Genomic DNA, 42,600 nt, shown 5'->3' on the forward strand with positions numbered 1-42,600 from the left:
TCTCTTTCCACGGCATCAACACCTCCCGCCAAAAAGCGAAAAGTGTTACCCATGTCTCCGGTACGAAACGTCACCTATCTCTCGGGTCGGGCACCGAAATCAAAACTGTGAGTGCGCCCCAGTCGAGCAGGCGATATAATTTTGTCGGAAGACACTTCGTCACGGGGGGTGCATAATGAAATATGCTGTTGTCGCAATTCTTTTTCTCGCTGCCGGCTGCAGTACGACGACGGAAGACCAGCCTATCCCAGGCAGCCTGACCTATGGCAAGGTTATCCACTCGCCTTATAAGCCCGGCACAGTGGTCAAGCACACTTTCCTCGGTGAATTTGGCTATCGGCAGTTCGAACGCTATGTTGTTCAGCCTGATGGCACGCTCAAGCTTGCCTCGCGTATTGAAAGCGAAGATTTCCTCTGGAACTGAAGAAGTGCGTTGGTTCGCCTGATGTTGACCTGCGTCAAAGCGCGGGATTACGATCACTGGTGAATCCCTTCCTATTTGAATTCAGTCAGCAGAACGGATCTCCCATGTACAATCGCATATTGCTGCCCACCGACGGTTCGGAACTTGCCGGTCGGGGTATCGATCATGGTCTTGCACTTGCCAGGGCGCTTAGCCTTCCCGTGACCGTTGTCAGCGTCATCGTGCCGCTGACTGGTTTTGCGCTGCAAGGGATCGTGCAGGCTGAGGCGATGGACAGCTATAATGAGGGCCGCCGAAAAGAGATCGAGGATCTGGAGAAGATCATCGGGGAAAAAGCGAAGAGCGCCGGTGTCGTCGCCGACTTCGTCAGCAAGGTGCATCTTTCGCCGGCGGTCGCCATTCTGGAAACGGCAGCAGAGCGGGGCTGTGGCCTGATCGTTATTTCCTCGCACGGTCGCCGCGGGATCTCGCGGCTCATGCTCGGCAGCCAAACGTCCGAGGTCCTTTCCGAGGCGGGTATCCCGGTCCTGGTCGTAAAATAAAAGCTCAGTTTTCCGTCAGTGCCGAGAGGGGCGCCGTGCATTCGGCGACATGATCTGCCTTCTTGGTGGACACCGCTCCGCTTTTCTCGCGGCTGTCGTCGGCTTCGTCACAGCTGACATCCTCCGGCGTGATGTAAAAGGCCAGCATTTCCTCCAGACGGGAGGCAGTGAGGCTCGTGGCGAAACCCTTCATGGCTTTCCTCGGGGGTGTTTCCGGTTGCGAATTCATAGCCTACCCTCAGGCCGGTCCGGAACAAGGGCCGCGAGGTTGTCACCAACTTTCGAAGATCGGTGAGCATTTCCGTTTACCCCGAAGCGAAGAAACGCTCCATCTCTTTGTTTTAATGCAATTCCGGACGCAAAACCGCTGTGCGCTTTTGCTGGAATTGCTTTAATCGCTGATAAGTTCGAGGCAGAACTCGATAAAGGCGGTGACCTTGGCCGGTACGTGATGCCGAGAGGGATGGATTGCAAAAAGCGGGAAGGTTTCGCCCGGCCAGTCTGGATAGAGCTCAACAAGACGTCCTTCGGTAAGCAGGTCCTTGACGCTTAGGGCAAGAACCTGGGCGATGCCGGCGCCGGCAAGGCAGGCATCGAGCATGGTGCCGGGGTCGCTCATCAGAAGCGGACCACGGGCGTCGAGCCGGACGATCTTCTTGCCTCTGTGCAGTTCCCAATCGAAGGTCCGGCCCGTCAGCGGATCGCGGAATTGGATGCAGGAGTGGTCGGCTATCTCGGCAGGCGTCTTTGGCGTGCCGTGCTCAGCGAGATAGGCTGGTGTTGCGACTGTGAGAACACGGGTTTCCATTAGCTTGCGGGCGATGCGCGAGGAGCTCGGCTGCTGGCCGAAGCGGATAGCGATATCGATACCACCGGCGACGAGATCGCTCATCAGGTCGCGGGTTATCAATTCGAGTTCCAGCGCCGGATAGCGGGTCATGAACTGCTTCAGATGCGGTGCCAGCACCATGCGGGAAAAGATCGGGTCGACATCGACACGCAGGCGGCCGCGCACGGTCAGTGACGCGCCTGATGCGAGCGTGGCGGCTTCCTCGATGCCATCGAGATGTGGAGCGACCTGTTCGTAGAAACGGGCGCCTTCGTCCGTCAGTCGTACCGAGCGGGTGGTGCGGTCGAGCAGGCGCACGCCGATACGGGCCTCCAGCCTGGATATGGCGCGACTGACGCCGGAGGCTGAAAGACCCAGCACATCGGCCGCTTGGACGAAGCTGCCGCTTTCGACCACTGCGGCAAGCGTGCTGACACCCGAAAGGAGGCGGCCGTCGAATGTCATGATTCACTCCTGATTTGATGTCATGGATGATGTTGAGAACTGCAGCCTAGTCAAGAAAACACCCCTTATCGCTGCCAGCATTGGCCCAGAAAGCCTGCTCAATGGAACCTCTTGCCGCCGATCTGGTTTCTCCGTTACAGATTGGAGGATCAAGCGATGACCCAATATGGTGACGACAAGAACCGGATTGTGGATGAGAATACAGGCATGCCGCTCGGGCAGGCATCCTATGAAGAGGAAAAAACGCTTGCCGATGAGCGGCGCAGCGTTTCGCTCTGGGGTGTGCTGGCAGCCGGCATCCTGGTCATTCTGATCGCTGCGGCAAGCTTTGCCATCTGGCCGGGTACGACCAACGAACCGGCTTCGACCGCGTCCACGACCCAAGACCCGATCAACGCGCAGCCCTCGGGCCAGGGCACATTCGACAATAATCCGGCAACAGGCTCCATCAAGCCGCCGGAAGCCACCGACCGCGATCCGACCCCTGACGGTAGCGGTGGTGGTCCGACGGGCGTGACCACGCCGAGCGGCACGCAGAACGGCACGCAGAACGGACGGTAATATTGTGATCCTGCATCACGGCTGGGCAAGGGCTGCGCGGTATCCGTGCAGCCCTTTCACGTAGTTACCTGCTCTCAGGCCGCGGGCCATTTCCAGTTACGCACGTCGGGCATGTCCTCACCATATTCGCGGACATAGGCATGATGCTCGACGAGTTTAGCTCTCAGGCTTTCCAGCACTTCAGGCACTTTCTCCTTCAGGCCCGGAACGCGCTCGATCCCCTCGATAGCGAGGTGGAAGCGGTCGAGCTCGTTGAGCACGGTCATGTCGAAGGGCGTGGTGGTCGTGCCTTCCTCAATGAAGCCGCGCACATGGATGTTGCGATGATTGGTGCGCTTATAGGTCAGCCGGTGAATGAGATAGGGATAGCCGTGATAGGCGAAAATGACCGGCTTGTCCGTGGTGAAGATCGCATCGAAATTCTCATCCGTCAGGCCGTGCGGATGCTGATCCTTCGATTGCAAGGCGAGCAGGTCGACCACGTTTACCGCGCGGATCTTCAGTTCAGGAATATGCTGGTGCAGCAGGTCGACGGCCGCGAGCGTTTCCATGGTCGGTACGTCGCCGGCGCAGGCCATGACGAGATCAGGCGCCACCGTATCTTCCTCATGGCTTGCCCAATCCCAGACGCCGATACCAGCCTCACAATGTTTCGCCGCCTCGTCCATCGTCAGCCATTGCGGTTCCGGTTGCTTGCCGGCGACAATGACGTTGATACGGTCATAAGTCCCAAGGCAATGATCGCCTACACAAAGCAAAGTGTTGGCGTCCGGCGGCAGGTAAATGCGGACGATATCGGCCTTCTTGTTGGCGACGAGATCGACGAAGCCGGGGTCTTGATGCGAGAAGCCGTTATGATCCTGCCGCCAGACATGCGAGGTCAAGAGGTAGTTGAGGGAGGAGATCGGCTTCCTCCACTCCAGTTCGCGGGTGACCTTCAGCCACTTGGCATGCTGGTTGAACATGGAATCGATAATGTGGATGAAGGCCTCGTAGCAGGAAAACAGGCCATGCCGGCCCGTCAGCAGGTAGCCTTCCAGCCATCCCTGGCAAAGATGTTCGCTCAGAACCTCCATGACGCGGCCGTCACGCGACAGACCGACATCATAGGACTCGATTTTTTCCATCCAGACGCGATCGGTGACTTCGAAGACGCTGCCGAGACGGTTCGATTCCGTTTCGTCCGGGCCGAAAATGCGGAAATTCGCATTGGCCTCGTTGAGCTTCAGCGTATCGCGCAGATAGCGACCAAGGATTTCGGTGGATTGCACGATTTCAGCGCCGCGCTTTTCCACCTTTACCTCATAGGAGCGGATATCGGGTGCGATCAATTCCTTGCGCAGAATACCGCCGTTGGCGTGCGGATTGGCGCCCATGCGCCGATCGCCCGAGGGGGCCAGCGCCCGCAGTTCCGGCTTCAACCGGCCGGCGGCGTCGAAGAGGTCTTCGGGATCGTAGCTGCGCATCCAGTCTTCGAGGATTTTCCGGTGCCCGTCGTTATCCCGGCAATTGGAGACCGGCACTTGATGGGCGCGCCAGAAACCCTCGACCTTCTTTCCGTCCACCTCTTTGGGTCCGGTCCAGCCCTTGGGGCTGCGTAACACAATCATCGGCCAGCGCGGGCAGGCTTGTGGCGCTTTGCCGCTGCGGGCCTCTTTCTGAATGGCGCGGATACGGTCGAAGACTTTCTCGAAGGTCGCCGCCATCTGCTGATGCATCTTTGCCGGCTCGTGACCCTCGACGAAGAAGGGTTCATAGCCATAACCTTCGAACAAATGCGTCAGATCCTCGTCGGTTGCCCGGCCGAGGATGGTTGGGTTGGCGATCTTGTAGCCGTTCAGATGCAGGATCGGCAGAACGGCGCCGTCGCGGGCCGGGTTCAGAAACTTGTTGGAATGCCAGCTTGCCGCAAGCGGGCCGGTTTCGGCCTCGCCGTCGCCGATGACGCAGGCGACAATCAGATCGGGATTGTCAAAAGCTGCGCCGTAGGCATGGACCAGCGCATAGCCGAGTTCGCCGCCCTCGTGGATGGAGCCCGGCGTCTCCGGCGCTGCATGGCTCGGGATGCCGCCAGGGAAGGAGAACTGGCGGAAGAGCTTATGCATGCCGTCTTCGGTCTCGGCGATATGGGGATAGATTTCGCTGTAAATGCCTTCGAGATAGGTATTGGCGACCATGCCCGGGCCGCCGTGACCGGGGCCGCACATATAGATGATGTCGAGATCACGGGCGCGGATGATGCGGTTCAGGTGCGCATAGATGAAGTTGAGACCGGGCGTGGTGCCCCAGTGGCCGAGCAGGCGGGGCTTGATATGTTCTGATTTCAGCGGCTGGCGGAGCAGAGGATTGGACAGGAGATAGATCTGTCCGACCGAGAGATAGTTGGCGGCACGCCAGTAGCGATCGATGAGCGTAAGTTCGGCGTCGGAAAGAACTGCTTGAGTCGAGACATGCTTTTCCATGGATTTCTCCCGTTTAAACTTGTTCAACGTCAATTCTAGCTGATGGCACCAGCATGCCTTTGATCTGGATCAGCCGGAGCGAAGAATAGAGAGCGCTTCCTGCGCGATGACGTGCTCCTCGTCGGTAGCGATGACATGTGCCGTTATCCGACTTGCGGATGTCGTGATTGTGAAGCCGTTAGCGGCATTCGCTTTTTCGTCCACCGCAAGACCGAGCCAACTCAAGCGCTGGAGGACGGAAGCGCGGATTTGCGGCTGGTGTTCACCGATACCGGCCGTAAAGACGATGGCATCGAGCCCGCCGAGCGTCATCGACATGCGGCCGATCTCGCCTGCAATGCGCAGGGTGAAGAGATCGAGAGCTTCGCGGGCTTCCCGGCGGCTATCCTCGAGAAGATGACGGGTATCGGCATTGATGCCGGAAACACCGAGCAAGCCGGAGCGATGGTAGAGCATGTCCTCAACCTGATCGGCGGATTTTTTCCTTCGCTGCAGAAGATAAAGGATCGCACCGGGATCGAGCCAGCCGGGCCGGGTTGCCATGGGGATGCCGTCGAGCGTGGAAAACCCCATGCTGCAATCTCGGCTGACGCCTTTTTCCAGGGCGCAAAGGCTCGCGCCGCTGCCGAGGTGAGCGGCGACGATTTTCGGCTTGCTCGACAGTTTGCGGCTCACTTCGCCGGCAATGAATTTGTATGAAAGGCCGTGAAAGCCATACCGCTTGATACCCTCGTCATGAAGCGCACGTGGGATAGCGAAGCGGCGGACGAGATCGGCCTGTGTTGCGTGGAAAGCGGTATCGAAGGAGGCGGTCTGGGAAAGATGCGGCTTCAAGTGCCGCAATGCGCGGATGAAGCGGAGTGCCTGCGGCTGATGAAGGGGTGCCAGCGGCGTCAGCGCGTCGATTTCATCGATTGCGGTGTCATCAAGCGCGGTCACTTCGGTGAAACGGTCGCCGCCATGAACGACCCGGTGGCCGGCAGCGCGGACGGCGCCGATATCGAAATGCTCCGAAAGCAATTCGCACACTTCGTCGACAACGGGGCGCAGATCGTCGGCAAACTCGGCCTCCAGCGGCGTATCTGATATCTGCGGACCTTCCGTGATGCTGAAGGTGAGGGGTTCGGCGCGGAAATCGATCACGCCTTTGCCGATGCGGCGCACGTTTGCATCTTCGATTGCGAAAATGCCGATCTTCACCGTCGACGAGCCGGCATTGAAGGTCAGGAGAAGGTCAGTCGACGGCATTTGCTTGATACTCCCGGGAAGCGTGGCGATAAACGAACTTAGCGCCATGGCGCCACGTGGGAAGGCTCTTCTCTCCCAGCGGGCAATTTTCGGTTGTTGATTCGGTCTCCGAAGATGCCGGCTCGGGATGACGCGTGGACGGTTGCGTCATGAGAGTTTCACGCTGCGGATTTATTAACAAATGGCAAATTTGCAATTGGAACAAGGAACTATTCCATGGCCGACATTGCCCCAAGCCATAGTGACGTTTCCCATCCGCTGCACCATTCGAATTCCGTAGGCAAGTGGTTCCTGCCGGTGTTCGGTCTCATTTTGGTCTGCGGTCTCGGATATGTCGCCTATGCCCTGTCCCGTGACCTGACTGCCGCAGTTGCCGTTCCCTGGGTACTTCTCGGTCTCGCGCTGCTGATCGCGCTCGGCTTCGAGTTCGTCAACGGTTTCCACGATACGGCCAATGCCGTGGCGACCGTTATCTACACGCGCTCGATGCCGGCGGAATTTGCCGTCATCTGGTCGGGCTTCTTCAACTTCCTCGGCGTTCTGACATCCACGGGCGCCGTGGCCTTTGGCATCCTGGCGCTGCTGCCAGTCGAGCTGATCCTGCAGGTCGGTTCCGGTTCGGGCCTTGCCATGGTCTTTGCGCTGCTGATCGCAGCGATCATTTGGAACCTCGGCACGTGGTATCTCGGCCTGCCGTCATCGAGCTCGCACACCCTGGTCGGCTCGATCATTGGTGTCGGTCTCGCCAACCAATTCCTGGCGCCGGCAGGTTCCGCCACCAGCGGCGTGGACTGGTCGCAGGCAACCAATATTGGCCTGTCGCTCTTGATTTCACCAATCATCGGTTTCGGCCTTTCGGCTATCCTGCTCATCGTTATGAAGTTCCTGGTGCGCAAACGCGAACTCTATCAAGAGCCGAAGGGCAATCGGCCGCCGCCGCTGTGGATCCGCGCCATCCTGATCTTCACCTGCACGGGCGTGAGCTTCGCCCACGGTTCGAATGACGGCCAGAAGGGCATGGGTCTCATCATGCTCATCCTCATCGGTCTGGTGCCGACCGCCTTCGCGCTGAATCGTACGCCTGACGTCAACTATCTCGAAGCCTACAAATCGGCGTCCGCGCAGGTGGAAGCGGCTCTTGGCAAATATGTGAAGCCGGGCGTAACCGTTACCGACTACAAGGCCGAAGTCGGCAATGCCGTCAAGAACAAGGTATGGACGGACGCGACCACGCCGGCGCTGCAGCAGTATATCCACCAGACGAGCGCCGAAGTCGCTGCTTTCCCGACCCTGGAAGCCGTTCCCACCAATCTCGTCGGCAACGTCCGCAATGACATCTACCTGATCGGCGAGGCGCTCAAGCTCATCGACAAGAAGAAGCTGCTGCCGATGGACGCCAGTGATCTCAAGGCCGTCACCGGGTATCATGCGGCAGTGGACAACGCGACAAAATTCATTCCGTTGTGGGTGAAGGTCGCCGTCGCGCTGGCACTCGGCCTCGGAACGATGGTCGGCTGGAAGCGTATCGTTGTGACGGTTGGTGAGAAGATCGGCAAAACCCATCTGACCTACGGCCAGGGTGCCGCCGCGGAAGTCGTCGCCATGGCGACGATTGCCTCGGCCGACCATCTCGGCCTGCCGGTTTCGACCACACACGTGCTGTCATCAGGTGTGGCTGGCACGATGGCTGCCAACGGCTCGGGCCTGCAATGGTCCACCGTGCGCAACATGCTCATGGCCTGGGTTCTGACGCTTCCGGCCTCGATCGCAATCGCCTTCTTGCTGTTCGTGGTCCTTCGCCAGATCTTTTAAGGTTGGTCAGGCCGTAAAGGCGAGACTGCTAATCTGATTTTCGATAAAGATGCCCGCCTCTGCGGCGGGCATCGCTTTGCCGAAGAGATAGCCCTGGCCGATGTCGCAGCCAAGCGGCAGTAGATAGGCGAGTTGGGCGTGCTCCTCGACGCCTTCAGCCGTCGTCTTGATGTTGAGGCTTCTTCCGAGAGCAAGCATGGCGCGGACGATCTTTTCCTGCTTCTCGTCCTCCCGGCAGGTGGCGATGAAACTCTTGTCGATCTTGATTTTGTCGAACCGGTAACGGGCGAGCTGAGCAAGGCTCGAATAGCCCGTACCGAAATCATCAAGGGCGATCTGTACGCCCGCTTTATGCAATTCATCGAGAATATAGGCTGCGATCGCGGGATCTTGGATCAGCGCGTTTTCGGTAATTTCAACTTCCAGCCGCCCGGCGGGCAGGCCGCTTGCCGCGAGCACTTTGAAGATGCGCGAGGGAAGGAGTTTATCCTCCATCTGCACAGGTGAGACGTTGAAGGAAAGCCTTACATCATCTGGCCAGGCGAGGGCATCGCTGCAGGCCTGGGTGAGGAGGTTTTCGAACAGTTCGGTTATCATGCCGGTTTCTTCGGCAATGCCGATGAAGACCGGAGGCGGAATCCTTATACCGTCTTCGTCAGTCCATCGGGCCAGCGCCTCGAAGCCGCAGAGCCTACCACTCCTGAGATCGATCAGCGGCTGATAGTAGGTCTTGATCGCCTTGTTCTGAATGGCGCCGCGCAGCTTGCTCTCCAGTGATGCGCGTTCCGTCACTTTGTCCTGCATGGACGGTTGGAAGATCAGGTGATGGTTGGGACCGCGTGATTTCGCCTCGTACATGGCAAGGTCGGCGCGGTGAGCTGCGTCCTCGAGGGGCTCTGCGCCTTCGTTCCAGCGGTCGTAACCCACGCTGGCGCCGACTTCGACGGCAAAGCCATCGATCAGGATGGGCCGGGTGACTGCCTGGATAAGCACTTTGGCGAACCATTCCTCCCGCGCCTCGGTCATGCCGAGCGCGATGACGATGAATTCATCCCCGCCGAAACGATAAACGCAATCGGCATTACCCAGTGCGCAGATGCGCTTGGCTACTTCCACCAACAGAACGTCGCCACCCTTGTGGCCGATAAGGTCGTTGACTTTCTTGAATCCGTCGAGATCGACGGAGAAGATCGTAACGTTGCTCTTGGCCCCTTCGGGGACATCGCCGTCCTGACGGGCGGGCTTGGGCAGGATCTTGCGTTCGAAGGCGTAGCGGTTTGGAAGCTTGGTCAGATGATCGTGAGTAGCGGTCCAGTCGGCGCGCGCCTGGGCGGCACCACGAAGTTGCGTCTCTTTGCGAAGGTCGCCAATGCGCAACGCGGAATAGATGAAACTCATCCCGCCGGCGATGCCGAGGGCAAGCACGAACTCGTCGGCGCCGTAGTTCTCCAAGCCACTCATGAAGGAAACGAGCCAGCTATCGACATCCAGCAGGGCGCCTGAAATCCACAACGTTGCTCCGAGCGCCATGACAGACAGGCATTGCTTTCCCGCCCTGCTCCTGAAGAATTCCGCCATGAGCTTCTCCATCTCCATCCCGGGCGGAAGTATCATGAAAGTCTGAAATGTTTATTGAAACCTGAAGGCGAATTGTTGGCGATCGTACCATGCATTCGGTAGCACTTTCATCGGAAACGGACAGACCGTGCGTGCTGCGCTGCCTCTTAACGTGATATAAGAAAAGCCGAATTTTTGCACGCAATTTGAAACCTTTGGCCGCCTGTTGCTTTTAAGCTTTCGCAACGGATGCAGCGAGATGTCTCTCTTCTATTTCAAGACCGTAGACAATGACGGCATGGTTCCGGATGACCTGCCGTTCGAATTTCCCGATCTTTTCGCCGCCGTGGAAGAGGCAAAGCACGTCCTGGCCGAAATGGCGCTCGACGGTTTGCCGCAATGGCCGGGCGGATCGCTGGGCATAGAAGTGCAGAACGGTGATCGCGCTCCCATCGTGCGGCTGCGGCTGGAGCTGAAAGTAGACTACGTCCGCCCGCCCTGAGCGGAACCAATGTCACGTCCAAACCGTTTTTCAGAACTATTCAAGAGAGAGGACAATCTCATGCACGTTGTCGGCACCCAGGTCATCCCCGCCTATGGCAACAAAGGTGGTTTCACGGTCGAGTTCGTGGGCGACGGCGGCGAAGTCGTCTCCGTGCAGATCAAGAGCGATCGCGGTCAGCAATTGAACCGGCTAAATGCGGTGGAAAAGGCGAGGGAAGTGATGAGCTGCCTCGCTACTGCGCCAATCCGCGAGGGCGATAACGGGCAACCAGTTGCGGTAGAGAATGCTCGTTCGCGGGGTGATGAGGAGGCGATGGAAGAGCAACTGGACGAAGGACTGGAAGGCACTTTTCCCGCCAGCGATCCGGTCTCGATCACCAACACCACAATCTCCAAGAGCAGCAAACACTGATCCGTCCTTCTTATGGCTGCCATGCCCGATAGCGTTCCGTCGTCATTCCGATGATGCGTCGCATGCGCAGTTCGGCAGCCGATCTGTTTTCGAGGCCGCAGATGCCGAAACTGACCGGCGTGTCCGCTCGGCCTGTTTTTCGTTGTCATTCAGATTAAAATCGGCGAAGAGAAAGGCGAGCGGCCGTAGCGCGCCCGCCTTTGACTCTGATAGTTCAGGCGACGTTGATCAGCAGTGGTAGGCTGATCATGATGCCGACGAGAACGGCGACAACAGTTGCGACACGCACGGCGCGAATACGCCGCGTGCGCTCTCCACTCCAGTCATAGGTCATTTTTCGTCTCCGCAGGGAAGGACGTAGAGCTCGGGGGTACCGGGTTCGATGTGTATGGCTGCGTTTGCTTGTGTAAGGCTGGACTAATTTAGGGGGGAGTATTTCAGAAACGCAGCGACCAGCGGCGGTTGTCATGCGTCATACGCACCATTCCGAGCGGCTGAACATCTATTGTCCAGAAGGAGGCAGCCGGTGCTTTCAGGACATCCAGGATGGCGGCGCGGATGACGGCTGCGTGGGTAACTGCGACGACATGGCCGCCGAGCGGCATTTCCTCATTCATCCAGCCGGCGACGCGTTTGCAAAGCTGTTGCAGGCTCTCACCCTCATGCGGGGCAGCTTCGGGATCGGATATCCAGAGAGCAAAATTATCCGGCTCTTCGGAACGAAGGCTCATAAGCGGCTTGCCGCTCCAGCGACCATAGTCGCAGTCCCTGAGCGCGGGGGCAAGGACCGCGTCGAAGCCCAGCATTTCGGCGGTCTGCCGGGTGCGCAGCGCCGGGCTTACGAAAACCCTGTCCGCCTGTCCCGGTGACGGCAGCGTGGCTTTGCTCATCGCTTGTTCCTCCAGCGGTTCATCCATGGGAAAGGAAGCCGTGCGATTTGCCGCCGTGGCGCCGTTATTTATCCATGTGAGGCAAGTGGTCACGTTATTCGCGCCCTCCGGAGATAGGGCGGGATGACCGCCACGCGTATGAAGTTTCGTTGACAGTATCTTTGACGTGCAGATATAACCGTGACGTTGCGGGTTTGGAAGCCGGTGAAAGTCCGGCGCGGTCGCGCCACTGTGACCAGCGTGTCGAAGTTCTTCGCGTTGGAAGTCAGACCCTACTGCACACGAGATCTTCGACTGAACGCGTCATTCCAGGAGGAATACATGTCTGACACCACTTTTGCGCCGGTCATGTCGCCCGCCCCCATTCCTGTAAGCCAGATTCTGCCATGGGCGATCTTCGGCGGCCTGCTAATGCTGATTGCCATCTATTTCGTCGGCACCGAAGAAGGCGCGATGGCGCTCTTCAACGGCATGTATGTGCACGAATTCGTGCATGACGCCCGCCACCTCCTCGGCTTTCCCTGCCACTAAGCGTCGCGATCTTCGAGATCCGCTTGATACGTTTTAGTTGTAGTTTTTGCATGTCATCATCGCAAAACCGCTGAACGCTTTTGTGCGACATGCTTTAGGGGAGTGTCTCACGTGGTTGGAAATCTTCTGCTTCGCGGCATGATCGCGGGCGTGATTGCAGGTATCCTGGTTTTCGCCTTTGCGCGCTTCTTCGGCGAACCGCTCGTCGATGCTGCCATCGCCTTCGAAGAGGCGACGGCGCAGGCTGCCGGCGAGGTTGCCGAGCCTGAAATCGTCAGCCGCGTCACCCAGGCGGGGCCCGGGCTCTTGATCGGCGTCATGGCCTATAGCGTTGCCATTGGCGGGCTGTTTGCGCTTGTCTTCGCCTTCGTGCATGGCCGCTTCAGCAGCCTTTCGGCACGCGGCACCTCGGCCGTTATCGCAGTCGCCGCTTTCGTCGCCATCGTCATCGTTCCGGCTATCAAATATCCGGCCAATCCGCCGGCTGTCGGCAATTCGGATACGATCGGGGTGCGCACCGAGCTGTTCTTCCTGATGATTGTCGTTTCGATTGCTTCGCTGATCGCGGCCGTTGCAATTGCCCGCAGCCTGACAGCGCGCTACGGCTTATGGAATGCGGCGATCCTTGCGGGTGTTCTCTTCGTCGTCTTCATCGGTCTGGTGGAATATCTGCTGCCTCCGATCAACGAAGTGCCGGAGAATTTCTCAGCTACGGTGCTATGGCGCTTCCGCACGACCACGCTCGGCATGCATATGATCCTCTGGCTGGTGCTCGGTCTGGCTTTCGGCGCGCTGGCGGAGAAGCGCCTCGGGGCGAAGAGTGTATTGCGCCCGGCCCATCGATAAGGAGCGGCAGAGGGGCTTGACGCGCCCTCTTTCCTCGCAAAGCCCGTCGGCTGTTCGGCTGCTGCGTCGGGACGTTGGACGTATTGTGAAAAACGGATTCAATCTCCTTTGTTTCGGCCTTGCCCTGCTGATCGCGGATAACGCATCCGCGCATGGAGGCGGCAGGGACGAGGGCAGCCGCGCTGGCCTACCGGTGCCCGAACTATCTCACGGGGAAATGGCTGTGATTGCCGACTATCGCGGCCGTATCATGGATCTCGCCGCAAGCGCGGTCGATACGAACGAGCCTTTCCGGCGTGTCCTGAACTATGCCGAGATACAGTATTCCTACTGCCTCTGGGGTCGGATGCCTGGCAGCGTGACGGATCAGGAAAGTCCGTTCAACGAATGCGCCCATGCCTATCTCGCCGCGACCAAGGCGGTGCTGCTTGCCATGCGCGACATGCCACAGGAGGCGGTAGCCGCCGGTGAAATCGCATCGGCTGTCGATGTCGATATGGTCCGGCGCGGGCTCTCGCTGGTGACCTGCCGCTTCAGTGGGGAGGGCTTCGACACGGCCGATGTCGTGCGCCCGCGCTGGAGCGAAATACCCCTGCATCCGGCGAGCATGGCCTCGCTCACCGGATTTGCGGCGATCCTCGCTGCAGGGTTCTTTGTCCTCAGGCGGCTTCTTCGGGTTCAGTCTTCGGAATAGCGCTGTTCGCGCCACGGATCACCATACATATGGTAGCCGTTCTTTTCCCAGAAGCCTGCCTTGTCGGCCGGCAGCAGATCGATGCGGCGCAGCCATTTAGCGCTTTTCCAGAAATAAAGATGTGGCACGACCAGACGCATCGGGCCACCGTGATCGCGAGTGAGAGGCTGGCCCTCCCATGCGGTGGCCAGAATGGCGTCTTCAGCGGCGAAATCGGAAAGCGGCAGGTTGGTCGTGTAGCCGTCATAGCTCGTCAGCATGACGTAGCCGGCTTCCGCCTTCGGCATTGCGAGATCAAGCAGATCGCGGGTCGAAACACCCTTCCACTTGTTGTCGTAGCGCGACCACGTCGTCACACAATGGATATCGGTAACCATTGTGCTCTGTTCCAGCGCCTGGAAGGCGGCCCAACTGAGGTCGAGCGGCGTCTCGACCAGGCCGCGAACTTCCAGCCGCCAGCTATCGATGGAAATGATCGGTTGCTGGCCGAGGTCGAGCACCGGCCAGTTCTTGACCAGATGCTGGCCCGGCGGCAGGCGCTCGGTTTCCGGGCGGCTGATATGGCCGGTCAGGAACTTTCCTTCCGCGGCCCAACGGCGTTTGGATGTTGTGAGCTTGCTGTCTTTGGGGATCTGGCCGTCGCTCATAGCAGTCTCCTTGCCGTGCAACAATCAGACATCCGCGCCTGGCAAGTGTCAAGTTTCGGCGCCTCTTGGAAATCTGCACCGTGCTGACTACACTTGGTCCGTCGGGCTATGCCTTCACGGGGGGCGGAGGCGGAAAGGGAGGAGCGAGACTCTGTCTTCGCGCTATCGTGTCATTGCGGCGTTTTGCGCTGCACCTTTATTGGTTTTCGCTTTCTTCTATTATGGGAGCGCGGTCGCCACGCGCGCTTATATGGGCGAGGCTTCGGCGCAGGCGGGTACGGCGCTGCGGCTTGCCGTCTCGGCGCTGAACGGTCATCTCAGCCGCTACGAGGCGTTGCCGGCGCTGATCGCCGATCACGACGATATCAAGGAGCTGGTGAGTCGGCCGGATGATCGCTCACTGCGCGACAATGCCAATCTCTACCTCAAGGAAATCAACGGGCTGCTGAAATCGTCCGATATTTATGTCGTGCGTCCGGATGGCGAAACGATCGCCGCCAGCAATTATGACGGCCCCGGGAGTTTCGTCGGTGAAAACTTCAGCTACCGTCCGTATTTTCAGGAGGCGATCGGCGGGCATCAGGCACGCTTCTATGCGCTCGGCACGACTTCGCTCAAGCGTGGCTACTATTTCTCATCGCCAATCCGGGTAGATGGGAAAATCCGCGGCGTCATCGTCTTCAAGGTCGATATCGACGTAATCGAATCCTCGTGGGGCGGCGGCGAATACCGTATCTTCGTCTCCGATCCTGAAGGCATCATCTTCATGTCCGACAGTCCGGACTGGCTTTACGGCGCGATCCTGCCGCTGAGTTCGGATCGCGTGGCGCGCACCGAAGCGTCACGGCGTTATGCGAGTGCCAAGCTCGTCGAACTGCCGGTCATCCGCCATCGTTTCGAGGATCATGACCTGATGACGCTCGCCAGCGATCGCGGGCAAAGTGAATATCTCGTGCTTTCGCACTATATGCCGGCCGAAGACTGGACCGTGAACGTGCTGATGGACACCAGCTCCATCCGAGCGCAGGCTCGTACCGCGCTGGTCGTCGTCTTCCTCATTCTCTGCATTGCCGCGCTGACTCTTGCTATTCTTCGGCAGCGGCGCATGCGGCTTGCCGAGCGCCTGCAGCTGCAGGCCGAGGCGCGGAACGAGCTGGAGCGGCGGGTTGATGAGCGCACGGCCGATCTTGCCCGCGTCAACAGCCGCATCGAGGAAGAGATCGCCGAGCGACGCCTGACCGAGCAGCAGCTGCGCCAGACACAGGCCGATCTCATCCAGGCGGGCAAGCTTGCCGGTCTCGGTCAGATGTCGGCAGCGCTCTCGCATGAGTTCAATCAGCCGCTTGCCGCCGCCAAGACCTATACGGACAGCGCCTGTGTCCTGCTCGAACGCGGCCGCACGGCCGAAGCGCAAGATAATATCCAGCGCATCGGCGGGCTGATCGACCGGATGGCCTCCATCAGCCGGCACCTGCGCAATTTTGCGCGCAAGCCGAATGAGAAGCTCGGCCCGGTGCCGCTCGACGAGGCGATCCGCGACACGTTGGAGATCATCGCCTGGCGGTTGAAGGCGGCGGATGCCGATCTGCGACTGCATCTTGGCGCACGGCCGCCGGTGGTCAAAGCAGGTTCGGTGCGCCTTCAGCAGGTGCTGGTCAATGTGATTTCCAATGCGGCTGACGTAGTCGAGGGGCTGGAGGACAAGCGTATCGAAGTCTCGGCTTCCGAAGAGGCGGGCAGGGTGATCCTGACCGTGCGTGATCATGGGCCCGGTGTGCCGACGGCAATTGCCGAGCGCATCTTTGATCCCTTTTTCACCACCAAGGGCGTCGGCAAGGGTCTCGGTCTCGGCCTTTCGATCTCCTATAACATCATCAAGGATTTCGGCGGCAGCTTGACCGTTTCCAACCATCCGGGAGGCGGGGCCGTGTTCTGCATCGAGCTTTCCGCAGCAGCTGGCATGATGCCGGAGGCGGCGGAATGAACGAACAAAAGATATTGCTCGTCGACGACGAAGAGGAACTGCGTCGCTCGACTGCACAGGCGCTGGAACTTTCGGGCTTCAGCGTCGAAACCTTCTCCAATGCCGATCATGTGCTGGAGCTGATCGGCTACAGTTTTCCTGGTGTCGTCGTTACCGATATCCGCATGCCCGGTATGGATGGTATGACGCTGATGCAGAAAATCCGCGAACTCGATACTGAAGTGCCTGTCATTCTCGTCACCGGCCATGGCGATGTGCAGCTTGCCGTCAAGGCGATGCGTGAGGGCGCCTATGATTTCATCGAGAAACCATTCACGCCGCAGATGCTCGCCGGTGTCATCCGCCGCGCCATGGAGCGGCGCAGCCTTGTGCTGGAAAATCGGCTGCTGAAGGCTGTTGCCGGCAAGCGCGACGACCTCGAGGCGCGGCTGCCGGGGCGCACGCAGATCATGGTCGATCTGCGCTACCGCATCCGCGCGATCGGAGCGAGCGATGCCGACACGCTTGTTGTTGGCGATACTGGTGCAGGCAAGGAAGTGGTGGCCCGCGCGCTGCACGATATCAGCTCGCGGGCAAGCCGGCCGTTTGTCGCCATCAATTGTGCAGCTCTCCCGGCGAACCTGATCGAGAGTGAGCTTTTCGGGCACGAGGCCGGCGCTTTTCCGGGCGCGGTGCGGCCGCGTTACGGCAAGTTCGAACATGGGAGAGGCGGCACCATCCTGCTCGATGAGATCGGCTCCATGCCGTTCGATCTGCAGGCGAAGTTCCTGCGGGTACTGCAGGAGAGAACGATTTCCCGCCTTGGATCGAATGAGACCGTTCCGCTTGACGTACGGTTCATCGCCACGAGCAAGGTCGATCTGGAAGCGGAAGTCGCTGGTGGCCGATTTCGCGCCGACCTCCTCTACCGGCTGAATGTCGCAACCCTTCATGTGCCGTCGCTCTCACAGCGCCGTGCCGATGTTCCGCTGCTCTTCATGCAGCTCGTCAGGGAGGCGGCTGCGCGTTACGGCAAAGACGAGATGGCCGTGCCGCCGGATGTGATTTCCGACATCGCGCAGCGCGACTGGCCGGGCAACGTCCGCGAGTTGCGCAATGCAGCCGACCGCTTCGTGCTCGGTCTCGATGGGGGCGCCCGGCTGGCCGAGGCTGCCGGGCTCGCGGAACGCGTGGCCGAATTCGAGCGCGGCGTGATTGCGAGCGCGCTTGTTGCCCATGGCGGCAGCCTGAAACCGGTCTATGAGTCGCTCGGAATTTCGCGCAAGACGCTTTATGAAAAGATGCAGAAATATGGTCTCGACAAGAAGCTGCTGGCCAGCGAGATGCGTCGCGAATTCTGATCCAATCCCGAATCTCTTGATGTGATCGAACCGATCGGTGAGGCCAAGCTGACGCTGACGCACGATGCCGGTCGAGGACTCCAAATTCATCAGACTGTCTCTGGCGGCTGGCCGCAAATTCTCTCCCGCTCCAAATCGCTTGGAAACAGGCGGGGTCGTTCTGCCGCCCAAGCGGTGGATGACCTAGCGATGGGTGGATTTCCACCCATCGCTTTAACCATTTGTTTCCAAGTCGACCCATGCTGCGTCGCACCGTCGCAAAATCGTCATTCTTCCCTCACACCGCGATTGCGGCTGCAGGTCCCTGGCCTGCAAATGGATCATCCGAGCCGGTGCGGGAGGATGCGCCGGCGGAAGACCATTTTTCATCAGGGAGGAAAAGATGAAAATCCTGAAGGCCATGCTCGGCGTGACAGCCGCCGCTGCTGTTTCGCTTCTCGCCCATGCCGCTTCGGCACAGAACTATCCTGACCGCACCATCACCATGGTCGTGCCTTTCGCCGCTGGTGGCCCGACCGATACCGTCGCGCGCCTCGTCGCGGAATCCATGTCGAAGGATCTCGGCCAGCAGATCGTCGTCGAAAACGTCGGCGGTGCCGGTGGCACGCTCGGCGCCGCAAGGGTTGCCGCCGCCGATCCGGATGGCTACACCATCCTGCTGCACCATATCGGCATGGCGACCAGCGCCACGCTTTATCGCAAGCTTGCCTACGACCCGCTGAACGCCTTCGAATATGTCGGTCTCGTCACCGATGTTCCGATGACGATCGTTGCACGCAAGGATTTCGAACCCGCCGATCTGAAGAGCCTGATCGACTATGTGAAGGCAAACAAGGATAAGGTCACTGTCGCCAATGCCGGTATCGGTGCCGCATCCCACCTTTGCGGCATGATGTTCATGAGCGCCATCCAGACGCCGTTGACGACCGTTCCCTACAAGGGAACCGGTCCGGCCATGACCGACCTTCTTGGTGGCCAGGTCGATATCATGTGTGACCAGACGACCAATACGACGAAGCAGATCAAGGGCGGTACGATCAAGGCCTATGCCGTGACTTCGCCAGCCCGCCTTGATGTACTCAAGGACATTCCGACGGCGGTAGAAGCCGGCCTGCCGGGCTTCGAAGTCGGTATCTGGCACGGCATTTATACGCCGAAGGGAACGCCGGCCGAAATAAACGAGCGCCTGTCGAAGTCGCTTCAGGTCGCACTGAAGGATCCGAATGTTGGCGCCCGCTTTGCCGAACTCGGCACCGCTCCCTCGTCGGACGCTGATGCGACCCCGACGGCCCTGAAGGCGAAGCTCGAGAGCGAAATCGGCCGCTGGAAGCCCGTCATCGAAGCAGCCGGCGAATACGCGGACTGAGCCTGACTGCCACCTCGCCACCCTCCTTCCAAATCGGAAGGAGGGTGTTTGCGCAGCCTCATACTCGTCGCGCCGCTCAATCTCCAACCCAGGAGACATCATGAAATCTCTCAGTTTCGACACCACCAATGTCATCTGCGGCGCCTTACTTGCCGCGACCGGCGCCTTCTTTGCCTATCAGTCGTTCAATCTCGATATCGGTACGGCGCTGCGTATGGGACCTGGCTACTTCCCCCTCGTTTTGTCGGGCATCCTCATGCTGCTCGGCCTCATCATTCTCGTGCAGGCGGTGCGGATTCAGGGCGAGCCGATCGAGCCTTTCGCCTGGCGCGGCATGCTCTTCATTCTCCCGGCGCCGGTCTTTTTCGGACTAACGGTCCGCGGGCTCGGTTTTGCTCCAGCAATCTTCCTGACGGCCTTTATCGCTTGTTTTGCATCCAGTCGCATGAATGTGCTGTTCGCGCTGGTTCTCTCGCTGCTGTTGGCGGTCTTTTCGGTTGCTGTCTTCAGCTACGCGCTCGGGCTGCCGTTCGAACGTTTCGGCCCCTGGGTCCGGTTCTAGGAGGCGGACATGGAACTCTTCAGCAATCTCGCACTTGGATTTTATACGGCGGCAAGCCCGGAAAACCTGCTCTTCTGCCTTATCGGCGTGCTGCTCGGCACGCTGATCGGCGTATTGCCGGGTATCGGTGCCACGGCAACGATCGCCATGCTGCTGCCGATTACTTTCCAGCTTGAGCCGGTTTCCTCGCTCATCATGCTCGCCGGCATCTATTACGGCGCTCAGTATGGCGGCTCGACGACGGCAATCCTCATCAACATGCCGGGTGAATCGTCCTCGGCCGTGACTGCCATTGACGGCTATCAGATGGCGCGCAAGGGCAGGGCAGGCGCGGCGCTCGCGATTGCCGCACTCGGCTCCTTTTTCGCAGGCACGGTCTCGACCTTCCTGGTGGCGATCTTTGCGCCGCCGCTGACGGCGATTGCACTGCAATTCGGTTCTGCCGAATATTTCTCGCTGATGATCGTCGGCCTTGTGTCCTCGATCGCCCTAGCCCATGGCTCGGTCGTCAAGGCGCTAGCCATGGTGGCGCTTGGGCTGCTGCTCGGTCTTGTGGGCACGGACATTTATACCGGCACGCCGCGCTTCACGCTCGGCATCCGCGAATATGCCGACGGGCTGAATTTCGTGGCACTTGCCGTCGGGGTCTTCGGTATTGCGGAAATCCTGCGCAATCTGGAAGGCGAGAAGACTCGCACCGTGTTGATGGCGAAGGTCTCGGGGCTCCTGCCGTCGAAGCAAGAGTTCAAGGAGATGATCGCACCGGTTATTCGTGGGACGGTCATTGGCTCGGCGCTCGGCATCCTGCCGGGGGGTGGCGCTATCCTTGCTTCCTTCGCTTCCTATACGATGGAAAAGCGCGTGTCGAAGAAGCCGGGAGAGTTCGGCCATGGGGCGGTTGCCGGCGTTGCCGGGCCGGAGTCGGCCAACAATGCAGGGGCGCAGACCTCGTTCATTCCGCTGCTGACGCTTGGAATCCCGGCAAACCCTGTCATGGCGCTGATGGTCGGCGCGATGATCATCCAAGGCATCGTGCCGGGTCCCAATGTGGCGACGGAGCAGCCGGCGCTCTTTTGGGGCATCATCGCTTCCATGTGGATCGGCAATCTGATGCTCGTCATCCTTAACCTGCCGCTGATCGGGCTGTGGGTGAAGCTGCTGACGGTGCCATACTACGTGCTCTTTCCCGTGATCATGGCCTTCTGCTCAATCGGAGTCTATAGCGTCAATTCCAACGTCTACGACCTCTACGCCGTCGCCTTCTTCGGCCTCATCGGATACCTGCTGGCGAAACTTCGCTGCGAGCCGGCGCCGCTGCTGCTCGGCTTCGTGCTCGGGCCTTTGCTGGAGGAGAACCTGCGGCGCGCCATGATCCTGTCGCGCGGCGATGCCACGACCTTCATCACGCGGCCGATCAGCGCTACGCTGCTCGCGACCGCCGTGGCGATGCTGATCATCGTCTTCCTGCCGAGCGTCAAGCGCAAGCGCGAAGAGGTCTTCGTCGAGGAGGCATGAGGGCTTGCGCTCTCAACGTGTTTGTTGAAGAAAAGACGATCTGATGCGGGCGTCGTCGGGCGCCCGTTTCGCTTTACAGGATATCCAGGCTATGAGCATCCCCGCCCGGATCAGCAACGATCTGCCCTTCCTTACATCTCTTCGCCGCGACCTGCATGCCCATCCAGAACTTGGTTTCGAGGAGGAGCGTACCAGCAACATCGTCGTAAGGCTCCTGGAGGAGGCAGGTATCAAGGTGCATCGCGGGCTTGGCTGTACCGGTGTCGTCGGTACGCTGCAAATCGGCAATGGCACACGCTCGATCGGGCTGAGGGCGGATATGGATGCGCTCGCCATGCCGGAAACGGCGGAGCGTCCTTACAAATCGACGGCACCCGGCAAGATGCATGCCTGCGGCCATGACGGGCATACGACGATGTTGCTCGGCGCGGCACGCTATCTGGCTGAAACGCGCGGTTTTTCCGGCACTGTGCATTTCATCTTCCAGCCGGCCGAAGAAGGCCGTGGCGGTGCGAAGCGCATGGTGGAGGAAGGGTTATTCAAACAGTTTCCTTGCGATGCCGTCTATGGGTTGCACAATATGCCAGGGCTTGCCGTGGATGAGATTGCGGTCGTCGAGGGGCCGCAGCTTGCTTCCTCAGATAGCTGGCGGATCACTTTCCGGGGCGTTGGTACGCATGGTGCAAAGCCGCATCTCGGCCGCGATCCCATTACAGCTGCAGGCACTTTCCTTTCGTCCCTGCAGACGATCGTGGGGCGCGTCGTCGACCCCCTTCAATCAGCGGTCGTCAGCGCCTGTTCGGTACAGGCCGGCAATCCGAAGGCAGTGAACGTCATCCCCGATATCGTCGAGATCGGCGGAACCGCGCGTGCCTATTCGCCTGAGGTTCGTGGCCAACTGGAAGCGGAGATCGGCCGTCTGGCGCAGGGCACGGCCGCCATGTACGGCATTCTGGCTGACTATGAATTCGAACGCCGCATTCCGCCCGTCGTCAATGACGCGGAGGCAACTGCTCGGGCTCTAGGCGCCGCACAGGCGGTGTTCGGTGAAAAGGCGCGTACGAGCTTTCCGCCGTCGACCGCCGGCGACGATTTTGCTTTTTTCGGGCAAAATGCGCCCGGCTGTTATGTCTGGCTAGGCAACGGCCCGGCTGCCGATGGAGCGCTCCATCATAATACAGCCTACGACTTCAATGACGATGCCCTCGGATATGGAGTGGCCTATTGGGTGTCGCTTGTCGAGCAAGAGCTCAAGGCTGAAGCGTAGGTCGCCTCAGAAGGTTTCCAAGACGGGGCTTTCCAGCACTTTGCCGGTTACGACGTCGGCAATGCCTCGATCGGTCTGGTGCGGGCCGACATTGCAGGCAAGCGTCGCACCGAAGCAGGCCTTGAAGACCAGATAGGGAGGTTGCCAGTCGACGACTTTCTCCATCGCCTTGCGGATGCCGGTGAAGCCGTTGGCGGTTTCCTGTAGGCAGGCATCTGTCACAAGGCCGGAGAACGGCAGGGGCAGAAGGACTTCGACGTGTCCGTCCTTTGCTACGGCCATGCCGCCGCCGACTTCGATGACGGCATTTGCTGCAAGCGCCATGTCTCGTGCGTTTCCGCCGATAACCGTGAGGTTGTGGCTGTCATGTGAGACGGTAGTGCAGAAGGCACCGCGCCACTCACCCCAGCCGGTCAGGAAGCCGACACGCGGCCTGCCATCCGCCACCCCGTGACGATGCGCGACTGCAATCATGGCGCTGCCGGCTGGCGGTACGACGAAGCCGTCGCGGACATCGGCAACTGCTTCGCCCCACTGCGTAAAACGTGGACGGTCGATCGTCGCAAGGCGGACTTTGGTGCCGTTGGCGGGAATGCGGAAGTCGTCTTCGGCAAGCGCTGCGAGCTTGACCGAATGCATGAGCGGTGTGGCATCGAGCGGTTGGATCGGATCCTTGACCGCGCCGTTCTCGGCAACCAGCCGACCGCCGGCGATGACGGCGCGCGCGCTGAATTCACTCATATCCTCAAACAGCACGAGATCAGCGCGGCGGCCGGGGGCGATGAGGCCAAGGTCGGAGCGCTTCAGGCGCTGTGCGGCATTGAAAGTTGCCGCGCTCAGCGCCCATTCCGGACGCATCCCGTAGCGCACGAGACGGCGCACTACATCGTCGAGGCCGCCATTTTCGTAGAGTTCATCCGGGAAGACGTCGTCGGTGCAGAGTGTAACGGTCGGCGGAAGATGACCGATGCCATCAAGCGCATCGGCGAATTCCTTCAATAGATGATCGTGCGAGCCTCGCAGTTCGATCGTCATTCCGACAGCGAGCTTTTGCAGAAGGTCGGCGCCGGAGGTGAGCTCATGATCAGAGGTGACACCGGCGGCCATAAAGGCATTGAGATCGGCGCCTTCCAAGCCACGGGCATGGCCGCAGACGAGTTTGCCTGAGGCCAGGCCGGCATTGACGATGTCAGTCATCCGTGGGTCGCGGTCGATGACGCCGCGCATGTTCATAACTTCCGCGACGCCACCGATTGCCGGCGAGCGCAGCAGTTCGGCAATGACGCCAGCATCGAAATCCGCACCGGCGAGTTCCAGGCCAGGGGCGGAGGGAACGCAGGAGGGAGCAAGCAGGATTACGCGCAACGGCAGATTGCGCGAGGCTTCGATTGCCCAGCGCACGCCGTCGAGACCATGAACATTGCCGAATTCATGCGGATCCCAGACGATCGTCGTCACGCCCCGCGGCAGAACGGCCTCGGCATATTCGGCCGGTGTGACCATCGAGCTTTCGATATGCATATGCGTATCGATCAGGCCCGGGGAGATGATGCTGCCGGCCGCGTCGATCACATTTGCAGCATCGCTGCGGCTTGCCGGGGCGTGTACGCTCGCGATTAGGGCGCCGACGAGACCAATATCGGCCTCGCGGATCAGCCCGGTCACGGCGTCGAGGATACGGCCGCCGGTAACAAGCACATCGAAAGGGCTACTACCGCGCGCCGCAGCCACGGCGCGGGCGCGTAAGGCCGGCTCATTGAGATCGGCGGGTTCCTGACGCGGAGTGGCGGTCATTTGCGGGCCTCATTAACCAAGGCGGCGAGAATGATGACACGCGCCATATCGGCATCGATGTCAGCGGCGAACTGTGCATTGAACGCTGCATGGGTGGTACGGGTTTCGACGACCGTGCGCCCGCGGGTATGCTGCCCCTGCAATTCCACATCGATGCGGGCAGGGCGGAAGCTGACCACCTGCGGAGCGACGAAGGCAACGGCAGCCGAAGGATCATAGATCGCCATGGCCGGTCGGCCTCGGCTGGTGCCGATGCGGATATAACCGGCAAACATGTCGGCGATCAACTCGGCATTGGCGCCGCCGGCAGTGCGGATCGGATCGGCGTCCTCGGGCTTTGCAAGAACCTTGCGGCAGAGATCGAGATCGACCATGTGCAGCGGCAGCTTGTGGGCGATGACGATCGCCAGCGCCTCGGGATCGGCGAGTGCGTTGAATTCTGCGGAAGCCGTATGATTGCCGGAGGTGACACCGCCGCCCATCCAGACGAGTTCGGTGATGCGGGCGGCAAGATCGGGCCGGGCGAGCGCGAGTGCGGCGATATTCGTCAGCGGTCCAAGCGCCAGAACGCGGTGCGGGCCTTCCAGTTCCAGCCAGCGGCAAAGCGCGACGAAGGCATCACTATCCGGCAGGATCGGGGCCGGTGGCAGATGTTTGCCGGTTGTCGGAATGCCGCTTTCGCCGAGGATCGCCTGGGCAGTCTCTAGCCTGCCGAGGACGGGCATGTCGCGACCGGTATGGATCGGAAATTTCCAACCGAAGGCCTTGGCAGCGCCCGCCGCATTGGTGCGCACCTGCGGCAACGGCGCATTGCCGAAAACCAGAGAGACGCCGTCGATGTCGAGTTCCGCGTTCGTCACCACCATGATGGCGGCGATATCGTCGAACCCCATGTCTGTGTCGATCCAGACGCCCATGATTTCACCCGAAACGCTTGAGGCTTGCGGAAATTGCGACCGGCAGGTCGAAGGCGATCGTACTGTTGAGTTCGTGTTGCGGCAGGGCGGCGTCCACTTCCGCCTTGATCGGACCGAGCGCGCTGTCCAGCAGATATTCGCGGCTGTTGCCGGCGAAAGAAGTGCCGCGCACGGTGCCTTGGAAAGGACCAGAACCAAGAACCACCGCGCGCGGCCGCCAGGCCAGGCCCGCCGCACCTTCAGGCGCTGCGTCGGAAAGCGCGACAGCGCCGTTCGGCGTCGCGAGTTTTCCGTCCTTCAGAGCAAAGACGTTTTCGAAGCCGACGAAATCGGCCACGAAGGAGGAAACAGGTTTGTTGTAGATGTCCTCGGGAGTGCCGATCTGCTCGATGCCGCCGTTCAGCATGACGATGATGCGGTCGGCAAGGGCAAGGGCCTCCGCCTGGTCGTGGGTGACGAAGATCATCGTCACGCCGGTTTCCTTCTGGACGCGCTGCAGCTCGGCGCGCATCTCAAGACGCAGGCGGGCGTCGAGATTGGAAAGCGGCTCGTCGAGCAGCAACACCTTCGGTTCCATGACCATGGAACGGGCGAGCGCGACGCGCTGCTGCTGGCCGCCCGAAAGTTCGCCCGGCTTGCGGCCGGAGAATTTCGCAAGCCCGACGGACTTCAGTCCGGCATTGACCTTGGCATCCAGATCCTGGCCGCGAAGGCCCTTCAGGCGCAGGCCGAAGGCGACGTTTTCATAGACCGTCAGATGCGGGAAAAGCGCGTAGGACTGGAAGACGAGGCCGACAGCGCGCTTGTTTGCGGAGACGCGGGTGATCTCAGCGCCATCGAGATTGATGCGGCCGGAGGCCGGGTTCAGCAGGCCGGCAATGGCGCGCATGGTCGTCGTCTTGCCGCAGCCGGAGGGACCGAGAAGGGCTACCAGCTCGCCCTTGGCAATCGACAAGTCGAGGTCCTTCACCGCAACCGTATCGCCATAGGCGAGCGTCAGTTTGTTGAGTTGAAGGTAGGCATCAGACATAGCGAGAGAATCCCAGGAAGCGTTCGGCGAGGAAGACGATGCCGATCGAAAGGAAGGCGAGCAGCGCTGAGAGCGCCGCAACGGACGGGTCGTAGGTCGTCTCCATATAGCCCAGCATGTCGATCGGCAGCGTGCGGACGCCAGGGCCGGAGAGGAAGAGCGAGACTGGCACCTGATTGAAGCTGGTGACGAAGCTGAGGATGAAGGCGGCGAGAATGCCGCCGCGGATATTTGGCATGACCACGCGGAAGAAAGCGCCGAGCCGCGAGGAGCCGAGCAATACGGCGGCTTCCTCGATATCTGAGCGCAGGTTGCCGAGACTTGCGGACACAACACGCACCGCATAGGGCAGCACCAGAGCCGTATGGGCGAAGAAGAGCGCCAATGTGATGTTGAAGCCGAATGGTACGACCAGGTAACGCAGCAGCGCCAGACCGACGATGATGCCGGGCACAATGATCGGCAGTGAGACGATGGTTCTTACCGTCTCTGCGCCCCGGAGACGGTAACGCGACAGGGCATAGGCGGCGGGGATGCCGAGGATAAGAGCTGCCAGCGTGCCGAAGACCGCCAGAAACATCGACATGGCAAAGCTTTCGCGGAAACTGTCGATGGTGAAGACCTTTGCCGCCCAGCGCAGCGACAGGCCCTGCGGGGGGAAGGCCAGCGTATCGCCCGCGGAAAGCGAAGCGGCGATGATGATCAGGAAGGGCCCGATCAGGAAGACCAGCAGGAGGACGAGCACGACGGGTGAGAGGAGACGGATGCTCATCGGCGGTTCCTCGCGGTGGCAAGGCGCTTCAGCAGGATATTGGCGGCAAAGCTCATGACGATCAGGATGAAGGCGATGACGCTTGCCGAAACGAAATTATTGGCGACGGAGACTTGCTGATACAGCAGCGTTTCCAGCATCAGCACCTTGGAGCCGCCGAGGATGGCCGGGGTGATATAGGCCGTCAGCGAGCCGGTGAAGACCAGCGTGCCGCCGACGACGAGGCCCTCCTTGGTGAGCGGCAGGATAACTTTCCAGAAGACCTGGAACCAGTTCGCACCGAGAACACGGGCGGCGGGAATGGCATCCTTCGGCATGTTCTCGAGCGCGCTGATGAGCGACAGGATCATCAGCGGCAGGAAAAGCTGCAGCAGGCCGATGAAGACGGCGGTTTCGGTGAAGAGCAGGCGCAGCGGCTCCGGACTGAGCCCGAGACCGGTGATGGCTTCATTGACGATGCCGGTGCGGCCGAGAATGACAATCCAGGCATAGGTGCGGGCGACGGGCGAAATCATCAGCGGCAGGGTGATGAGGCCGATCATGCGGCCCTTGCCCTTCGGAGGAAGATTGACGATCGCAAAGGCGGCGGCATAGCCGATGATGGCCGACACCGCCGTCACTTCCAGGCCGAGCCGGAAGGTGCGGAAGAAGACGGTGCGGTTCAGCGTCTGCGAGAAGAAATCCGTGTAGGCGGCAAGCGTCCAGGCTCCGCCACTACGAAAACCTTCCGAAAGCAGTATCGCGACAGGCAGCAGAAAGACCGCGGCGGCGAAGATCGCTGCCGGCAGGGCAAGCGCCAGGGCTTCTGCGCGGTTCTGGAACATGAGACGCCTTTCGAGCGGGGAAGGGCCGATCCCGGCCGCCGTCGGGACCGATTTCAGACTGGCTTACTGGCCGACCTTTTCATTCCATTCCTTCAACCAGCCACTGCGGTTGTCGAGGGCGGCTGCGGACGGGATCAGTTTCAGGCTCTTGGCAGTGTCTTCGCCGTAGGTAATGTTGTTGGCGACCTTATCTGAGACCTTAACATCCTTGTTCGCCGGGCTGTCGATCAGCTTTTCCGCGAGCTTGGTCTGGACGTCGGTCGACAGCCAGAAATCCATGAACTGCAGGGCAAGGTCCTGGTTCTTCGAGCCCTTGGTCAGCACCAGCACGTTCATGCCGCCGGTCTGGCCTTCCTTCGGCGTTGCCCAGGCAACGGGAACATCGAGCTTGGTGAAGCCTGCCCAGGAGAAACGGCCGATCGGAGCCGCCCAGATTTCTTCCTGCTGCATAAGCTGCACGAGCTGGGAAGACTTTTCATAGAAGGTGACGATCTCGTCCTTTTTTTTGCCAAGTGCTTCGATCGGCGCCTTGAGATCAGGCGTGTCCTTGCCGAGCGCGAGGCCGAGCATATAGAGCGCCGGTGGCCCCTGGTTGGTCGTGACGTTCGGGAAGGCGACGTGACCGACATATTCGGGCTTCAGGAGATCGGCCCAGGACTCGATCTTCATCTTATCCGAGCGGTAGGCAATCGAGGTGGCGTAAAAGGTGTAGCCGACGCTCATGCCGTCGCCGTTCGGATCCTTGGCGATATCATAGAGCTTGAAGAAATTTTCGAGCTTGGACGTATCGACCTTGTCGACCAGGCCGGCGCGGGAAGCGGCGAGGCCGTCGGCCATGGAGACGGCAGCGAGATCGACCACCGGATTGGCTTTGTTGGCTTCCATCTTAGCAATACGTTCGACGCTATTGCCGGTTTCGACGACAAGCTTGCAGCCGCACTTGGCTTCGAAGGGATCATAGACGATTGTCTTGTAGTCATCCTGCGCGAAAGCATAGACGGAAATGGTCAGTGTCCGCTCCTGCGCAGCGGCACCAAGCGGGAAAAGGGCGGCCAGCGCCACCGATGCAATCAGGGCTTTCTTCATTCTACAAGCTCTCCATCTCTGAGGTTTTTGGTGCCGGGTTCGCGAGGCCGGATGACTGGCGAATAATCAGCTGCATGGGCACACGTTCGGTGTGCGCCGTAACCAGCACGCCCTCCCGTGTGCCGCTTTCGTTTATTCTATTGACCAGTGCCGAGACGGCAATTTCGGCGATGGTATCCATATCCATCCTCACCGTCGTCAGCGACGGCGTGACGACAGGCGACCAGATGAGATCATCGAAGCCGGTGACGCTGACATCGGCGGGCACGCTGATGCCGTCCTGCTGCAGTTCAGTCAGCGCGCGCAGAGCCTGCAGGTCGGAAAGGGCCGCAAAGGCCGTGAAGCCCTGACGCGCCTTTTTCGCAAGCCCCAGCCGGCAACCGGCGCCCGTCTCGTTCTCCAACCGCTCGATCCAGAGTGTTTCGGAACGCATGCCAGGCTGCAGGCCGGCTCTGATGCCGCCGGCTCGGTCATTCTGGACATTGGACTCGTGATTGTTGCCGATGATCAGGATCTGCTTATGGCCGAGGCTCGCAAGGTGGGCGGCGATCTCCTTGCCACCCTGCCAGTGATCGGCGGCGACCGTATTGCCCGGCGTGGAGGCGGTATCGATGACTGCGACCGGGCAGCTTGCGCCGGAAATGCGTGTGGCACGGCGCGGCACGACGACCATGCCATCGACACCACGCTCCACCAGCCGGTTGATCGCTTCGGTCTGCGCCGTGATATCGCCGCGGGAGTCGGCGATCAGCACGCCATAGCCTGCTGCCGATGCAGCATATTCGATGGCCTGGGCGATCTTCGGAAAGAGAGGATTGGCTATGTCAGGCAGGACAAGGCCGAGCACGGCGCTGCGGCCGGTGCGCAGAGCCCGGCCAGCCTGGCTCGGCACATAACCAAGTTCGGCAGCATGCGCGCGAATTCTTTCGATCAGGGCATCGGAAACCCGGCCCTTGCCGGAGAGCGCATTGGAGACCGTGGCAACGGAGACGCCGAGCGACGTCGCAATCCTGCTGAGATTGGGTCCCGGGCGTTGTGAAGCCATTGTTTTGAAGCGCCGCGCTTAATCGTTTAATCAATTGCATAGCGTAGCAATTGCGGCTTGTCGAATCCAAATTCTTCCTGTGCAGGATATTATCTGTCCAGGGCAGATTTTCACGCAAAGAAAAAGCCCCGCGGAAACCGCGAGGCTTCGGAATGACGCTATGCGAGGATGTTAGCTGCCCTTGGTAACCTTGACCGGTCCCGGACCGGTAGTCTTGCCGCCCGGAGCGAAGCCGCCACCGGTTGCGATGTTGAGCGCAGCGTAATCCTTTGCCATCTGCTGAACAGCGGCGGCAAGGCTTGCCTGAGCGAGCGAGACCTGACGCTGGGCGTCGAGAACGTCGAGCAGCGAGGAGGCGCCGTCCTTGTAGGACGCCGTCGAAAGCTCGAGGGTTTCCTGCGTCGTCCGGACCTGGGCGCGCAACGCATTAACGGTCTGGGCATCGCGGCGAACGGCCGACAGAGCGTTTTCGACCTGCTCGACTGCCGTCAGAACGGTCTGCTTCCAGGCGAGATAGGATGCGGCTGCGTCGGACTTGGAGACGTCGACGTTGGCGCGCAGGCGGCCACCGTCGAGGATCGGCAGGTTCAGGGTTGGGCCGAAGGACCATGCCGACAGGCCGCCGTGTATGCCGCGCTGGTTGATGTAGCTCGGCGAAATCGAGCCTGAGAGCGAGATCGACGGGTAGAGCTGAGCCTCTGCGACACCGATCTGGGCGGTAGCGGCGGCAAGGTTGCGCTCGGCCTGGCGAATGTCCGGACGGTTGCGGATCAGGTCGGCCGGAATGCCGGAATTGATACCGCCGCGGAAAGTCGGCTGACCAGAGCCACGCATCAGTTCATCCACCATCGTACCAGCCGGCTGGCCGACGAGGGTGGCGATATGATGGGCCGAAACGCGGATGTTGGTTTCGAGGCCGGGGATTTCTGCGAGCGTCGACTGGACAAGACCTTCAGCCTGCACGACGTCGAGGCGGGATGCCGCACCTGCGTCAAGCTGGAACTTCGTGAGGTCGTAGGTTTCCTGGCGGGATTTCAGGTTGGCCTTCGAAAGCGCCAGGCGCTGCTGGTAGAAGCGCAGATCGATATAGGTTGAGACAAGGTCCTGGATGTAGGACAGCTTGGCGATGTCGGCACCCGCGTAAGCGGAATCAAGAGAGGCGAGGGCGCTTTCCTTGCTGCGCTTGTAGAGGCCGAACAGATCGAGCAGCCAGGACAGGGAAAGCTGTCCGGCGCTGGTGTTGCGAGTGTTGGGCTGGTCGCGCAGTTCACCGGTCTGACCACTGATGGTGTGGGAAGCGCCGACATCGAGGGCGGGCAAGGCACCGGCGCCGGCGATGGTCACGTTGGCGGATGCGGAATTGATACGCTCGATCGCTTGTTGAATCGTCAGGTTCTGGCTAAGCCCGGTCTGGACAAGGCTGTCGAGCTTGCGGTCGTTATAGGCGGTCCACCAGGCCGTGGTAGCGACATCGCCGATGCTCTTTTTGCCACCTTCACTGAATTTTCCGGGAAGTGCCATTTCAGGAGGTACGTGATCAGGGCCTACTACACAGCCCGACAGCAATAACAATAGCGCCGGTGTGGCATAACGAAGAGATACCATGCATTTCATCCTGTAACTCGAGCAAGTCAATTCTTGTCCGAAGCGTCATGCTTCACTATCGGCCCTGACGCGCCTCGTTCCTTACGCTAAACACATGCCGAAGCAGTCCGTGCGCAATGTAGCAATCCGGAAAGCTTTCTCACAGTGCATTTATATCACACTCCCGCCTCATTTTTTTGCCGTGTGGCAAAGATGCGGCGGATCACGACGAAGAAGGACGGCACGAAGAAAATGCCGAGCATCGTTGCCGAAAGCATGCCCCCGAGCACGCCGATACCGATCGCGTTCTGGGCAGCGGAACCCGCGCCAGTTGCTATGGCCAGAGGCACGACGCCGAGAATAAAAGCCAGAGAGGTCATGATGATCGGGCGCAGGCGCAGCCTTGCTGCTTCCAGCGTTGCCTCGAAGAGCCCCATGCCCGTCTCCATCCGGTCCTTTGCGAATTCCACGATCAGGATCGCGTTCTTCGCGGCAAGGCCGATGGTCGTGAGCAGGCCCACCTTGAAATAGACGTCGTTCGCCTGCCCGAAGAGCGTTGCTGCGGCAAGCGCGCCGAGCACGCCGACCGGCACGGCCATGATGACCGAGAACGGGATCGACCAGCTCTCGTAGAGCGCAGCCAGGCAGAGGAAGACGACGAGAACCGAAATCGCGTAAAGCATCGGTGCCTGCGACCCCGAGAGCCGCTCCTGATAGGAAATGCCCTGCCAGGCGACCGTGTAGCCGCCGCCGAGCTGCTCGGTCAGGGCTTCCATCTCGTTCATTGCCTCGCCGGAGGAGACTCCAGGGGCTGCTGCACCGTCGAGCGGGATGGCGCTGACAGCATTGAATCGGGCGAGTGACGGCGCGCCTTCCACCCACTGGGTTGTCGTAAAGGCAGAGAAGGGCACCATTTCGCCGGCGGTGTTGCGGGCATACCAGTGATTCAGATCGGTCGGCTGCATGCGAAAGGAGGCGTCTCCCTGCACGTAGACTGGCTTGATCTCACCGTTCAGCGTGAAGTCGTTGACGTCGCGGCCGGTGAAGATGATCGACAGCATCGAGTTGACCGAGGCGAGGTCGACACCCATGGCGCCGATCTTCTCCTGATCGATCAGGATCTTCATCTGCGGCTCGACTTCCTTGTTGTTCGAGCGCAGCGCCACGACCTTGCCGGTGGCGCCGGCCATCTGGATGAGCCGCTTGGACGCAGCCGTCAGGGCTTGATTGCCGTGGCCGCCGGTGTCCACCAGATACATGGAGAAGCCGCTTGAGACGCCAAGACCTTGGATCGCTGGTGGCAGCAGCGCAAAGACCTGCGCCTCGCGGATCGTGAAGAAGTTCTTGAGAGCCCGGTTGACGACCGACTGCGCGCTGAGATTGTGATCGGTGCGCAGTGAGAAATCCTTGAGCTTGGTGAAGACGATAGCGCTATTCTGACCCGAACCGTTGAAGCCGAAGCCGAGCGCGCCGAAGACGGAATCCACCGCATCCTTTTCGTTTTCACGGAAGTATTTTTCGACCTTTTCAACGACGGCCTGCGTCTGCTGCGTGGTCGAGCCCGGCGGCGTGGTGACGATGGTCAGGAGCACACCCTGGTCTTCCTGCGGAAGGAACGAACTCGGCAGGCGCGTGAAGAGATAGGCGCAGCCGGCGCCGACCAGCAGGAACACCAGCATGACGCGGACCGGACGCTTCAAGAGGTAGCCGATCGTGCGGACATAGCCGTTGGTCGAGCGGGTGAAGTTGCGGTTGAACCAGTCGCCGATGCGATGCTTCTTATGCTCGTTGACGGGCTTCAGCGTCGTGGCGCAGAGCGCCGGCGTCAGCACGATGGCGACGAGGGCCGATAGCAGCATGGCCGAAACGATGGTGATGGAGAACTGGCGATAGATGATGCCGGTCGAACCGCCGAAGAAGGCCATGGGAATGAAAACGGCGGTCAGCACGAGAGCGATGCCGACGATGGCACCGGTGATTTCACCCATGGACTTCTCGGTCGCTTCAAGTGGCGAGAGCTTTTCCTCCGACATGATGCGTTCGACATTTTCCACGACGACGATGGCGTCGTCGACGAGAAGACCGATCGCCAGCACCATGGCAAACATCGTAAGCGTATTGATCGAATAGCCTGTTACCGCGAGGACGCCGAACGTGCCCAGAAGCACGACGGGAACGGCGATGGTCGGGATCAATGTCGCGCGCAGGTTTTGAAGAAAGATGAGCAGGACCACGAAAACGAGCACGATCGCCTCGATCAGCGTATGCACGACCTTCTCGATCGACAGCTCGACGAAGGGGGTCGTGTCGTAGGGATAGGTGATCTCGACGCCTTCCGGCAGGCCACGGCCGATCGTTTCAAGCGCGGTGCGGACGCGGGCGGCGGTGTCGATGGCGTTCGCGCCAATGGCAAGGTTGACCGCGAAACCCGACGATGGCAGGCCATTATAGCGCGAGCTGCCACCATAGCTTTCCTGACCGATCTCGACGCGGGCGACATCGCTGAGGCGGACGGTCGAACCATCCTTTTCGACCTTCAGGATGATGTGCTCGAAATCCGCGACAGTGGTGAGCTGGCTTTGCGCGGTGATGGTCACGTTGATCTGCTGCCCCGGGACGGCCGGCTGGGCACCAAGCGAGCCGACAGAGACCTGCGTATTCTGGGCCTGGATGGCCGAGGTCACGTCGCTTGGAGTGAGCTGAAACTTCTGTAGCTTGAACGGATCCAGCCAGACGCGCATGGCGTAGCCGGAGCCAAATACGTTGATGCTGCCCACGCCTTCCAGACGCTGGATCTGGTCCTCGATCGAGGTCGACATGATGTTGCCGAGGTCAACGGAGGTGCGCTTGCCGTCTGTCGAGACCAGCGAGCCGACGAGAAGAATGCTCGAGGTGGAGCGCGTGACGCTGATGCCGGCATCGATGACATCTCCCGGGAGCTGCGACTGGACGAGCTGCAGCTTGTTCTGCACCTGCACCTGCGCGATGTCAGGATTAATGCTGGTCCCGAAGGTCAGCGAAATGCTGGCCGAGCCAGTCGACGAGGTCGAGGTCATGTAGGTGAGGTCATCGAGACCAGTCATGCCGTCTTCGATGATGGTGGTCACCGATTTTTCGACCGTCTCGGCGCTCGCGCCGCGATAGCTCGTGTTGATGCGGACCGTGGTCGGCGCAATATCAGGATATTGGGAGATCGACAGCGTAAAGATGGCGAGCAGACCTGCGAGCATGATGGTGATCGCAATGACCCAGGCGAAGATCGGTCGTCGAATGAAAAACTTGGCCATCGGTTATTCCTGTACGGCTGGGACGGTGACGATACGAAAATGCCTGCGCATTACTTTGCTGCGGGCTTCTGTTCGCCTCCGGCCACAGGCTGATCGGCAGGGACAACCACGCCGTTGTCGTTGATCTTCATTGGAACCGGCTTTACCGGCATGCCTGATACAATCGACTGCAGACCGCTGACGATGAGCTGATCGCCATCCTTCACACTCTGGGTCACGAGCCAGGAATTGTTGGAGGGCGAGGCGTTCTCGAACACACGAGTCTCAACCTTGCCCTCGGCGGAAACGAACTGTGCCGTCAAACGGCCGTTTGCGTCGCGGGTGGTCGCAAGCTGCGGCAGGGAATATCCGGTTTCAGCACCGAGTTCGACCGTGGCGCGTACATACATGCCCGGCAGGACGACGCGCTCCGGGTTCGGGAAAACCACGCGAATGATGAAGGTGCCGGTCGTTTCGCTGACGACCTGCTTCGACATGTCGAGCTTGCCCTTCTGATTATATTCACGGCCATCTTCGAGGATCAGGCGGAACGCGATATTGTTGTCCTCGCCCTTAACCTCGCCGGCAGCGATCGCATCGCGCAATTTCAGCAGGTTGGTGCTCGATTCCGTCAGCGAAATGTAGATCGGATCGAGCTGGCGGATAGTGGTCAACGCGGTCGACTGGTTGGCTGCAACGACGTTGCCGATATTGTAGGCCGTCTGGTCTATAACGCCGTCGAAAGGGGCCGTGATCTTTGTGTGATCGAGGTCGATCTGTGCTGCGGTCAATGCCGCTTTTGCGGCTTCGACTTCTGCATTTGCCTGGGCAAGCGCCGTGCGGGCGGTCTCGAATTCGATCTGCGTCGCACCGCTGCCGACCAGACGCTGGTAGCGGTCGAAATTGCTTTGGGCGCTCGGCACGCTTGCCTGAGCCTTGGAAATCGCAGCCTGGGCCTGCTCGACGGCTGCGCGGTAGGCAGCATCGTCGATCTGGTAGAGCAGGTCGCCCTTCTTGACTTCGCCGCCTTCCTTGAAGGCGATTTCGCGGATGATGCCGTTCACTTGCGGGCGGATATCGGCCACCTGGAAGGCTTCGGCGCGGCCAGGCAGGATCGTGGTGATCGGATAGGTATCCTTCTTCAGCGTGACCACACCGACCGGTGCAGCCTGCTGGGTAGCACCGCCTGCGCTTGCATTGCCCGCGGGCTTGCTGCCACTCTCGTTGCAGGCGGCGAGGCCCATAACCAGCAAGAGGGCCGAGGAGATGATGAGGGCACGCCGGATCATGCTGAATTCCTGTGCGGTTGGCAGTAGCGGTTCAATCGCCGGCCCTATGAGGCGCCGCTCTATATAGGAGTGATGATTGACCCGGAAACAGATGCCGTTATCCGATATTAAGAAAAGCTTTACGAAGTGACGTAATTCAGCAATCGTCACTTAGCAAGGGTTATTTTGCAGTGCGGCATCCACGAAACACACGATTTTTTCCGCACGGTGAACAAGTGTGTTTTTGTCGTCCTTGGCAATGAGGATGGGATGCAGAACACAGGCCAGAAGGTCTGCAACGGTGCGGGCTGCCGCATCCGTGTTGTCGCAATGGTAATTGCCTTCGGCCACGCCTTCACGAATGATCTCGCCGAGCTTCTGCTCTATCCGTTCGCGATAGCGCTGGCCGGCATCGAGTTTGGCATCGATCGTCGAGATCACCATCTCGAAAATGTAGGGGTTCTGCTGGATGTCCTGCAGATGGCTGTCGAGCAGGCGCAGGACGAAGCTTAGCAACTGCTCCTTCGGCGGCAGGCTGGTGTCAACGGCGGCGAAGCGCTCTGTCGCATTGCCGAGATGACGCTCGGCGATCGCATCGACCAGCACCGCCTTTGATTGAAAATGCTTGAAAACATTGGCCGGCGACATGTGCAGCGACGAAGCGATATCGGCGATAGAAACGGCGACGAAGCCGCGCTGGCGAAACAGCGTATCCGCCATCGAGAGGATATCCTCCCTGGTCTCTTCGGCCTTGCGTCTGGGCCTGCGTGCCATCTGTTCCCCGCCGGGCTTGGCCCGGCACCCCCTTTTTTCCGATGCTAGCGCGATTGGTTGAAAGCCTGCAACCAGGCTCGCAACTCCGGCTTTAAAGGTTCAGGGAAAATAGGGCGCGAGATTTGCCCGGACACGTGCCGCGGGCGTTTCGCCACGATCGTCGGGTACGAAGCGTTCCCCGGTGATCCATTCATAGGCTTTGATATAGACGGCCGAAGTCTGCTCGATCAGCTCGAGAGGAATTTCCGGAATCGCATCCTTGTAGGGGTCGCAGCGTTCGGCGACCCAGGCGCGGACGAAATCCTTGTCGAAGCTTTCCGGCCGCTTGCCCGCTTCGAAGGCAGCGGGATAGGTTTCCGCCACCCAGTAGCGGCTGCTATCGGGCGTATGAATTTCGTCGGCGAGAATGATGTTGCCATTCTCGTCCGTGCCGAATTCATATTTGGTGTCGACAAGGATCAGGCCGCGTTTTGCCGCCATTTGCTGGCCGCGGGCAAAAAGCGCCAGTGCACATTGCGAAAGCATTTCCCACTGTTCTTTCGTCAGCAGTCCGCGGCTGACGATTTCGGCCGGCGTTAGCGGCTCGTCATGACCGCCGTCGAATTCCTTGCTGGTCGGCGTGATGACCGGCTCGGGAAGAATCTGGTTGTCGCGCATGCCGTCGGGCAGGCGCATGCCGTACATTTCCCGCTCACCCTTCTTGTAGAGTGTGAGGATCGATGTGCCGGTCGTGCCGGCGAGATAACCGCGTACGACGATCTCGACAGGAAGGATATCGAGCCGCTTGCCGATGACGACGTTCGGATCGGGATAGTCGAGAACGTGATTGGGGCAGATGTCCTTCGTTGCCTCGAACCAGTAGCGGGCCGTCTCGGTCAGCACCTGTCCCTTGTAGGGAATGCAGGTCAGGATGCGATCGAAAGCGCTCAGCCTGTCGGTGCTGATGATGATGCGCCGCCCATCCGGAAGATCGTAGTTCTCGCGCACCTTGCCGCGGTAGTAGTTCGGCAATTCCGGGAAATGGGCTTCGGAGAGAATACGCACGGCGCCTGGCTATCCTTCTATCAGCTGAGACTAAAGCGTGCCGCGATCTTTAGGATTCGCTTCGCACGCTTCAGGTCTTTGTTTTACGCATGTGGTTATCGCAAAACCGCTCCACACTTTTGCGCCGCATGCTCTGACCCTGCTCTAGTTTCATTGCCGGGGAAGTCAAGCAAAGGCTCATTCAAAGCCAGAAGAGGGCGATGAGAATGAGCGTGACTATATAGCCGGTGAGCGTCAGCGGCCAGCCGGCGCGCAGGAAATCGCCAAAGCGGTAGCCGCCGATGCTCATCGACAGCGTATTGTTGTGGTGACCGAAGGGGGTCAGGAAATCCTGCGAGGCGCCTGCGGCCACCGCGATTAGATAGGCCTGCGGCGGCTGCTGGCCGGCGCGCGCAAATTCCAGAGCAATTGGCGCAAGTACGATCGCGACCGTCGCGTTGTTGACGAAGGGCGTCATCGCCATGGCGAGAAGCAGAACGAGTGCGATACCCCACAAGGGATAGCGGATCGGGAAGGCCACGCTCAGCCATGCTGCAATGGTCTCGGCCGTGCCCGTTGTTGCAACCGCATGACCGATCGGGATCATCGCTGCGAGCATAATGATGATTGGCCAGTTGATATCCGCCATTGCGTGGCGGATGTTGAGATAGCCGGGCAGTGCGAGCGCCAACACCACGAAGGCAAGAGCAATATCGGGGCGTAGGCCGAAGGCGGAAGCGACGACGCCGCAGGCGAAGATTGCAAAAGGCTGCCATGAAGCTGGCGATCCGGGGGAGGGGGGTGCGGAAGCAAGCGGCAGGCATTCACACTCTTCCAACGCTTCAGCTATCGCCGCTTTCGGGCCTTCCAGCAGCAGGATGTCGCCAATCGAAAGCTGCAGATCCGCAAAACGTCCTTCGATACGAGGAGACTGCATCGACAATGCTGAAACAGTAACGCCGCGAGTGCGGAAGACTTCGAGCGATGCGATGCGCGAGCCGACGACAGTGCTTTCCGGCATGACGACGGCTTCGATGCTGGCGAAATCCGGCTGCAGCCCGTGCGGATTGACGTCTCGCACCAGCGCCTGTGAGGCGGCCAGATCCGCGAAGACCGAATCCGCGCCCTGCGCCAGCAGAATATCGCCCGGCTGAATGACCGATTGTTCGAGCGGGCCAAAGACGAAAGCTCTATCGCGGATCAGGGCATGCGGCTGGATGCCGAAACGCTCGGCGCATTGGGCGAGTGTGACGCCGACGAGCGGCGAATGCTCGGGAATGCTGCGCTCCACGACGATGCGGCGGGCCGACTGAGTTGGCACTTCCCCGGTCTCGTCCGGCTCCGAAAACAATCGCTGCACAATTAGGGCGATCAGCAGAATGCCTGTTATGGCGACCGGAAGCCCGACATAAGCGAAGTCGAAGAAGCGGAAACCTCTGCCTGTCGTTTTCTCAAGTGCATCACTGACGAGAAGATTGGCGGGCGTGCCGATCAATGAGACGAGACCGCCGAGAAGAGCGGCGAAGGAGATGGGCATCACGAGCTGCCGGCGCGGAATGCTCATGAGCGTGCTCAGCCGCAACGCCAGCGGCAAGCTGATCGCAAAGGCACCGATATTGTTCATGAAGATCGAGATAAAGCCGGTGATCGCAGAGACGCCTGTTATGACTCGGAAGTGCGACAGACCCGATTCCACGAAGCGCTCGGCGAGGCTGTCAAAGAGCTTGGTGCGCGCCAGTACTTGGACAATCAGCAGGATTTCGACCACGGTGACGACGACAGGGCTTGCGAAGCCGGCAAAGATGCTATCGGCGGGATAAAGGCCGAGCACATAGCCCGCAAGCAATCCGCAGATCGCGATAACTTCCATGCGCAGGCGGTCGAGGGAGAACAGGAAGAGCATCGCCACCAGCAGGATCAGGAGGGCTGCTTGCTCAAGCGTCATCGGTGGTTCCTGTCTTCGATCACACGCCGAATGTAGCTCTTCGTCTCCCGCTGTATAGCCCGTTCTGACAAAAGAATGATCGGTCTTCACATGTGATCTCGATGCCGCTCAGGCAGGGCGGCGCCATTTTCCTTCGGCGGTCCGCTTTAGGATGGGCGTGGCAAAAACGCCTTTCGTGCGTGCCTGCCATTGAGGGCCTGCGGCGTCGAGTTTGGCGCGCCAGCGGTCCGATTGCAGCATGGCCGCGCCAATGACGACGGGTTCTGTGCCGCAGCTTGCGAGCAGATCGAGACCTGCAACGATCGAGGCACCGCTCGATATGACGTCATCGATCAGCGCGACACGGCGTCCGTCGAGGAGGGGCAGCATGCGCGGATCAACATAGAGCCGTTTCTGTTGTTCCGGCGTGGTGATCGATGAGAGTGCGACCGACAGTTCGTCGCGATACCAGAATTTGCGGGAGGTGCCGAGCGGCACATAACGGCTGTGGCCGAGCTTCTGGGCGACGGCCGCCGCAAGCGTCAGGCCGAGCGTCGGCAGGCCTGCGACGACATCGATGCCTGATGGTTCTATCTTTGCGGCAAGGTTTTCGGCGAGCATATCCAGCACCGCAAAGCTTGCCTGATTGATGATCAGCGAGGCCAGCGCATGCTCACCATCCGAAAGGACCCGGATCGGCAGCCGCAACTGCCTGCCATCTTCCAGTTCCGCTATAAAGAAGGAGGTGAAATTGCCGCCCGTTTCGAAACTGCCCGGCGGATGGATCTCCTGCCAGAAATCATGCGGCTTCATCTCGTTCATTCTCAATCCCGTATTGTCTTACCGGTGCCGACCTTTCGGCGAAGGTCCTTCAGTTCAGATTCAGTCAGCGCCCGGACCGATCCCTTCGGCAGGTCGCCAAGCTTCAGCCCACCGATCGCGACACGCACGAGCCGCAGGCAGGCGATATCGAGCGCCTCCAGCATCCGGCGAATCTGCCGGTTGCGGCCCTCCTGCAGTTCCACTTCGATCCAGGAATTGCGGTCGCCCTCGCGCAGCTTGCGGACAGCTGTGGCGCGCAGCAGTTCGCCGTCATGCCGGAGACCTCTCATCATCGCCGCCAGCACGTCGTCATCGGCGATCCGATCGATCTGCACATGGTAGGATTTCGAGACGTGGGTGATTGGATCGAGCAGCGTCTGGGCGAATTCCGTATCATTGGTAAAGAGCAGCAGCCCCTCGCTCGCCTTATCGAGCCGACCGACAGGAGAGAGGTGCGGGACATCAAAGTCGGCCAGGCAGTCGTAGACGGTCGGGCGACCTTCCGGATCATGACGAGTGGTCACAAGACCGCGCGGCTTGTTGAGCATCAGGTAGATCCTGACTTCTGCGACGATCTCCTTGTGATCGACCTTGATAAGGGCGGTCGAAAGGTCGATCCACGCCGAGGGATCCGTGACGATGCGATCACCGACGGTGACGCGGCCCTCTGCGATCAGCCGTTCGGCCTGCGTGCGGGAACAATAGCCAAGTTTGGAGAGCGCACGTGGAAGCGTGACCCGCTTGCCGGCCGGTTCGGCCTGGGGTCTGTTGCGTTCGTGTGTTTTCTGCGGTGATCGCCGGCCTTTCACTTCGCTATCCCTGATGCGATTGCGAAAGCTGTTCTTTGCATGAACGACGCACGGATGCCAGCAATGGTGCCCGAAATTCTGGGGAGTGGGGGGTTCGGATGCCGAAGGAAATCATCGACGCTTTGAACAAAGCGCAGTGGGCAAGAGAGTTTTTCTACTGCCTCAAGGGCAGGCCATAAAACCGGCGAGTTCCTGCCGGTTCATCATAATGCCGGCTGCGGCTTTGGCCGGGTCCGGATGTGTATAGGAGAAGCTCGGCATTTCGGGCAGATCGAGCGCTTGGCGCATGTTCATGATGCCGACTGCGCGACGCCCATCGCCGGCATCGACGCTGACTTCAACGATCAGCTTCTCTCTCTTGTTGTCCATAATGTCCTCCCTTCATTTTATGCTCCTATCGATCCCACTGAAAATTGGTTTTTCTAAGACATAAGTGTTTATGCATCCTGCAAAAATTGGATCTGCAGGATGCAGCGGAAGCTTGTCGTTTCAACGCCACCAGTGCCGCGGCTCGGGCTGCGAGGCGCCCGACAACATATAACCTGCCAGGAAGCCGATCGCGCCGGCAACCAGAAGCGCTGTCGTCGTTGCCGCCGGGTGTTCGCGAGCCGTGCCTGCGACTGCGGCTCCTTCTGCCCTGATCTGCGCAACGGCGCTCTTGGCCCGCGGCAGCGCATCTTCGTAAGCCTTGCCGGCTCGGTCTCGCACTTCATAATAGGCTTCTGCGCCCTGTGCTGAAATCATCTTGTGCAGGCGGGAAACCTCCTGCTGCAGAGCGGCGATGTCCTTGCTGACGGAAGTTCTGAGATCGTCGGTATTGGCGGCCATATCTGTCTCCTTTCCTTCAATGGGGAAGAAAACACCAAAGAGCGCGTTAGGTTCCGCGCTTCTCTCGATAATTGGATGTGACCGTAGTTTGACAGCGCACACAGAGGCTTCATTTATCCTGCGTTAACCATAGAATTGACCAAGACACTGTTTTTTCGTGGTCTTTCTGCCTTTTTAGATGTTGCTCCATTCGATTTTTTATCGCCCGGTAAAAGATTTTCCGGGGATCTCGCCTCGGAAAGGCACCTGTGGATAATGACCGCGTATAAAATTCGCTGTCGAATCAACCTGTTACAAAAATGTCAAAAAAGTTGGATTGGATGTGTTGACTGTTTCGAGGGTGTGGGATTATAAGCCCACTCACTGACGAGGGCGG

At 60.0% G+C, this 42,600-nt stretch carries 39 protein-coding genes and 1 riboswitch; of the genes, 15 read left to right on the plus strand and 24 right to left on the minus strand.

The window, feature by feature from the left end; genetic code table 11:
* The first annotated feature begins 175 nt into the window (after positions 1-175).
* Positions 176-424 (plus strand): hypothetical protein, encoded by a 249-nt coding sequence (locus FHT78_RS28700; protein WP_183749934.1) that lies wholly within the window; start codon positions 176-178, stop codon positions 422-424.
* A 104-nt stretch (positions 425-528) separates the two neighbouring features.
* Complete coding sequence (locus tag FHT78_RS28705; protein ID WP_183749935.1) at positions 529-966, plus strand: universal stress protein; 438 nt, start codon at positions 529-531, stop codon at positions 964-966.
* A 4-nt stretch (positions 967-970) separates the two neighbouring features.
* Here the strand turns inward: FHT78_RS28705 and FHT78_RS28710 are convergent, their stop codons facing one another.
* Both FHT78_RS28710 and FHT78_RS28715 read right to left on the minus strand, forming a co-directional pair.
* On the minus strand, positions 971-1,159 hold the full coding sequence (locus FHT78_RS28710; protein WP_183749936.1) for a hypothetical protein: 189 nt from the start codon (positions 1,157-1,159) through the stop codon (positions 971-973).
* A gap of 198 nt (positions 1,160-1,357) precedes the next feature.
* On the minus strand, positions 1,358-2,260 hold the full coding sequence (locus tag FHT78_RS28715) for a LysR family transcriptional regulator (protein ID WP_183749937.1): 903 nt from the start codon (positions 2,258-2,260) through the stop codon (positions 1,358-1,360).
* Positions 2,261-2,416: 156 nt separating this feature from the next.
* Here FHT78_RS28715 and FHT78_RS28720 point away from each other — a divergent pair, with 156 nt between their 5' ends.
* The gene (locus tag FHT78_RS28720; protein ID WP_246715443.1) at positions 2,417-2,821 is read left to right on the plus strand and encodes a hypothetical protein; all 405 of its coding nucleotides are present in this window, start codon (positions 2,417-2,419) and stop codon (positions 2,819-2,821) included.
* A 74-nt stretch (positions 2,822-2,895) separates the two neighbouring features.
* Here FHT78_RS28720 and FHT78_RS28725 read toward each other — a convergent pair whose 3' ends face one another.
* Together FHT78_RS28725 and FHT78_RS28730 are read right to left on the minus strand one after the other, a co-directional pair.
* The gene (locus tag FHT78_RS28725; protein WP_183749938.1) at positions 2,896-5,283 is read right to left on the minus strand and encodes a phosphoketolase family protein; all 2,388 of its coding nucleotides are present in this window, start codon (positions 5,281-5,283) and stop codon (positions 2,896-2,898) included.
* Between the two features lie 69 nt (positions 5,284-5,352).
* Positions 5,353-6,531: an acetate/propionate family kinase gene (locus tag FHT78_RS28730; protein WP_183749939.1), complete on the minus strand. Its 1,179-nt coding sequence runs from the start codon at positions 6,529-6,531 to the stop codon at positions 5,353-5,355.
* A gap of 216 nt (positions 6,532-6,747) precedes the next feature.
* Between FHT78_RS28730 and FHT78_RS28735 the strand changes: the two genes are divergently transcribed.
* Positions 6,748-8,343 carry an inorganic phosphate transporter gene (locus FHT78_RS28735; protein WP_183749940.1) on the plus strand — a complete coding sequence of 532 codons (1,596 nt, stop codon included), beginning with the start codon at positions 6,748-6,750 and terminating at the stop codon, positions 8,341-8,343.
* Between the two features lie 6 nt (positions 8,344-8,349).
* Here FHT78_RS28735 and FHT78_RS28740 read toward each other — a convergent pair whose 3' ends face one another.
* On the minus strand, positions 8,350-9,921 hold the full coding sequence (locus tag FHT78_RS28740) for a bifunctional diguanylate cyclase/phosphodiesterase (protein ID WP_183749941.1): 1,572 nt from the start codon (positions 9,919-9,921) through the stop codon (positions 8,350-8,352).
* A gap of 238 nt (positions 9,922-10,159) precedes the next feature.
* Between FHT78_RS28740 and FHT78_RS28745 the strand changes: the two genes are divergently transcribed.
* Together FHT78_RS28745 and FHT78_RS28750 are read left to right on the plus strand one after the other, a co-directional pair.
* A complete protein-coding gene (locus FHT78_RS28745; protein ID WP_183749942.1) occupies positions 10,160-10,402 on the plus strand; it encodes a hypothetical protein in 243 nt (80 codons plus the stop codon).
* A gap of 60 nt (positions 10,403-10,462) precedes the next feature.
* The gene (locus FHT78_RS28750; protein WP_183749943.1) at positions 10,463-10,816 is read left to right on the plus strand and encodes a hypothetical protein; all 354 of its coding nucleotides are present in this window, start codon (positions 10,463-10,465) and stop codon (positions 10,814-10,816) included.
* Positions 10,817-11,253: 437 nt separating this feature from the next.
* On the opposite strand, the gene FHT78_RS28755 is transcribed toward FHT78_RS28750, so the two are convergent.
* On the minus strand, positions 11,254-11,799 hold the full coding sequence (locus tag FHT78_RS28755; protein WP_183749944.1) for a histidine phosphatase family protein: 546 nt from the start codon (positions 11,797-11,799) through the stop codon (positions 11,254-11,256).
* A 103-nt stretch (positions 11,800-11,902) separates the two neighbouring features.
* Positions 11,903-11,977, plus strand: a riboswitch (cobalamin riboswitch).
* A gap of 50 nt (positions 11,978-12,027) precedes the next feature.
* Here FHT78_RS28755 and FHT78_RS28760 point away from each other — a divergent pair.
* The 3 genes from FHT78_RS28760 to FHT78_RS28770 all read left to right on the plus strand — a co-directional run bounded on the left by FHT78_RS28760 (position 12,028) and on the right by FHT78_RS28770 (position 13,777).
* Positions 12,028-12,237, plus strand: a complete 210-nt coding sequence (locus FHT78_RS28760) for a CbtB-domain containing protein (RefSeq protein WP_183749945.1) — start codon at positions 12,028-12,030, stop codon at positions 12,235-12,237.
* A 111-nt stretch (positions 12,238-12,348) separates the two neighbouring features.
* On the plus strand, positions 12,349-13,083 hold the full coding sequence (locus FHT78_RS28765; RefSeq protein WP_183749946.1) for a CbtA family protein: 735 nt from the start codon (positions 12,349-12,351) through the stop codon (positions 13,081-13,083).
* A 127-nt stretch (positions 13,084-13,210) separates the two neighbouring features.
* A complete protein-coding gene (locus tag FHT78_RS28770) occupies positions 13,211-13,777 on the plus strand; it encodes a hypothetical protein (RefSeq protein ID WP_183749970.1) in 567 nt (188 codons plus the stop codon).
* Here the strand turns inward: FHT78_RS28770 and FHT78_RS28775 are convergent.
* Positions 13,762-14,424: a sulfite oxidase-like oxidoreductase gene (locus tag FHT78_RS28775; protein ID WP_183749947.1), complete on the minus strand. Its 663-nt coding sequence runs from the start codon at positions 14,422-14,424 to the stop codon at positions 13,762-13,764. The two genes, FHT78_RS28770 and FHT78_RS28775, sit on opposite strands and share 16 nt — an antisense overlap.
* Positions 14,425-14,674: 250 nt before the next feature.
* On the opposite strand from FHT78_RS28775, the gene FHT78_RS28780 reads away from it, so the two are divergent.
* The 6 genes from FHT78_RS28780 (at position 14,675) to FHT78_RS28805 (ending at position 22,458) form a co-directional block, all read left to right on the plus strand.
* On the plus strand, positions 14,675-16,408 hold the full coding sequence (locus tag FHT78_RS28780) for a sensor histidine kinase (RefSeq protein WP_246715445.1): 1,734 nt from the start codon (positions 14,675-14,677) through the stop codon (positions 16,406-16,408).
* On the plus strand, positions 16,405-17,748 hold the full coding sequence (locus FHT78_RS28785; protein WP_183749948.1) for a sigma-54 dependent transcriptional regulator: 1,344 nt from the start codon (positions 16,405-16,407) through the stop codon (positions 17,746-17,748). The genes FHT78_RS28780 and FHT78_RS28785 overlap by 4 nt, the downstream gene beginning before the upstream one ends.
* A gap of 382 nt (positions 17,749-18,130) precedes the next feature.
* Positions 18,131-19,114: a tripartite tricarboxylate transporter substrate-binding protein gene (locus FHT78_RS28790; protein WP_183749949.1), complete on the plus strand. Its 984-nt coding sequence runs from the start codon at positions 18,131-18,133 to the stop codon at positions 19,112-19,114.
* A 100-nt stretch (positions 19,115-19,214) separates the two neighbouring features.
* Entirely contained in the window at positions 19,215-19,676 is a 462-nt protein-coding gene (locus FHT78_RS28795; RefSeq protein WP_183749950.1) for a tripartite tricarboxylate transporter TctB family protein, read from the plus strand.
* 9 nt (positions 19,677-19,685) lie between these two features.
* Positions 19,686-21,191, plus strand: a complete 1,506-nt coding sequence (locus FHT78_RS28800) for a tripartite tricarboxylate transporter permease (RefSeq protein ID WP_183749951.1) — start codon at positions 19,686-19,688, stop codon at positions 21,189-21,191.
* Positions 21,192-21,282: 91 nt separating this feature from the next.
* On the plus strand, positions 21,283-22,458 hold the full coding sequence (locus tag FHT78_RS28805; RefSeq protein WP_183749952.1) for a M20 aminoacylase family protein: 1,176 nt from the start codon (positions 21,283-21,285) through the stop codon (positions 22,456-22,458).
* A gap of 6 nt (positions 22,459-22,464) precedes the next feature.
* Here the strand turns inward: FHT78_RS28805 and FHT78_RS28810 are convergent, their stop codons facing one another.
* From FHT78_RS28810 to FHT78_RS28890, 17 genes are all read right to left on the minus strand, one after another.
* The gene (locus FHT78_RS28810; RefSeq protein ID WP_183749953.1) at positions 22,465-24,252 is read right to left on the minus strand and encodes an adenine deaminase; all 1,788 of its coding nucleotides are present in this window, start codon (positions 24,250-24,252) and stop codon (positions 22,465-22,467) included.
* Complete coding sequence (locus tag FHT78_RS28815; RefSeq protein WP_183749954.1) at positions 24,249-25,169, minus strand: nucleoside hydrolase; 921 nt, start codon at positions 25,167-25,169, stop codon at positions 24,249-24,251. Before FHT78_RS28815 ends, FHT78_RS28810 begins: the two co-directional genes overlap by 4 nt.
* Before the next feature lie 4 nt (positions 25,170-25,173).
* Positions 25,174-26,199: an ABC transporter ATP-binding protein gene (locus FHT78_RS28820; protein WP_183749955.1), complete on the minus strand. Its 1,026-nt coding sequence runs from the start codon at positions 26,197-26,199 to the stop codon at positions 25,174-25,176.
* A complete protein-coding gene (locus FHT78_RS28825; protein WP_183749956.1) occupies positions 26,192-26,971 on the minus strand; it encodes an ABC transporter permease in 780 nt (259 codons plus the stop codon). The genes FHT78_RS28820 and FHT78_RS28825 overlap by 8 nt, the downstream gene beginning before the upstream one ends.
* The gene (locus FHT78_RS28830; RefSeq protein ID WP_183749957.1) at positions 26,968-27,795 is read right to left on the minus strand and encodes an ABC transporter permease; all 828 of its coding nucleotides are present in this window, start codon (positions 27,793-27,795) and stop codon (positions 26,968-26,970) included. Before FHT78_RS28830 ends, FHT78_RS28825 begins: the two co-directional genes overlap by 4 nt.
* Before the next feature lie 63 nt (positions 27,796-27,858).
* Positions 27,859-28,881, minus strand: coding sequence for an ABC transporter substrate-binding protein (locus FHT78_RS28835; RefSeq protein ID WP_183749958.1), 1,023 nt, complete (start codon positions 28,879-28,881; stop codon positions 27,859-27,861).
* A gap of 1 nt (position 28,882) precedes the next feature.
* The gene (locus FHT78_RS28840) at positions 28,883-29,926 is read right to left on the minus strand and encodes a LacI family DNA-binding transcriptional regulator (protein WP_183749959.1); all 1,044 of its coding nucleotides are present in this window, start codon (positions 29,924-29,926) and stop codon (positions 28,883-28,885) included.
* Between the two features lie 171 nt (positions 29,927-30,097).
* On the minus strand, positions 30,098-31,531 hold the full coding sequence (locus tag FHT78_RS28845; protein ID WP_183749960.1) for an efflux transporter outer membrane subunit: 1,434 nt from the start codon (positions 31,529-31,531) through the stop codon (positions 30,098-30,100).
* Positions 31,532-31,686: 155 nt separating this feature from the next.
* Entirely contained in the window at positions 31,687-34,797 is a 3,111-nt protein-coding gene (locus FHT78_RS28850; protein WP_183749961.1) for an efflux RND transporter permease subunit, read from the minus strand.
* A gap of 50 nt (positions 34,798-34,847) precedes the next feature.
* Complete coding sequence (locus FHT78_RS28855) at positions 34,848-36,065, minus strand: efflux RND transporter periplasmic adaptor subunit (protein WP_183749962.1); 1,218 nt, start codon at positions 36,063-36,065, stop codon at positions 34,848-34,850.
* A 150-nt stretch (positions 36,066-36,215) separates the two neighbouring features.
* Entirely contained in the window at positions 36,216-36,818 is a 603-nt protein-coding gene (locus FHT78_RS28860; protein ID WP_183749963.1) for a TetR family transcriptional regulator, read from the minus strand.
* Positions 36,819-36,917: 99 nt separating this feature from the next.
* A complete protein-coding gene (locus FHT78_RS28865) occupies positions 36,918-37,862 on the minus strand; it encodes a phosphoribosylaminoimidazolesuccinocarboxamide synthase (protein WP_183749964.1) in 945 nt (314 codons plus the stop codon).
* Between the two features lie 181 nt (positions 37,863-38,043).
* Complete coding sequence (locus FHT78_RS28870) at positions 38,044-39,786, minus strand: SLC13 family permease (protein ID WP_183749965.1); 1,743 nt, start codon at positions 39,784-39,786, stop codon at positions 38,044-38,046.
* Positions 39,787-39,894: 108 nt separating this feature from the next.
* The gene (locus FHT78_RS28875; protein WP_183749972.1) at positions 39,895-40,578 is read right to left on the minus strand and encodes a phosphoribosyltransferase; all 684 of its coding nucleotides are present in this window, start codon (positions 40,576-40,578) and stop codon (positions 39,895-39,897) included.
* 11 nt (positions 40,579-40,589) lie between these two features.
* Positions 40,590-41,396 (minus strand): pseudouridine synthase, encoded by an 807-nt coding sequence (locus FHT78_RS28880; protein WP_183749966.1) that lies wholly within the window; start codon positions 41,394-41,396, stop codon positions 40,590-40,592.
* A 162-nt stretch (positions 41,397-41,558) separates the two neighbouring features.
* On the minus strand, positions 41,559-41,765 hold the full coding sequence (locus FHT78_RS28885) for a hypothetical protein (protein ID WP_183749967.1): 207 nt from the start codon (positions 41,763-41,765) through the stop codon (positions 41,559-41,561).
* A 120-nt stretch (positions 41,766-41,885) separates the two neighbouring features.
* Positions 41,886-42,224 (minus strand): hypothetical protein, encoded by a 339-nt coding sequence (locus tag FHT78_RS28890; RefSeq protein ID WP_183749968.1) that lies wholly within the window; start codon positions 42,222-42,224, stop codon positions 41,886-41,888.
* Between the last annotated feature and the right edge of the window lie 376 nt (positions 42,225-42,600).

Source organism: Rhizobium sp. BK196, assembly GCF_014193255.1.
Lineage (GTDB): Bacteria > Pseudomonadota > Alphaproteobacteria > Rhizobiales > Rhizobiaceae > Rhizobium.

What these genes read in the sequence shown, in the direction of transcription:
- FHT78_RS28700 (WP_183749934.1), top strand. Translation starts at nt 176, where the DNA reads ATGAAATATGCTGTTGTCGCAATTCTTTTTCTCGCTGCCGGCTGCAGT.
- FHT78_RS28705 (WP_183749935.1), top strand. Translation starts at nt 529, where the DNA reads ATGTACAATCGCATATTGCTGCCCACCGACGGTTCGGAACTTGCCGGT.
- FHT78_RS28710 (WP_183749936.1), bottom strand. Translation starts at nt 1,159, where the DNA reads ATGAAGGGTTTCGCCACGAGCCTCACTGCCTCCCGTCTGGAGGAAATG.
- FHT78_RS28715 (WP_183749937.1), bottom strand. Translation starts at nt 2,260, where the DNA reads ATGACATTCGACGGCCGCCTCCTTTCGGGTGTCAGCACGCTTGCCGCA.
- FHT78_RS28720 (WP_246715443.1), top strand. Translation starts at nt 2,417, where the DNA reads ATGACCCAATATGGTGACGACAAGAACCGGATTGTGGATGAGAATACA.
- FHT78_RS28725 (WP_183749938.1), bottom strand. Translation starts at nt 5,283, where the DNA reads ATGGAAAAGCATGTCTCGACTCAAGCAGTTCTTTCCGACGCCGAACTT.
- FHT78_RS28730 (WP_183749939.1), bottom strand. Translation starts at nt 6,531, where the DNA reads ATGCCGTCGACTGACCTTCTCCTGACCTTCAATGCCGGCTCGTCGACG.
- FHT78_RS28735 (WP_183749940.1), top strand. Translation starts at nt 6,748, where the DNA reads ATGGCCGACATTGCCCCAAGCCATAGTGACGTTTCCCATCCGCTGCAC.
- FHT78_RS28740 (WP_183749941.1), bottom strand. Translation starts at nt 9,921, where the DNA reads ATGGCGGAATTCTTCAGGAGCAGGGCGGGAAAGCAATGCCTGTCTGTC.
- FHT78_RS28745 (WP_183749942.1), top strand. Translation starts at nt 10,160, where the DNA reads ATGTCTCTCTTCTATTTCAAGACCGTAGACAATGACGGCATGGTTCCG.
- FHT78_RS28750 (WP_183749943.1), top strand. Translation starts at nt 10,463, where the DNA reads ATGCACGTTGTCGGCACCCAGGTCATCCCCGCCTATGGCAACAAAGGT.
- FHT78_RS28760 (WP_183749945.1), top strand. Translation starts at nt 12,028, where the DNA reads ATGTCTGACACCACTTTTGCGCCGGTCATGTCGCCCGCCCCCATTCCT.
- FHT78_RS28775 (WP_183749947.1), bottom strand. Translation starts at nt 14,424, where the DNA reads ATGAGCGACGGCCAGATCCCCAAAGACAGCAAGCTCACAACATCCAAA.
- FHT78_RS28780 (WP_246715445.1), top strand. Translation starts at nt 14,675, where the DNA reads ATGGGCGAGGCTTCGGCGCAGGCGGGTACGGCGCTGCGGCTTGCCGTC.
- FHT78_RS28785 (WP_183749948.1), top strand. Translation starts at nt 16,405, where the DNA reads ATGAACGAACAAAAGATATTGCTCGTCGACGACGAAGAGGAACTGCGT.
- FHT78_RS28790 (WP_183749949.1), top strand. Translation starts at nt 18,131, where the DNA reads ATGAAAATCCTGAAGGCCATGCTCGGCGTGACAGCCGCCGCTGCTGTT.
- FHT78_RS28795 (WP_183749950.1), top strand. Translation starts at nt 19,215, where the DNA reads ATGAAATCTCTCAGTTTCGACACCACCAATGTCATCTGCGGCGCCTTA.
- FHT78_RS28800 (WP_183749951.1), top strand. Translation starts at nt 19,686, where the DNA reads ATGGAACTCTTCAGCAATCTCGCACTTGGATTTTATACGGCGGCAAGC.
- FHT78_RS28805 (WP_183749952.1), top strand. Translation starts at nt 21,283, where the DNA reads ATGAGCATCCCCGCCCGGATCAGCAACGATCTGCCCTTCCTTACATCT.
- FHT78_RS28810 (WP_183749953.1), bottom strand. Translation starts at nt 24,252, where the DNA reads ATGACCGCCACTCCGCGTCAGGAACCCGCCGATCTCAATGAGCCGGCC.
- FHT78_RS28815 (WP_183749954.1), bottom strand. Translation starts at nt 25,169, where the DNA reads ATGGGCGTCTGGATCGACACAGACATGGGGTTCGACGATATCGCCGCC.
- FHT78_RS28820 (WP_183749955.1), bottom strand. Translation starts at nt 26,199, where the DNA reads ATGTCTGATGCCTACCTTCAACTCAACAAACTGACGCTCGCCTATGGC.
- FHT78_RS28825 (WP_183749956.1), bottom strand. Translation starts at nt 26,971, where the DNA reads ATGAGCATCCGTCTCCTCTCACCCGTCGTGCTCGTCCTCCTGCTGGTC.
- FHT78_RS28830 (WP_183749957.1), bottom strand. Translation starts at nt 27,795, where the DNA reads ATGTTCCAGAACCGCGCAGAAGCCCTGGCGCTTGCCCTGCCGGCAGCG.
- FHT78_RS28835 (WP_183749958.1), bottom strand. Translation starts at nt 28,881, where the DNA reads ATGAAGAAAGCCCTGATTGCATCGGTGGCGCTGGCCGCCCTTTTCCCG.
- FHT78_RS28840 (WP_183749959.1), bottom strand. Translation starts at nt 29,926, where the DNA reads ATGGCTTCACAACGCCCGGGACCCAATCTCAGCAGGATTGCGACGTCG.
- FHT78_RS28845 (WP_183749960.1), bottom strand. Translation starts at nt 31,531, where the DNA reads ATGGTATCTCTTCGTTATGCCACACCGGCGCTATTGTTATTGCTGTCG.
- FHT78_RS28850 (WP_183749961.1), bottom strand. Translation starts at nt 34,797, where the DNA reads ATGGCCAAGTTTTTCATTCGACGACCGATCTTCGCCTGGGTCATTGCG.
- FHT78_RS28855 (WP_183749962.1), bottom strand. Translation starts at nt 36,065, where the DNA reads ATGATCCGGCGTGCCCTCATCATCTCCTCGGCCCTCTTGCTGGTTATG.
- FHT78_RS28860 (WP_183749963.1), bottom strand. Translation starts at nt 36,818, where the DNA reads ATGGCACGCAGGCCCAGACGCAAGGCCGAAGAGACCAGGGAGGATATC.
- FHT78_RS28870 (WP_183749965.1), bottom strand. Translation starts at nt 39,786, where the DNA reads ATGACGCTTGAGCAAGCAGCCCTCCTGATCCTGCTGGTGGCGATGCTC.
- FHT78_RS28875 (WP_183749972.1), bottom strand. Translation starts at nt 40,578, where the DNA reads ATGAAGCCGCATGATTTCTGGCAGGAGATCCATCCGCCGGGCAGTTTC.
- FHT78_RS28885 (WP_183749967.1), bottom strand. Translation starts at nt 41,765, where the DNA reads ATGGACAACAAGAGAGAGAAGCTGATCGTTGAAGTCAGCGTCGATGCC.
- FHT78_RS28890 (WP_183749968.1), bottom strand. Translation starts at nt 42,224, where the DNA reads ATGGCCGCCAATACCGACGATCTCAGAACTTCCGTCAGCAAGGACATC.